The sequence below is a fragment of the Weizmannia sp. FSL K6-0777 genome (assembly GCF_038593185.1).
Taxonomy (GTDB): domain Bacteria; phylum Bacillota; class Bacilli; order Bacillales; family Bacillaceae_C; genus Weizmannia; species Weizmannia faecalis.
On record NZ_CP151971.1, the window covers coordinates 749,731 to 807,401 of the forward strand.

The 57,671-nt window shown below is 45.9% G+C and carries 40 protein-coding genes, 4 pseudogenes and 1 riboswitch (1 of these 45 running past the window's edge); of the genes and pseudogenes, 26 read left to right on the forward strand and 18 right to left on the reverse strand.

The window, feature by feature from the left end:
- The 3 genes and pseudogenes from NST70_RS03405 to NST70_RS03415 all read left to right on the forward strand — a co-directional run.
- Positions 1–811, forward strand: the 3' portion of a protein-coding gene (locus NST70_RS03405) for a long-chain-fatty-acid--CoA ligase (RefSeq protein WP_342475744.1). 713 nt of this gene lie to the left of the window's left edge; the window shows 811 of its 1,524 coding nt (coding positions 714–1,524); its start codon lies beyond the left edge, outside the window; its stop codon occupies positions 809–811.
- Positions 795–2,453, forward strand: coding sequence for an acyl-CoA dehydrogenase family protein (locus tag NST70_RS03410; RefSeq protein WP_342475745.1), 1,659 nt, complete (start codon positions 795–797; stop codon positions 2,451–2,453). The genes NST70_RS03405 and NST70_RS03410 overlap by 17 nt, the downstream gene beginning before the upstream one ends.
- Positions 2,454–2,540: 87 nt before the next feature.
- Positions 2,541–3,442 (forward strand): annotated as a pseudogene (locus NST70_RS03415) (SDR family oxidoreductase).
- Between the two features lie 162 nt (positions 3,443–3,604).
- Here the strand turns inward: NST70_RS03415 and NST70_RS03420 are convergent.
- Positions 3,605–4,432 (reverse strand): AAC(3) family N-acetyltransferase, encoded by an 828-nt coding sequence (locus NST70_RS03420; RefSeq protein ID WP_014095976.1) that lies wholly within the window; start codon positions 4,430–4,432, stop codon positions 3,605–3,607.
- 106 nt (positions 4,433–4,538) lie between these two features.
- Here NST70_RS03420 and NST70_RS03425 point away from each other — a divergent pair, with 106 nt between their 5' ends.
- Entirely contained in the window at positions 4,539–5,867 is a 1,329-nt protein-coding gene (locus NST70_RS03425; protein WP_342475746.1) for a polysaccharide biosynthesis protein, read from the forward strand.
- A gap of 864 nt (positions 5,868–6,731) precedes the next feature.
- Here the strand turns inward: NST70_RS03425 and NST70_RS03430 are convergent.
- Positions 6,732–7,157 (reverse strand): universal stress protein, encoded by a 426-nt coding sequence (locus NST70_RS03430; RefSeq protein ID WP_014095974.1) that lies wholly within the window; start codon positions 7,155–7,157, stop codon positions 6,732–6,734.
- Positions 7,158–7,358: 201 nt separating this feature from the next.
- Here NST70_RS03430 and NST70_RS03435 point away from each other — a divergent pair, with 201 nt between their 5' ends.
- Positions 7,359–7,565 (forward strand): hypothetical protein, encoded by a 207-nt coding sequence (locus NST70_RS03435; protein WP_014095973.1) that lies wholly within the window; start codon positions 7,359–7,361, stop codon positions 7,563–7,565.
- 328 nt (positions 7,566–7,893) lie between these two features.
- Here NST70_RS03435 and NST70_RS03440 read toward each other — a convergent pair whose 3' ends face one another.
- The 3 genes and pseudogenes from NST70_RS03440 to NST70_RS03450 all read right to left on the reverse strand — a co-directional run bounded on the left by NST70_RS03440 (position 7,894) and on the right by NST70_RS03450 (position 12,632).
- Positions 7,894–8,490, reverse strand: a complete 597-nt coding sequence (locus NST70_RS03440) for a hypothetical protein (protein ID WP_035189883.1) — start codon at positions 8,488–8,490, stop codon at positions 7,894–7,896.
- 150 nt (positions 8,491–8,640) lie between these two features.
- On the reverse strand, positions 8,641–9,792 hold the full coding sequence (yfkAB, locus tag NST70_RS03445) for a radical SAM/CxCxxxxC motif protein YfkAB (protein ID WP_014095971.1): 1,152 nt from the start codon (positions 9,790–9,792) through the stop codon (positions 8,641–8,643).
- A 319-nt stretch (positions 9,793–10,111) separates the two neighbouring features.
- Positions 10,112–12,632 (reverse strand): annotated as a pseudogene (locus tag NST70_RS03450) (tetratricopeptide repeat protein).
- 224 nt (positions 12,633–12,856) lie between these two features.
- Here NST70_RS03450 and NST70_RS03455 point away from each other — a divergent pair.
- The 5 genes and pseudogenes from NST70_RS03455 (at position 12,857) to NST70_RS03475 (ending at position 18,389) form a co-directional block, all read left to right on the forward strand.
- Positions 12,857–13,918 carry an NAD(P)-dependent alcohol dehydrogenase gene (locus NST70_RS03455; protein ID WP_035182323.1) on the forward strand — a complete coding sequence of 354 codons (1,062 nt, stop codon included), beginning with the start codon at positions 12,857–12,859 and terminating at the stop codon, positions 13,916–13,918.
- 331 nt (positions 13,919–14,249) lie between these two features.
- A pseudogene (locus NST70_RS03460) lies at positions 14,250–15,640 on the forward strand (MFS transporter).
- 306 nt (positions 15,641–15,946) lie between these two features.
- Positions 15,947–16,906, forward strand: a complete 960-nt coding sequence (locus NST70_RS03465) for a LacI family DNA-binding transcriptional regulator (RefSeq protein ID WP_014095967.1) — start codon at positions 15,947–15,949, stop codon at positions 16,904–16,906.
- Positions 16,907–17,038: 132 nt separating this feature from the next.
- Positions 17,039–17,581 carry an SIS domain-containing protein gene (locus NST70_RS03470; protein ID WP_014095966.1) on the forward strand — a complete coding sequence of 181 codons (543 nt, stop codon included), beginning with the start codon at positions 17,039–17,041 and terminating at the stop codon, positions 17,579–17,581.
- Between the two features lie 28 nt (positions 17,582–17,609).
- Positions 17,610–18,389: a Cof-type HAD-IIB family hydrolase gene (locus NST70_RS03475; RefSeq protein WP_014095965.1), complete on the forward strand. Its 780-nt coding sequence runs from the start codon at positions 17,610–17,612 to the stop codon at positions 18,387–18,389.
- A gap of 308 nt (positions 18,390–18,697) precedes the next feature.
- Here the strand turns inward: NST70_RS03475 and fbpA are convergent, their stop codons facing one another.
- From fbpA to NST70_RS03495, 4 genes are all read right to left on the reverse strand, one after another.
- A complete protein-coding gene (fbpA, locus tag NST70_RS03480) occupies positions 18,698–18,883 on the reverse strand; it encodes a Fur-regulated basic protein FbpA (RefSeq protein WP_014095964.1) in 186 nt (61 codons plus the stop codon).
- 42 nt (positions 18,884–18,925) lie between these two features.
- Positions 18,926–19,690 carry an alpha/beta fold hydrolase gene (locus NST70_RS03485; protein ID WP_014095963.1) on the reverse strand — a complete coding sequence of 255 codons (765 nt, stop codon included), beginning with the start codon at positions 19,688–19,690 and terminating at the stop codon, positions 18,926–18,928.
- A 185-nt stretch (positions 19,691–19,875) separates the two neighbouring features.
- On the reverse strand, positions 19,876–21,969 hold the full coding sequence (locus NST70_RS03490) for a class I SAM-dependent methyltransferase (RefSeq protein ID WP_342475750.1): 2,094 nt from the start codon (positions 21,967–21,969) through the stop codon (positions 19,876–19,878).
- A 712-nt stretch (positions 21,970–22,681) separates the two neighbouring features.
- Positions 22,682–23,308 (reverse strand): spore coat protein, encoded by a 627-nt coding sequence (locus tag NST70_RS03495; RefSeq protein ID WP_328220609.1) that lies wholly within the window; start codon positions 23,306–23,308, stop codon positions 22,682–22,684.
- A gap of 149 nt (positions 23,309–23,457) precedes the next feature.
- Here NST70_RS03495 and NST70_RS03500 point away from each other — a divergent pair, with 149 nt between their 5' ends.
- The 7 genes from NST70_RS03500 to NST70_RS03530 all read left to right on the forward strand — a co-directional run bounded on the left by NST70_RS03500 (position 23,458) and on the right by NST70_RS03530 (position 33,180).
- Positions 23,458–24,207: an alpha/beta hydrolase gene (locus tag NST70_RS03500; RefSeq protein WP_035182319.1), complete on the forward strand. Its 750-nt coding sequence runs from the start codon at positions 23,458–23,460 to the stop codon at positions 24,205–24,207.
- A 478-nt stretch (positions 24,208–24,685) separates the two neighbouring features.
- On the forward strand, positions 24,686–25,507 hold the full coding sequence (locus tag NST70_RS03505) for an aldo/keto reductase (RefSeq protein WP_035182318.1): 822 nt from the start codon (positions 24,686–24,688) through the stop codon (positions 25,505–25,507).
- Positions 25,508–25,771: 264 nt separating this feature from the next.
- A complete protein-coding gene (locus NST70_RS03510; protein ID WP_035189874.1) occupies positions 25,772–26,344 on the forward strand; it encodes an NADPH-dependent FMN reductase in 573 nt (190 codons plus the stop codon).
- A 204-nt stretch (positions 26,345–26,548) separates the two neighbouring features.
- A complete protein-coding gene (locus NST70_RS03515) occupies positions 26,549–27,013 on the forward strand; it encodes a hypothetical protein (RefSeq protein WP_104851258.1) in 465 nt (154 codons plus the stop codon).
- A 95-nt stretch (positions 27,014–27,108) separates the two neighbouring features.
- The gene (locus NST70_RS03520) at positions 27,109–28,233 is read left to right on the forward strand and encodes a helix-turn-helix transcriptional regulator (protein ID WP_104851259.1); all 1,125 of its coding nucleotides are present in this window, start codon (positions 27,109–27,111) and stop codon (positions 28,231–28,233) included.
- 154 nt (positions 28,234–28,387) lie between these two features.
- Entirely contained in the window at positions 28,388–29,662 is a 1,275-nt protein-coding gene (locus tag NST70_RS03525; RefSeq protein ID WP_035182309.1) for a DNA repair exonuclease, read from the forward strand.
- Complete coding sequence (locus NST70_RS03530; RefSeq protein WP_328220408.1) at positions 29,659–33,180, forward strand: AAA family ATPase; 3,522 nt, start codon at positions 29,659–29,661, stop codon at positions 33,178–33,180. Before NST70_RS03525 ends, NST70_RS03530 begins: the two co-directional genes overlap by 4 nt.
- Positions 33,181–33,370: 190 nt before the next feature.
- On the opposite strand, the gene NST70_RS03535 is transcribed toward NST70_RS03530, so the two are convergent.
- The gene (locus NST70_RS03535; protein WP_328220410.1) at positions 33,371–34,246 is read right to left on the reverse strand and encodes a 3-hydroxyacyl-CoA dehydrogenase; all 876 of its coding nucleotides are present in this window, start codon (positions 34,244–34,246) and stop codon (positions 33,371–33,373) included.
- Positions 34,247–34,521: 275 nt separating this feature from the next.
- Here NST70_RS03535 and NST70_RS03540 point away from each other — a divergent pair, with 275 nt between their 5' ends.
- Entirely contained in the window at positions 34,522–35,916 is a 1,395-nt protein-coding gene (locus tag NST70_RS03540) for an MATE family efflux transporter (RefSeq protein ID WP_046721038.1), read from the forward strand.
- 1,534 nt (positions 35,917–37,450) lie between these two features.
- On the opposite strand, the gene NST70_RS03545 is transcribed toward NST70_RS03540, so the two are convergent.
- From NST70_RS03545 to NST70_RS03555, 3 genes are read right to left on the reverse strand one after another with little or no spacing between them, the layout of a single operon-like run.
- Positions 37,451–38,170, reverse strand: coding sequence for a hypothetical protein (locus tag NST70_RS03545; protein ID WP_041817897.1), 720 nt, complete (start codon positions 38,168–38,170; stop codon positions 37,451–37,453).
- Positions 38,171–38,187: 17 nt separating this feature from the next.
- A complete protein-coding gene (locus NST70_RS03550) occupies positions 38,188–38,889 on the reverse strand; it encodes a polymer-forming cytoskeletal protein (RefSeq protein ID WP_014095950.1) in 702 nt (233 codons plus the stop codon).
- A gap of 13 nt (positions 38,890–38,902) precedes the next feature.
- Entirely contained in the window at positions 38,903–39,526 is a 624-nt protein-coding gene (locus NST70_RS03555) for a YhbD family protein (RefSeq protein WP_014095949.1), read from the reverse strand.
- A gap of 148 nt (positions 39,527–39,674) precedes the next feature.
- On the opposite strand from NST70_RS03555, the gene NST70_RS03560 reads away from it, so the two are divergent.
- Entirely contained in the window at positions 39,675–40,853 is a 1,179-nt protein-coding gene (locus tag NST70_RS03560; protein ID WP_251459833.1) for a pyridoxal phosphate-dependent aminotransferase, read from the forward strand.
- A 506-nt stretch (positions 40,854–41,359) separates the two neighbouring features.
- Here NST70_RS03560 and NST70_RS03565 read toward each other — a convergent pair.
- Together NST70_RS03565 and NST70_RS03570 are read right to left on the reverse strand one after the other, a co-directional pair.
- On the reverse strand, positions 41,360–41,980 hold the full coding sequence (locus NST70_RS03565; RefSeq protein ID WP_342475754.1) for an RraA family protein: 621 nt from the start codon (positions 41,978–41,980) through the stop codon (positions 41,360–41,362).
- A 194-nt stretch (positions 41,981–42,174) separates the two neighbouring features.
- Positions 42,175–44,367: an alpha-galactosidase gene (locus tag NST70_RS03570; protein WP_026684657.1), complete on the reverse strand. Its 2,193-nt coding sequence runs from the start codon at positions 44,365–44,367 to the stop codon at positions 42,175–42,177.
- A gap of 370 nt (positions 44,368–44,737) precedes the next feature.
- On the opposite strand from NST70_RS03570, the gene NST70_RS03575 reads away from it, so the two are divergent.
- From NST70_RS03575 to NST70_RS03590, 4 genes are all read left to right on the forward strand, one after another.
- On the forward strand, positions 44,738–45,064 hold the full coding sequence (locus NST70_RS03575) for an acyl carrier protein (protein ID WP_017553163.1): 327 nt from the start codon (positions 44,738–44,740) through the stop codon (positions 45,062–45,064).
- Positions 45,065–45,245: 181 nt separating this feature from the next.
- The gene (gene rlmD, locus NST70_RS03580) at positions 45,246–46,637 is read left to right on the forward strand and encodes a 23S rRNA (uracil(1939)-C(5))-methyltransferase RlmD (RefSeq protein ID WP_342475757.1); all 1,392 of its coding nucleotides are present in this window, start codon (positions 45,246–45,248) and stop codon (positions 46,635–46,637) included.
- A 323-nt stretch (positions 46,638–46,960) separates the two neighbouring features.
- Entirely contained in the window at positions 46,961–47,737 is a 777-nt protein-coding gene (locus NST70_RS03585; protein WP_061566292.1) for a class I SAM-dependent methyltransferase, read from the forward strand.
- A 505-nt stretch (positions 47,738–48,242) separates the two neighbouring features.
- The gene (locus tag NST70_RS03590) at positions 48,243–49,340 is read left to right on the forward strand and encodes a GH25 family lysozyme (protein WP_342475760.1); all 1,098 of its coding nucleotides are present in this window, start codon (positions 48,243–48,245) and stop codon (positions 49,338–49,340) included.
- A 450-nt stretch (positions 49,341–49,790) separates the two neighbouring features.
- Here NST70_RS03590 and NST70_RS03595 read toward each other — a convergent pair.
- Positions 49,791–50,719: pseudogene (locus tag NST70_RS03595) on the reverse strand (TIGR01777 family oxidoreductase).
- 1,004 nt (positions 50,720–51,723) lie between these two features.
- On the opposite strand from NST70_RS03595, the gene NST70_RS03600 reads away from it, so the two are divergent.
- The 3 genes from NST70_RS03600 (at position 51,724) to thiW (ending at position 54,423) form a co-directional block, all read left to right on the forward strand.
- Entirely contained in the window at positions 51,724–52,617 is an 894-nt protein-coding gene (locus NST70_RS03600) for an alpha/beta hydrolase (protein WP_342475762.1), read from the forward strand.
- 330 nt (positions 52,618–52,947) lie between these two features.
- Positions 52,948–53,037, forward strand: a riboswitch (TPP riboswitch).
- A 36-nt stretch (positions 53,038–53,073) separates the two neighbouring features.
- Positions 53,074–53,865 (forward strand): thiaminase II, encoded by a 792-nt coding sequence (tenA, locus tag NST70_RS03605; RefSeq protein WP_342475764.1) that lies wholly within the window; start codon positions 53,074–53,076, stop codon positions 53,863–53,865.
- Between the two features lie 39 nt (positions 53,866–53,904).
- On the forward strand, positions 53,905–54,423 hold the full coding sequence (gene thiW, locus NST70_RS03610) for an energy coupling factor transporter S component ThiW (protein WP_029141249.1): 519 nt from the start codon (positions 53,905–53,907) through the stop codon (positions 54,421–54,423).
- A 367-nt stretch (positions 54,424–54,790) separates the two neighbouring features.
- On the opposite strand, the gene allB is transcribed toward thiW, so the two are convergent.
- Together allB and NST70_RS03620 are read right to left on the reverse strand one after the other, a co-directional pair.
- Entirely contained in the window at positions 54,791–56,293 is a 1,503-nt protein-coding gene (allB, locus tag NST70_RS03615) for an allantoinase AllB (protein ID WP_251459826.1), read from the reverse strand.
- On the reverse strand, positions 56,178–57,614 hold the full coding sequence (locus NST70_RS03620; RefSeq protein WP_326242076.1) for an NCS1 family transporter: 1,437 nt from the start codon (positions 57,612–57,614) through the stop codon (positions 56,178–56,180). The genes allB and NST70_RS03620 overlap by 116 nt, the downstream gene beginning before the upstream one ends.
- Positions 57,615–57,671: the final 57 nt, after the last annotated feature.

Sequence of the window (57,671 nt, forward strand, 5' to 3'; positions counted from 1 at the left end):
AACCGTTGAAAAAGAACGAATCACGCATTTTTTCGGCGCTCCGGTGGCCTATTTGTTTACGGCGAAACTGCCGAATTTGCAGGATTACGACTTATCTGCCATGAAGTATTGGGTATACGGCGGTGCGCCGCTTTCTAAAACGGAAGTGGACCTGATTCAAAAAGCTTTTCGGTCGGACCGGCTCGTGTGCGTATATGGCCTGACAGAAGCGGGGCCGAACGGGACATTGCTGCTGCCTGAAGAGCACGCGGAAAAAGCTGGAAGTATCGGGAAACGCGCTGCACTTGGCATGGAAATCCGGCTTGTGAATGAAAAAGGCGAAGGCGTAGCTCCAGGAGAAGTAGGGGAAATTGCGTTGTATGGGGAGAGCGTTATGAAAGGATATTTCCGGAACCCAGAAGAAACGAACCGCGTATTTCAAAATGGCTGGCTTTTGACTGGCGACATGGCGAGAAAGGATGAGGAAGGGTACCATTGGGTAGTGGACCGTAAAAAAGATATGGTTATCTCGGGTGGTGTAAACGTGTACCCGAAAGAAATCGAGGACGTATTGATCACCCATCCGAAAATAAAGGAAGTTTCTGTGGTTGGTGTCCCGCATCCGGAATGGGGGGGAACGGTCAAAGCTTTTCTCGTGCTGGCAGAACCGATGGACAATATTGAAGAAGAATGCAAACGTTTTCTAAAAGACAAACTGGCATCCTACAAAATTCCGAAGCTGTATGAAAGAATAGAAGAACTGCAGAGGAACGCCACAGGGAAAATCCAAAAACAAGTATTGAGGGGGATGGCCAATGAACTTTTATCATGATGACCCGAATCTGGCACGGCTTTTGAAACAATATTTGAATCCGCTGTTTTTTGATTGGGCAGAAAAGGAACTGGCCGAATTCGGGGAGATGTGCGCCGGAGAAATTGACGAACGGGCGGCCCATACTGACCGGGAAGGCCAGCCCAAGCTGATCAAATATAACCGTTACGGGGAAGATGTATCGAGTGTGTGGGTAAATGAGGGTTATTTAAAAACGAATGAACAAGTGTATAACAAAGGCATTGTCGGGTATGTCCATAAATCCATTCCGGAATTGGGCCAAAAAGGTAATTATGTGTATGTGTTTGCACAGGGGTATTTGCTGTCGCAATCAGAACCCGGATTTTATTGCCCGGTCACATTGACGGCAGCGGCCGCCTATTTGCTTGACCATTACGGCAGCCATGAACTGAAACAAGCCTATTTGCCGCAGCTGATTTCAACAGGTGAAGCGGAGCGCTATGAAGGGGCCACTTTTTTAACGGAACGCCAAGGCGGGTCAGACGTTGGCGCCAATGAAACAAAAGCCGTTGCGGAAGGCGGCTGTTACCGGCTTTACGGCGAAAAATATTTTGCCTCTAACGCGGGCATGTGCGGGGTGGCCATGGTGCTTGCAAGGCGTGAAGGGGCACCGTCCGGAACAAAAGGGCTGAGCTTGTTTTTAGTGCCTTGGGAAAAAGAAAACGGCGAGAAAAACGGCATCTATATCCGGCGTTTGAAAGATAAACTCGGCGTCCGCGCGGTGCCTTCGGGCGAGGTGGTATTTGACGGGGCGAAAGCTTACCTGGTTGGCGACCCCCGAAAAGGCTTCTACTATATGATGGAGGCACTCAACCTTTCTCGCGTCTGCAATGCCGTTGCTTCAATCGGCATCATGCGCCGGGCATACCGGGAAGCGCGGGCCTATGCACTGAGACGGACGGCGTTTGGCAGCCGCCTCACAGATTTTCCGATGGTAAAAGAAACCCTTGTCAAAATGGCAGCCAAACAGGAAGTGGAAACAAGCGCTGTTTTCCGACTTGCCGCACTTTTTGACCGGACGGCCGCCGGCAAGGCGGATGAAAAAGAAAACATCATGGCAAGGCTTCTCATCGCCATTTTGAAAATGGAAACAGCCGGGCAGGCCATCCATTTTGCCCATGAAGCGATCGAAATGCACGGCGGAAACGGCTATATCGAAGACTTTGTTACGCCAAGGCTTTTGCGTGATGCCCAGGTGCTTACTGTCTGGGAAGGAACCGCCAATATTCTCGGGCTTGAAGTGCTGCGGCTGATGCGGAAATTTAAAGTACATGACATTTTCATCGGCATGATGCGGGAGAAAATAAACCAGCTGCAGGCCGGTACATGGCTATCGGCAGGGCTGGAACAACTCGAAGAAACTTGCCGTTTTGTCATGGAGGCAAAAGAAGAATCCGTGCAAACGTACCATTGTAAAAAAGTGGCCAGGCAAATGGCCAAAATATATGAAAGTGTCACAGCCCTCGAAGACGCACTGGCCGGACAGCGGCAAAAGTGGATTGCGGAAGCCTATCTCAGGCTGGCCTGGCACGACCCGCTTGCCATCGACCCGGAACTGGCGCTTGTGAAACATTTTGAAGAGATTGTGATGGAAAAAGTGCCGGCAAATGAAGGAAATTAATTGTCACCCATCGGCTTTTAGGCGAATACACTAAATGGAAAAAGCCTGGATAAAGAGGTGGTCCATTTGTATTGGCAGAAGCCAGATATGTATTTTTCCCGGACGGAACCGGGTTACCGCATTCATCCGCAAAAATATGCCTTTCCGCCCCAGCACCAGCCAAAACAGCCGGGGATTGAAAAACTGATGCATCCGCGCGCCCGCAGATTGAAGACCCGTCCTATAAGGGATCTGGAAAGCTTGAAAATAAAGTGGCGATTGTAACCGGCGGGGACAGCGGGATCGGCGCAGCTACCGCGATTGCGTTTGCAAAAGAAGGCGCGGATGTAGTGATTCCGTATTTTTCCAATTATGAAATAGAAGATGCGAGCCGGACAAAGCGGAGGATCGAAGCGCTAGGGCAGCGTTGCCTGCTGATTCCGGGGGACCTAAAAGATCCGGAGCATTGCCAAAACGTTGTAAAGCAAACGGTGGATACATTCGGACATCTGGATGTGCTTGTGAACAATCATGCCATGCAGTTTGTGCAGAAGGATTTGCAAGATATTACGAATGAACAATGGGATTTTACCTTTAAAAACAATATTCACAGCTTTTTCTACTTGGTCAAAGCCGCATTGCCGTATTTGAAAGCCGGCAGCTCGATCATTTTTACCAGTTCTGTCACGGCGTATGAAGGAAGTCGAAATTTGATCGATTATTCTGCAACAAAAGGGGCAATTGTGGCTTTCACCCGGTCTTTGTCGCAAAATCTGGTGAGAAAGGGCATCCGGGTCAATGCGGTGGCACCGGGGCCGATTTGGACACCGCTGATTCCGTCAAGCTTCTATCCGGAACAGGTTGCCAAATTCGGCCTTGATGTGCCAATGAAGCGGGCCGGCCAGCCGTATGAACTGGCTCCCACTTATGTTTATCTCGCATCCCGTGATTCCAGCTATGTGACCGGGCAGGTGCTGCATGTAAACGGTGGGACGATTACGGATTCTTAATGGCAAGGGAGCGTGCTGTGCAAATCGACTGCACTCATGCGAAATCACAAGCGGCCGAGGAAACGGGTGAATGAAGATATAGCAACCTGATGCTGGCGTATCAATAGCGGCAAGCCGGTCTGTTGTGCACGCTGGGATCCGCCCGAAAAGGAAATTAGAAAACTAGCGGTGCGCTTTTTCCGTATCCGTGTATAACTCATCCAAATATTGCGCGGTAAAGTCGACGAGCGCCCGCTGTTTGATAAGTTTTGACGGGGCAGCGCCGATAAAACCGGTTTTAACTTGATGGCTGCGTTCAAAGGCGCGGCCGATTTTATTGAATAAATCGGAGTTTTCCTCATAATCTTCGTATGATTGCCAGACCCTTTTTCCGTTTATTGTCATCGCGCAGCTCTGCGTACACCGTTTTGTATGCTTGGACCTGGATTCGCCGAGATGCATGGATGTATTGGCGTGGTAATCGACACCGAGCAGCAAAATACAGCCATCTCGGTCATAAATCTGGGCGAGCGGGGATTTTTCCCCGAACGGGAAGTCGAGCGAATGTCCGCTCAAAATTGATTTTGCTTCCCGTCCCCAAGCAGTAAACGAACAAGTTGGATGATGGCTTCTTAAAACCCCCGGAAACGTCCGAAAAAGCTCGGCAACCCGGCCCATGCCGTAAGTCGGCGTGACGGCGGGATCGAATGCAGGCATAGAGCGGCGGATTTCTTCCCACCAAGCTTCTGGAACGGGCGGGTTTTCCCAAAAGGCGGGGTCGGTATTATTCGCTGTTTGGGCCGGCATCACAATGGTGCCGCGCTCTGTTACCACTTCCATTAAAGCCAGAATGACGGCAACCTCTCCCCCGCAAACCCAGCCGAGCGCGCTTAAAGACGAGTGGACGATAACCACCATACCTTCTTTCAGCCCGAGCTTGCGAAAATCTGTCACTAATCTTTCTTTTGTTACGAGCATTTGTTTTTGACGAATCACGTTTTCTTCTGTCACAGGAGCGCCTCCCATCTCTGCTGATTTATTTGTAATGATTCTCCAGGCTTGCCTCATATCCTTTATTATTGAAAAAGTTTTTCTTGATAAGGAGAAGAGGAAGAACATGGCAGTGTTTTTTAAAGGGGCATTTATGCTGATTGGCGTTGCTTTCATCGGAGAGTGCATTGAATTTTTAACAAATATGGTACTTGCAAATGAACTCGGGGCGCACGGCATGGGGCTGTACATGTCTATTTTGCCGGCCATTTTTTTAATTGTCACCATCGCCAGCATGGAACTGCCCATCTCCATTTCAAAATTTGTTGCGGAAAAGGAAGAAAAATATCATCGTGATATGCTGCGGTTTACAATCCGGCTGGCATCTTTGTTTGTCCTGTTGCTCATGGCGGCAGTCGCATTGCTGCTGCCGGCGCTTCCAATTTTCCATCATTACCACCCGTATCTTCGCTGGCTGATCATTGCGCTTATCCCGATGATCGCCTTTTCCTCAATTGCGAGAGGTTATTTTATGGGTGTCCAGCAAATGGGGAAGATTGCTGCTGCCAACTTCCTGAGAAAAATGATGCAGCTTATCCTGCTTGTCTTGCTATTTCATTGGATGGAATTTGACGTGCAAATGTCGATTTTTATCGCGATATGCACACTTGTCGGTAGTGACTTGATTGTGCTGCTGTATCTTTTTCATATGTTTGTGCTGCAAATGCGGACGCTCAAGAAAAAAGAACAGGCTCCAATGGGGGGAAAGGAAATCAGAAGAAGCCTTCTTTCCGTTTCCTTGCCGACAACGGGCATGCGCGTATTTCATGCCGTCACAAATGCGATTGAACCATTTTTTATCAAATGGGTATTGCTTAAATCCGGGATGACGGAGGGGATGGCAAACGAACATTTCGGACTGGTGGCCGGCGTCGCTTTTACGATCGGATTTTTTCCGGCCTTTATTGCCCATTCCCTGTCCACCGTATTAATTCCGACTGTTTCGGAAGCTTATGCCAAAAGAGACGGCATAAAGCTGCAGAAACTGCTTCAGCAGGTGATGATGATGACGTTTCTTTACGGGCTTCCGGCTGTCATTGTCATTCAGGTGTTTTCCGTGCCGCTCACAACTTTGTTTTCCCATTCGGCTGCCGCCGCCGTTTATGTCCGTCTGTTATGGCCGTATTTTCTGTTTCACTATTTTGTCATTCCGATGCAGGCGTTTTTAATCGGCCTCGGCCTGGTCAGGGATGCCCTCGCGCATTTTATTTGGTCAACAATGGTTACGTACTGCCTCATTTATTATCTTGGCTCAAATCCCCAGTACCAAATGGCCGGCGTCATCATCGCTATGAATACGGGAACATTGCTTATCATGATGATGCACTATTTAACGATTTGTAAAAAAATTGAAATCTCCCTGATTCTCCGCAAATCAATGAAACATACTTTTTAACGGTAGATATACGGGTTCCGGCAGGCTTTTTGGATGTTTGTCCGGGTTTGTGAGGGTCCGCGGTAATTCTTGAAAGTTTGTGCAACATAACCCAGCTTGATCGTTTTATAAGGGGGGAACGAGAAAGAATCGAAATTTTTGATAGTAATTTCACATAGAACGGTTCTACGTTAAGGAACAGACGAAAAAATTGGTCAAAAGTTCACATAGAATGGTTCTACGTTAAGGAACAGACAAAAAATCCGGTCAAAAGTTCACGTAAAGTGGTTCTACGTTAAGGAACAGACGAAAAAATTGGTCAAAAGTTCACATAGAATGGTTCTACGTTAAGGAACAGACAAAAAATCCGGTCAAAAGTTCACGTAAAGTGGTTCTACGTTAAGGAACAGACGAAAAAATTGGTCAAAAGTTCACATAGAACGGTTCTACGTTAAGGAACAGACGAAAAAATCGGTCAAAAGTTCACATAGAATGGTTCTACGTTAAGGAACGGACGAAAAATCTGGTCAGAAGTTCACATAGAGCGGTTCTACGTTAAGGAACAGACAAAAAATCCGGTCAAAAGTTCACATAGAGCGGTTCTACGTTAAGGAACGGACGAAAAATCCGGTCAAAAGTTCACATAGAGTGGTTCTACGTTAAGGAACAATGCAAAAATCCGGCCATAAGTTCACATAGAGCAGTTCTACGTTAAGGAACAATGCGAAAATCCAACCAAAAGTTCACGTAGGCACCGTCTAAATAAAGGAAAACAAGGATTTTTGGGGATAAGTTTACGTAAAGGGCCTGTATGTAAAGAGGCACTTGGCCGGTAAAATTTAAAAAAGCCTGTCCGGTATTTCTGGACAGGCTTTTGAAACAGGACTATTTTATAATCAGTACCGGACATTTGGCGAGCTGGGTGACTTTCTGGCTGACGCTGCCAAGCATGAGCCCCTTCAGGTTTCCGAGTCCTCTGCTTCCCATAATGATAAGCTGATAGTTTCCTTCTTCCGCCTTTCTGACAATCTGGGCAGCGGGATCGCCCGTTTCATAAAACTTCTCTATCTCAATTTCTTCCTCTTCAGCAAGAGCGGCGGCTTGGTCTAGCAAATCGTCCCCGTCCCTCTGCTGTTCAGAATAAAGGGTATCTATTGACGCATTTGGCATCCCCTCCGGAATAACCGGATTTTTCTCCACATGGATGACACCGATTTTTGTAAACCTTTCTTTTGCAAAATTCAGTGCGGATTTCAGTGCTTTTTCACTCATTTTTGAACCGTCTATTGCCACAAGAATACGATTAAACATAAAATCATCTCCATCGGCTTTCTTCTCATCAACCTTATCATATCATAAAAAATTGCAACAATTAACAGAGAATACGAGAAAAACACAAAATCTCTGCCCCTTGGGGTGGACAGGCACGGTTTATTTTTTGCGTGTTCGTCGGATATTTTCTGTTTTTTTTCGGAAAAATAAAGGGTATTGAACCATACGAGGTGATATGAAATGAACGAAAACAAAAAGAAATCGCAACGGAAAATGGACAACCCCGAACAATTTGCAACAGAAAACGAAGACATGCATGATAAATTTATGAGTGAACAAACAGTTGACCCGATCCCAATGGAAGACTTGCGAGAAGAAAAGCTTGAAGAAAAAACGGATCATGACAAAAAAACGACTTCTTCAAGCGAAAAAAAGTACAAACCGTAAACCTTGTAAGCAAAGCACCCGCGGGATGGCCGATAAAAACGGAATCCGAATCCCCGGGTGCTTCTAGTATGTTTTTCGCCAAGATTCGAGTGGGTACTGTCGCTTAAAACAATGGAACAGCGATGGATCTGTCTTGCCCGGAGCGGTAGGTTCTAGCCCTTGCAAAACCTTTGGCAAATGCCAATGCAGGTTAGCCTGCTGGAAACCCGTCATAAGGAAACGGAACAGGCAGTTGCAGCACCTGTTCCGTAAATTTTTTTAAAGCCAGCCTCCACCAAGTCATAACTTGCATCTGCTTTTGGTTGCGGCACCTGTTCTGTTTATATGCTTACAGCCAGTTATTGTCATCCGATCCGCTATCCCATCCGCCAAAGTCATTGTCATCATTGGAACTGAAATCAGCCAGATCGAATCCGGCGTCTTGCTGGTCGTTGTCATGTGCGTCATGATCCTCATGGGAACTGAAATGAGCCAAATCAAAACCGGTATCTTGCTGGTCGTGGTCTCCATGATTTCCGTCGTCATGACCGTCATGGCCGTTGTCTTCAAAGTTGCTTAAAGTATCCTGGAGATGGTCAATCTCATCCTGTTGTAAAATATTTTGCTCTTCCAGTTCTTGCAACAGATCGTTGCCATCAAGATTTTGAAAATGCTCGAACTGGTCTAAACCGATTCTGCCCTGTTCCAGTAAATACGTCAGCAATGCACCTGTTGCCATCCCGCCGGCAAACATGCCAAACCGGCCGATTCCGGCATTACCCCCATCGTTCCATCCGGTTTGCTCCGGGTGCGGGTCATAGGCATCCCCATTGTAAATGCTTCTTCGCGGTTCAATGATTTGCGGGCGGTTCCGCTCGATCAAAGGACGGATGATTAAAAAATACACGAGCAAGATAATAATGATAATCCCGATAAACCAACCCAATTTTATTCCCTCCTGATCAAAAGTCATTTTATGCTACATCCAATCATCTTTGTTGCGTATTGTAACGCATTAGAATGAAAATAATCAGGATAAAAGTAGTTGAGATTACGAGAAAGCATGGGGCAGGCGCACCCCATGCTTCTGCCATTTTTAGCCCATCCTGGAAGAGGCGCCCTGCATGTCGATGACTGCTTTTCGTTGGGTAAAATCAATATTTTTATAGTAAGCATTTTTGACTAAAATGTTCGGTCCGAGACATTTGACTTGCGGGCAATGGCAATTCAGCGATTTTGCAATGGGTGTTTCGAGCCATTTTTCAAAGACGTCGGGCAGCCTGTCATGCTGGATATTGCCAAGCGGTGGTGTATCGCCAAAATCCGTGACAATCACATCACCCGTAAAAATATTGACATTCAGGCGGGAGCGGCCGTCCGGATCATTGCGGAGGGTCACATTTTTGCTTTCGTACAATCTTTTCAATAAGGCCTGGTCTTCTGGATTAGGGCTGCACGGATAAAATGGCAGCGTGCCAAACAGCATCCACACGCTTTCATCACGGATATCGAGCAAATGGTGGATGGCTTCTCGAATTTCATCCAAGCTGAGCACTTCAAGATCAGCAGCAAAATCACTTGGGTACATTGGGTGAATTTCGTGCCTTGCACATTTCATTTCTTCGACAATTTGATGATGGATTTGTTCCATATAAGGCAATGTGCGCTTGTTTAACATCGTTTCCGCAGAAACCATCACGCCCATCTCCGACAAGGCGCGGCTGTTTTCCACGATACGCCTGAACAATTTTTCACCGTGCTGATCGCTTGGCTTGATCCGCATGTTGGCAAACCCGCCGTCAATATAATCACGGACAGTTCCCCAGTTGTGGGAAATGTGCAGCACATCGAGATAAGGCGCAATTTGCACATATTTTTCGAGTTTCATTGTTAAGTTGGAATTGATTTGGGTGCGAATCCCTCTTTCATGCGCATATTGTAACAGCGGCAGAACGTAATTTTCAACAGATTTGGTTGACAGCATCGGCTCGCCGCCGGTAATGCTGATGCAGCGCAGTGTGCTGATTTCATCCAGCCGCCTGAGCAGCAGATCAAGCGGCAGCGCATCCGGATCTTTTGGCTGCAGAGTGTAACCGACCGCACAATGTTCGCAGCGCATATTGCATAAAGTGGTCGTTGTGAATTCAATATTCGACAAAGTCAGTTTGCCGTGCGTCGTGATGTCCATGTATGCTTCCCACGGATCGTATTCAGGCGTAATGCTTCGTTGTGTTTCTTCTTTTAACATGTTTGTGCTCCTTTTTCAAAAAGTCAATCCGGGCGCCTGCTTTGCGCATGATTCCACCTCCAAACGGCAGGCCCCTCCTTTTTCTGCTTTTTTCCTATATATGCCATGGTTCATTATAACATGCAGCCTGTTTCTTTTTTCGCAGATTCCATTTCCTGGGCTCCGGGTGTTTTTCGTAAAAAAAGCACGGCAGGAAATTCATTTGTTGATGCTGCCTTCGTTGCAGCAGTGACGGCTGTCTTGAAAAGTTGCGCCGGCTGTTTGTCATTTTTCTCTGATGCAAGGCTCGTTATGGCACGGGCACCTAGATCGACGCCATTCATCCGTTTTGATATTGGATTTTTTTCTTTATAAACTGATTGAATTTTTCTGTTTCATCGCGGATGCTGATGTTTTGTTCCCATGACGCAGCGAGATGAAGGGCTTCCTGACTGGAATAAAGGGCGTATGCCAAATCGCCTTTTTTGGCAAATAATCTGGCCATGCCGTAGTGATAGTACATTAACTCAATCGGGTTGGCCTTGTTTTTTTGATAAAGCATCTTTTCAAATGCCGCCGCCGCTTTTTCAAACTGCTGATTTTCCACGTATGCGATGCCGAGATTAAAATAGGCTTCAATCGTCTTTTCCCCGCCGTAAGCATGGCTGATTTGGTTTGCGGATTCGTATGCTCGGATGGCCTCTTTGTATTTTTTCCGTTCCAAATATAAATCGCCCTGGACCAATAAAACGCGGTGCCTGATCATCGGGGTGGAGGGGACCGGAATGACTTTGCCGAGAATGGCCTCTGCCTGATCAGGGTCGCCCGATTTAAGAAGCACCCTTGATTTTAAGGCATGCCCCCAGACCATCAAGTCGCGGGTATCCTCATTGCCAGCATCCAGGCCGGATAGCCGCTTTAGCCCGGCGTCAATTTGTATGAGCGCCTCTTTCAGCTCATTCATTTCCATCAGCGCCCATCCAACCGTATCAATCCGAAAGTAAGCTTCGAGCATCGTTTTATGCAGTGCAGCAGCAAAATCAGCTGCTTTTCGCCCGTATTCGACCCGTAAAGGCAGATTGACCCGGCTTAAAAAATGGCTGGTACGGACTACGAATTCAATCAATATTTCCTTTTCGTCTGATTGGCAGGACCATTCCATTACCTTGCGAATGTTTGTCCATTCCTGCTTCAGATCATCGAGATCCCGGCCAAGCAGATAGCGCCAATAGAATATATTGGGCTGTTCCCGTTTTAAATGGGTATCCAAAAAATGGATATAATAGCGAGCCCATCGTTTTCGCGCCTCTTTTTCCAGCTGCCGGTTTTCCGACAAGTGCTGTTCACCGTAAGCAATCACGGTTTGATGCGCGGGGTAGCGCAATTTTCCGTCTGTCCGGTCAGGATGGATCAGCGCATAATTCCGCATTTGTTCAACTGCTGCATAAAAGCCCCTGGCATCTAATCCTGCCGCTGCGGCCCAGGCAGCTTCAACGGGCGGCTTTTCAAAAAAACAGAGCACCTGCCATAAACGGCGGGCTGCTTCATCGATGCGCTTCCATGTTCTCCCGAAAAGAAATTCAAATAACTCCAGTAATGAATACCCGGCGCTTTCGATTTCCTGAATGAGTTGTTCTGCCGGAATGCCGCCGTCGCTGATATAGGCAATACAGAGGGACAGCGCTTTTGGATTCCCGGCGGCCGCTTCGATCAGCTTTGCCTGCATCTCCGGTGTCAGATGCCGCAACTCTTCCTGGTTAGGTGCACTGCCGGTTTGCAAATGTTCGCGGATGACAAATGACAAATATGAAAGTGCCTCTTTTTCGTTTAATCCCTTTAACTTGACAATTGTGAAATTTTGAAAAGCGTCTTTATAATCTTGATTGTAGTTTTCACGGGAAGTCAGCATTGCTTTTACGCCTTGAGGGAGGTTGATAATGAATTCAAGCACCTCTTTTTCAGCGGCGTCCATACTATCCACAATAAGCAGTATCGGCTGTTCCCTGGAAAAAAAGCTGTAAAGCATGCCGCACTGCAAAACGTTTTTCCATGACGGGTTTATCGATTTGTTCTGTCAGTCCAAGCTGGTAAGCGATTGTATTTAAAAAATCATTGAAACTTAACCCTGTTAAATGGGTGCTGAACCAAATGATGCAGTGAAACGCGGGCCACTTATCAGAGACATTTGCCGCTTCTTCACCCGGTTCCCCTGCACAAGCATAAGCGGCTTCAAGGGCGAGTGTCGTCTTTCCCACGCCAGGCCACCCTGTAATGGAACAAACAGGCGAAGGGGAAAGAAGCCAGTGATAGATGGCTTGTAAATCTGGTTTTCTCCCGATAAAGCGCCCTGACCAGCGTGCGGGCAGGTTGTGCGCGGAAAATATGTTTTTCTCTTCGTTTTGAAGCATTGCAGTGTTTCCAAACAGACGGGTGATGGTCATATTGATTTCCTCGGGCGGGGGTGTACCGATTGTCCCGTTATCGTTCATCGTTTTTGCTTTTTTAAGGCAGGACGCCACCCATGCCGGCAAGGCCGGTTCGATGACAGGGATGGAAGTGGTTTTCAGCAATTCCACGAACCACGTTACATTCATGCATCCTTTTTCAAGAATGAGCCAGATGACGCCGAACAGTTTGGCATCCTCGATCCGGCCCGGGATATACTTCGATCCCATTTGGCCGATCCAGCTTTTAACGGTGTTAGGGGATACACCTAGTTTGTATGCGATTTTTTCCATGTAAGATTGCCCGGTTTTGTTGCCGGCTTCTCTATTTGTCTTGTAATCCGGGTGCTGTTTTAAAGCTTTAACACCGGAAGATAGCAGACTGGAAAACTTTTTTTGGTTTTCAAGTTCGGCCAAGGACCTCACCTCCTTTCCTATATTTTATCAATATAATAACCGAAGTCTAAAATTTAAGCATAAAACATACAGTGCGGCTGTCCTTTTATACAGCAACAATAGCTGGTTCCCCTTTCATCCGTTTTGTATGATAAAAATAGTGAAAACAGAATATGCCAAAATGAATGCACTTTCATCACGGTATATTCCGGAAATCCAGTTTTTCAAAGAGAGGGACTTTGAAGATGACAAACCATATACCTGAAACAATGAAAGCAGCAGTGATGCACGGGACACGAAATATTTCGATTGAGACATTGCCTGTTCCGCAAATTGAAGAAAATGAAGTTTTAATTAAAGTCATGGCGGTCGGCATTTGCGGTTCGGATTTACATTATTACGAAACGGGCAGAATTGGAAAATATGTAGTGGACAAGCCGTTTATTCTCGGGCATGAATGTGCAGGGGAAATTGCAGCAGTTGGTTCAAAAGTCCGCCATTTTAAAGTAGGGGACAGAGTCGCTGTTGAGCCAGGTGTCACTTGCGGGCATTGTGAAGCATGTAAAGAAGGGCGTTACAATCTTTGCCCACATGTCCAATTTTTGGCAACCCCTCCTGTAGATGGTGCCTTTTGCCAATATATTAAAATGCGAGAAGACTTTGTGTTCGCCATTCCGGATGCGCTTTCTTATGAAGAGGCTTCTCTTGTTGAACCTTTTTCCGTTGGCATTCACGCAGCCACAAGAACAAAACTGCAACCGGGATCGACCGTAGCGATTATGGGAATGGGTCCGGTCGGTTTAATGGCTGTTGTGGCAGCGAGGGCCTTCGGAGCGTCGAACATTATTGTAACGGACTTGGAACCATTGCGGCTTGAAGCGGCAAAAGAAATGGGCGCTACCTATGCGATCAATATTCGCGAACAAGATCCTTATGAAGCAATTCAAGACATCACCAATGGCAAGGGGGTTGATGTTGCTTGGGAAACAGCAGGTAATCCAGCAGCGCTCCAATCAGCGCTTGCATCTGTACGCCGCGGCGGGAAGCTGGCCATTGTCGGTTTACCGGCTCAAAATGAAATTCCGTTGAACGTCCCATTTATCGCGGATAATGAAATTGATATTTACGGTGTTTTCCGTTATGCGAATACGTATCCAAAAGGCATAAAATTTTTGGCTTCCGGCATCGCGGATGTGAAAAAACTGGTGACGGATCAATATGCCTTGGAAGATACTTATCAGGCGATGGAACGCGCACTGAATTTCAAGAACGAATGCCTGAAAGTCATGGTTTATCCGAACAACTGAAAATACTGAGCCGTTCATTTATAACAAGAGCGAGGCATCCCTATTTAGGAAAAGGGTAGTATCATTCGTTCATTTTATAGAAAATGGTTGCAATCTACATGCGCGGGCCGGATGGGTTTCACCGGAAAAATAGGATCGAAATCATGATGGCCTGTAGGATGTCACACGAATCATAGAATGGGGAGGATGATGCGGGCTGGCCGATGAATTTCAAGCCACCCGCATCCATCATCCATTTGCATGTTTGAAGGAAAAGCCGGTACAAAATGTCTGTTTTTCTGCAGGCAGTTGAATGAACGAATCATTGAAAACGCATTCGGAGGTATCACCTATGTTGGTTTCTGATAAAACAGTACGATTCCATGCAGCGGAAAATCAAAAGAGCGCTTCCGGCGGCAGGTTGTCTTGGACGGAACGAATCGGTTACGGGCTCGGGGATATGTCTTATAATATTATTTTCCAGTTCGTAAACGCCTATCTGTTATTCTATTATACCGATGTGGACGGGATTTCACCTGCTATCATTGGCACTTTGTTCCTTGTTGTGCGCGTTTTGGATGCCGTTTTTGACCCGGTGATGGGCGTCATTATGGATAAGACAAAGAGCAGATGGGGGAAAGCCCGGCCGTACTTATTATGGGCGGCAGTTCCTCTTGCTTTGTTTACTTTTTTATGTTTTACAACGCCCCATTTTAGTGTGGCGGGCAACAGAATTTATGCATACGTGACCTATATTTTGCTCGGGATGTCATTCAGCATGCAGACGATACCGGTAAACAGCCTGACTGCAAGAATGACGGACAATTTACAGGAACGGACATTATTGACAACGATCAGGATGATTTTGGTCTATATCGGAATTCTTCTCTCCATATCTTGTGCAACACCGCTTGCCCAATATTTCGGCGGCGATGACCAGGCAAAAGGATTTCAACTCACGGCGCTTGTTTATGCGGCCGCAAGCTTTGCATTAAATTTGATCAGTTTCCTGACAGTGCGGGAGAGGGTCGCTATAAAACCAGAAAAAAACACGGTGTAAAGAAAACATTGGCCGTCTTGATCCGAAATAAACCTTTGCTCATCCTGGCTTCTTCTTTCCTGGCTTTTGCCGTCGGTTTTAACATTAAATTGACGACAATGGTTTACTACTTCACCTATAATGTCCACCGCAAAGATTTGGTGTTTATGGGGACGCTGTTATTTTTTGGTGCTGCGCTGATCAGCAATATCTTCATCCCCAGCCTGTCCAAAAAATGGGACAGGAAGAACGTCATGATGATTTCGGCAGCCCTTTCCCTGATTTCTTATGTCGGCTTGCAATTTACAGCATATTCCTCCATTCCACTGATTTTGTTTTTACTGTTTGTTTCCGGGTTTTTTACCACCCCGCTGAACACGCTCGCATGGGGGATGCTTGCGGATTGTGTGGACTATGCAGAGTGGAAAACGGGAATCCGCGCAGACGGTGTGGTGATTTCGAGTATGAGTTTTACCAATAAACTGGGTGTTGCGCTCGCCGGTTCGTTTTCAGCGTTCTTTTTAAACAAGGCCGGCTATGTTCCAAATGTAGCCCAGTCCGTTTCATCCCTTCAAGCGATTAAGGACATGAATGCCATCATCCCTGGCATTTTCATCCTGCTGTCTGTTTTGCTGATCAGCTTTTATCCGATTACAGAAAACAGATACAAGAAGATGATGAAGGAACTGGAGCAGAGAAGATGAAACCGCATGTACGGGGGTTTTTGAACAGATCAAGGGGCCGGCCGGGATGCCGGTCCCCTTTTCCCCGGTAAAACGGGAGGGCTGCAGCAACCAGCCCTTTTTTGCATGTCCACATCTTCACCGGCGCTTTTCTGTTTCAACATCGAAACGGATTTTGCAAAAATAAAAATTGACATGAAATGCGTTTCATCATTTACACTATAAATACATAAAAATGAGCCTGCTGGCAGGGGCTTGGTTTAAACACTTCCATCCTAAAGCATGGATGCCTGCTGAAAAATCGCAAGTGTTTTAATAGGTGAGGTTATGACAAATATTAGAGACTTGGCGAAAATGGCCGGCGTGTCTGTGACGACCGTCTCCCGTGTGCTGAACAATCATCCGTATGTGAGTGAAGAAAAAAAGAACGCTGTTTTAAAAGCGGTGAAAGCGACCCGGTATCATAAAAACATCAATGCCGTCCATTTAAGTAAAGGGAAAACAAAATTGATCGGGGTCGTGTTGCCATTTACAGATCATCCTTATTTTGCCCTTTTATTGAAAGGGATCGCAAAGCAGGCGCTGGAGTATAACCATAAACTGCTTTTGTTTCAAACAGACTATATGGAAAGCAGGGAAACGGAAGCCTTACAAATGCTGCAACAAAAGCAAATTGACGGTTTAATCATTTGTTCGCGCGCCTGCAGTATGCGCAAAATTGAAGAATACTTGCCATTCGGGCCGATTGCGCTTTGTGAATGTGTAAAAGGCGGCGAAATATCGTCAACCTATATTGACCACTATAAAATTTTTATGGATGCACTGGAATTTTTGTACCGGAAAGGCCATACGAAAATCGGGTATTGCATCGGCAGGAAATCCGGCACCAACAGCCGGAATCGCGATAAAGCCTATTGGGATTTCCATGAAAAATACCATTTGCCGCACCATCCGGAATATATTTTTGACCAATGCTACGACTATGAGGATGGAGAAAGGGTTTTGAGCCGGGTAAAAGAAATGGACCCGCCTCCTTCGGCATTGCTTGTAACAAGCGACCAGGTTGCAGCGGGGATTGTCATCAGTTGCAACAAACAGCAAATTTCTATTCCGGATGAGTTGGCGATCATCGGATTTGACAATGAACCGATTGCCGGAATGCTGAATATTACAACGATAGATATTCCGCTTGTTGAAATGGGCCGGAACCTTGTCCACCAGGTTTTGACAAAGGAAATTAAAAACAAGGAAATCTCAGCAACACTCATTGAAAGAGGTACGGTATAGGGATATAGGCTGGGAAGTTTCGTCCTGCCGCGTGTAAAGCCCGGCCAACCTCAGCCTGCCAAAACAAAAACGGCGTCTGCAGCAGTGCCGCAAAAGGGATGCTTGTGCTTTATCAAACGGGGAGGGAGAAAAGTGAATATACTGGAAGATGCAAAGGCCATGGTTTTAGAACTGTATGCCAGTTTGTGCAGTAAAGTAGACGATCAACCATTAGAGCAGGTTGTAGAGGTGATTGGTCGGTCGAATCGTTTGTTTTTGGCAGGAACGGGCTGTTCGGAAATGATCCTCCGTGTCTTTGCCAACAGGCTGGTCCATTTGGGGTTCCGGGTTGGGATGATTGGCGACTTAATTTCCCCTGTTCCTAAAAAAGGGGATACCATCTTGTTCAGCTCAAAATCAGGAGAAAATCCCGTTTTATTGAATGCCGCCCGAAAAGCCAAGCTCCACGGTATAAACATTGTGGCCATCACGGCTTCTCCCGCATCAACCCTTGCAAAAATGGCGGATGTGACGGTCTTGTTGCCGGACGAATCGTCTGAATTTGAAAGCATAAAACAGGCCGGCCTCACCCCGGATAGAATCGGAACCTTATTTGAACTGCTGAGTTTTTTGATTTATGATGTCATTACAGCATCTTTAATGAAAAAACGGCATCCTGAAAATGAGTATGCTTGAAATAGAACGGGAAAGGATTATGAAGAATATGAAGCAACAAAGCGTGATTTTTTTTGATATCGACGGGACTTTGCTGACACATGAGAAGAAGCTGCCTGTCACAACCAAAAAAGCGATAGATAAGCTGAAAAGCGATGGCCATGTCACAGCCATTGCAACGGGCAGGGCCCCGTTTATGTTTGAAGATTTGCGGAAGGAACTCGGGATGGATACTTTTGTAAGTTATAACGGGCAATATGTTGTTATGAACGGAGAGGTATTGTTTAAAAATCCGTTAAACAGGCAATCGCTTGAAGAATTGACTGCATATGCCCTTTCCCACCAGCATCCGCTTGTCTACATGGACCATGAAGACATGAAGGCCAATGTGCCAAACCACGAGGATATTGAAAAAAGCATTACGTCTTTGAAAATTGGCCGGTTGCCTGCGTATGACCCGCATTATTATAAAGGGCGTGAATTGTACCAGGCGCTCCTGTTCTGTTCAGAAGGGGAAGAGAAACAGTATGAACAGGCGTTTCCGGATTTTGAATTTATTCGCTGGCATCCGCTTTCCGTCGATGTTTTGCCAAAAGGCGGGTCAAAAGCGAGAGGAATTGAAAAGATTGTTGAAAAATTGGGCTTTCCTCCAGAACGCCAATATGCATTTGGCGACGGGTTAAATGATATTAAAATGCTGTCCATGATTAAAAACAGTGTGGCAATGGGAAATGCGGAAGAAAAGGTAAAGGCTGCCGCCAAATACATTACAAAATCGGTGGAAGACATGGGCATTCCCCACGGTCTGCAAATTGTAGGGCTGTTATAACCTGTACAGAGCTAGCTGAATAAGCAAACTGCTTAGATTTGGCAAGGATGCTGACAGCTTTGGCAACCATTTAAATGCTAGTTTTACAACAAATCCGGTGAAAAGCTTGCACTCGTAAGCCAAATCAGATAAAATCACCCATTTCTGCAAAAGAATTCTGCTATATTTTGAGACAGAGCTTGCAGACAAACTCAGAATTGGATTCGTTCAGCAAGCCCTAAATAAAGGTGTCACGTTTACTGTGGCAGGAACGTCTATGCCGTTTTTGGGCATTTAAAAAAATACACAAAAAAGAAGCGCCGGCAAAACTATTCTCTTCCGGACGCTTCTTTTTCTTGGCTGATTTTGCTGAAGTATGCATATTCTGTTTCAAGTTCCGTCAATGTCAGGGTGAAAAGCTGCTTGTCATCTTCCTGATAGGCGCCAAGAGCAATCAGCTGTTCTATCAAATATTGCCGTTTTTTCTCTATCGCGTGCCGTAGAAAATTTTTCAAATGAGCATCCTCCCATTCTTTTGGAGCATGATTTAAAACTCATCATATTTCCGTACGGGTTTCGATATGCGCAATTTCTTGAACAAATAATGAACATTGGGCCGCAATCCATTCTTTTTCATGATCCATTGTTGCGACATGATAAGAGTTGCGGAGCGGTACGATTTTTTTCCGGCTGGCATGAATATGCGCGGCAATATACTCTGTATTTTCAGGAGGCACGACATGGTCTTCTGTTGATTGGAACAAAAGTGCGGGGCAATGGATGGCGGAGAGGTTTTCCCGCGTTTCCCACATCACGGACAGAAGCTCACGGATGGAAGCCACCGGCACTTTTTCATATGAAATTTCATGCACGCCCGCTGCTTTAATATCCGGCGGGCCCTCTTGAATAAACCGTCCTTTCGCCAGGCATTTTTCCAGTTCAGGAATGCTTTGGATAGCCGCGTTGATACACACTATTCCCCGGATATCCGGGTGTTTTTCCGCGAGATGCAAAGCCAGTGTGCCACCCATTGACTGGCCAATAACAAAAATATCATGGCAATGCCGTTTCAGCAGCTGATAACCTTCTTCAAGGCTAGCAATCCAGTCTTTGTAAGTGCAGCGTTCCATGTCCAGGATATGCGTCCCGTGTCCCTTTAATCTTGGCGCGCAAACCGTAAACCCGTCCGATGCCAGTGCCTCTCCCAAAAAGCGGACGCTCTGCGGGGTGCCGTTGAATCCATGCGAGATGAGAATGCCAATTTCATTTCCTTTTATAAAAAAGGATTCTGCACCCGAAAGAACGGGATAGTATTCATGCATAAAAAAGCTCCTTCCTAACATTTATATGGTCAGTGAATTTAAAATGTTAACATAATTTTAAACCAATTAATCCTAGTTGTAAAGTATGTTTTATCGGTAAAATGGAATAGGTTAGGTAAAAAACAGAAGGATGCAAAGAGGCTGCTTGTAACAGCCTCTTCTCACGGAGCAGTCCGGATGAAGGCTTATTCCGCCTTTTCAATGACAATGAAACAGGTGCTGTCCGGGAGTGCGGTTTCTTTTCCGCTCTCGTCCATTACTTTGACTTTCGGAAGCAGGTGCGTGCTGTAGCCTTCTTGAAGATAGTGGCGGAAACAAATGATGTTTGCCCTGCTGCCGAGCGTTTCTTCAATCACTTTCCGATATTCAGATGGGGTGAAGTATCCGAATTGTTCCTGGACTTCATGTGGATAAGCTTCCTCCCCCCATGTATAAGTATATAGAAATTCCATCAGGTCATTTACCGGGAGTTTGATCTTATTATCCTCTGTAATCTCGTAATCAATTTTTCTGCCTTTAAAATCTTCAACATATCTAGTGAAAAAGCGGAAGCCGTCCGGATCGCGGAATGCTAATAACCGGATCAGGTCTTTTGGCTCCGTCATAATGCCGTCGCGGATGATCATGCGCCCACCCGGTTTCAGCACGGCAAAGGCGCTTTTTAAAGCCGCTTTTACGACATCCGGGTTATATGTCCGGCCGTGAAAAGGGATATAGGAATACATTTCATGCAAAATAGATGAAAATATAATTGTATCAGCGCTCTCTAACTCAAAATAAGATGAAAGTTTGAGCGCATCTGCCTGTTTCACCTTCCAGCTTTTCCGTTCACGGACCTTTTTTCTCTCCAGTTCTTGAATGACATTGGTCGAAATATCGATCCCCGTAATGTCGGCATCCGGGTGCTTTTCGGACAGGAGATCGAGCATGATCCCGCCCCCTGCGCCAACATCAATCATGACCGTTCCTTTTGCAAAGTCTGCGATGATCTTTTTATGGTCTTCGGCATTGTTCATGTCTGCCAAATAATGCTGTTCATTTTGCAGCCTGTCAAACGCATCTTTACGGAATCCGAAAAAATCGTACAACAAGAGTATGGAACGTTCATAGAGAGGGGACTTTTCTGCTTCCTGGCAAAATGCGATGAGCTTTTCCCCGGGTTTGGAAAAAGTAAAATTGACGCCGGTTGTACTGCCCAATGAATCGAACGGAATGAGTTCGAGCGTAACATGTTCGTTCGGCTGCGTATCTCCGCTGATCAGGCCTTCGAGCGGACAAGCTTTTAAATACGCTTCTATAATTCTTTTTTTATACAAATTAACCGATTTTTTCCCTTTGTAATCATAATAGATATCTTTCATCAACGGCTCAAAACTGATTTGCTCAACGGTAAGCAGGTTTGTTTTCTGATAGACGAGAAGAAAAATTTTCAGGAATTCTTCAAAAGAAAAATCCTGCAGTGCGGATTCCACATACCAAATATCCGTTTTCTGGAAAAGTAAGTGAAACATACTGGCAAGTTCCCGGTTGCTGAACCATTTTGTGTATAAAGCCTCAAAGTCCTCGCCTTTTTGGATGGAACATTCTCTTAATCGTCTGAGCCGTTCTTTAAGGGAATGCTCCCGGCTTTTTTCTCCCGCGGCAATCCAGCTTGTGATTTGTGAAGTTTCTGCACGGACTTTTTCCCATATAGCGGGGGATACCCCTTCAATAATACAGTGATTGAGGGCAAGCAAAATGCGTTTGATATCCCATTTTAAAGATGACCGGTGGCTTTGGATCCAATCAATTAGAGGATACAGCTGGCGGTAGCGGACTTCTCCCCTGATAAACTGCCCGACAAGGCCGTGGGTCAGGATGAGCGTATAGATCAGGTCTTCTTTTTGCAAATGACGCTGCCCGAATGGAACCGCCATTTGTTCATGGGCATAAATCCGCGCTGATCCGATATTATGGATACGCAATTGAAAACCGCGCCTGCGCCATTCTTCCCGCTTTTGGGCAGACCCGCATTTTGCCACCTCGCTCCATCTTAAAACTTCCTCAATGATTTCTTTTTCAGATGCGGGCAAGTCTGCATAACAGCGGTCCAATATGGCTAGCGTTTTTTCAACATAGTGCAGGACCGGATTCGGTTCAAGGTTTTCCAATGATTCGACTTGTTCGAGGTTCACATTTTTTTCGTCTGTACGGTACAAGTATGAAAGCCATTTATGTTCGTGGAGAATATCCGTATTTCCCGCTTTTGCTTTTGCGATCAGTTTCAGTGAAGATAACAAATCAGCCATTCCCTTCGTTTTTGATGAAAAACAGGGACTGCCATGCACAGCCCCAAATGCAATTTACACAATAACCAGCACTTGACTCGGCCGGAGTAGAACTGTCCCGTTAGCCGATCTAATTGGACAAAAGCGCTGGCAGCCCGCGTGGAACAGTCTCGTTGGCTGCTCTAATTGGACAAAAGCTCCTGCTGCCGCGGAAGAACTGTCCCGTTAGCGGTTCTAATTGGATAAAAGCGCCGTGCGGCAGTGTAGGACTGTCCTGTTAGCGGTTCTAATTAGACAAAAGCCCCGTGCGCCCCTGAAGATTTGTCCAGTTAAGCGTTCCAATTGGACAAAAGCTCCGCAAACACATTATGGCCGGGAAAAGGGGAGGAGTTCAAGGAATCGGCTTAGAGATGAAATCATTTTTCCGAATGTATGTCCGTGCGGCGTTTTTTCCAGCATCTGCGCAAATCGCTGTAACACCGGCCCCTCTGGACCAGCCAAAAAGCTTTTGTACGCCATTCTCGATAAATGTGAAACGGTCATCAGCCGGATCAAATGCAGCCCGGCATTCATAGGCATTCCATTGTGCAGAGTAGTTCAATACCTTCTCTTCTTTTTGTTACGTAAGTTAGTTTTAAATGATAGAAAAATAAACCTATTGCAGAAGCAGCTGCTTCCGCAATAGGCTAATCACTGATACTCCGGGCTCACCGGAGTGAAGCCATTATTGATGCAATTGCCCGCTGTCTCCGGCAGTCGGATTCTGGGACTGTGCCATGTACTGCTGGATTTGCGGCTGGTTTTCCGGAACAACTTGGTACATGGCGCCGATTTTTGCCGTATCCACAGATTCTGCCTGGTCAACCGGATAGTAGCCTTTCGATGCCATATACTGCCACATGTCATAGGCGTGGGCGCAGCTCATCATAAAGGCAGTCTGGCAAAACGACCGGATTTCAGGATTTGCCATTTCCATCGCCGCCCATGCATATTCCCGCCCGGCCCGTTTCAGCGTTAACAAATACGCAGTTGCCATTTCGCGGTCGTTCATATCTTCAACCATCGTCCGCGGCTGGACAGGGACAGCCGGTGGGGCCATTTGCAGTGCCATATTGGAGATCTCTTGATTTTCTTTTAACAACGGCAATTCTTTTTTTGCCCCTTCAGCTTTGTTTAAAAATTCGACTTTCATGTTGTAGTCCCGGATATGGAGCGGAAAATGTTTTTCAAGAATTTTTTTGAACGCCGGATCCTGGACATGCTGGAGCATATATGCCATGTTCGTAATCGAGTTGACACAGCTCATCGCCAGTTCATTTAAATCGTACAGTTCATGTGCGGCTAATTTCATGATTCAACCTCCACTTCATTTTTAAAACCAACCTTATTTTGTTTTAAACGGGGCAGGATATACAGAAACGTTTTCATTGTTTTTTGTAATTTCCGGTGCTACTGTAAAAATAAAGCCGTCCCGGAAATGGGCAGAAGGAGGAGAGCGTTGTGAAGACAGAAACTTTACATTTAAAGGCGCATCAGAATGCTGAACTGACGGCGTACGTACTGGATGGATCCCCTGAGTTCAGCAATATCGAGGCGCGCCCGGTTGTGCTTATTTTTCCCGGTGGCGCCTACCGGTTTACTTCGGACAGGGAAGCTGAACCGGTTGCGATGGCATATTTGGCGGAAGGATTCAACGCGTTTGTACTTCGCTACTCGGTCGGGGAAACATTCCGGTTTGAAGCGGCTTTACAAGATGCGGAAGAAGCGATTGCGATGATCCGCGCGCATGCGGAAGACTGGCATACCGACCCTGAAAAAATTGCGGTTGCCGGTTTTTCTGCAGGAGGGCATCTTGCCGCTGCACTTGGTACGATCGGAAAAAATAAGCCTAATGCCTTGATTTTAGGCTACCCATGTATTTTGGATTCGATGAGCGAAAGCCTTGCTTTTCCGGTGCCGTCTGTTGACAAGGAAGTGACTGCCGAAACGCCGCCGGTCTTTCTGTTTTCAACTTTTGAAGACCAAACCGTGCCGATTGAAAACTCGATTGCCTTCTTGCAGGCGTTGAATGTGCACGGCATTCCATTCGAGTCGCATATTTTTCAAAAAGGCAAGCACGGGCTGTCGCTCGCCAAACCCCACACTTCAAACGGATTAAAAGCAAATGTGGATGCAGATGTTGAAAAATGGTTTGGCCTAAGCGTTTCCTGGCTTCATAAAGTGCTCGGCCAGTTTCCGGCTAATGCTTAATTGAGGGGAATTTGACGGTCCGGGAAAACGGTTCTTGATGGCTCAGAAAAGGGTTCAAGAAAATCAGAAGTTTCATGTTTTTGGGACTTTACCACGCGCGCAGAGTCCGTCTATGTAAAGAAAGCTGGCGCAAAAATCGATGTTCCTTCACGTAGAGTGCGTCTACGTGAAGGAAGCGAGGAAAAAAGGTGTTGTTCCTTAACGTAGAAGGCGTCTATGTGAAGGAAGCGAGGAAAAAAGGCGTTGTTCCTTAACGTAGAAGCCGCCTATGTTAAGAAAGGGTGCAAGAAAATCGCCGTTTCTTAACATAGAGTGCGCCTACGTGAAGGAAACGCGCAAAAAAATTGATGTTCCTTAACATAGAGCGCGTTTATGTAAAGAAAGCACGCAAAAAAATCGTAGTTTCTTCACATAGGCTGCAACCGAAACGGCCGGTGCTGTAGTATAAACCATTTTTGTAAAATTGGGAGGAATGTATATGTCAAGTCTACATGAAACTTTTGTATTGGAAAATGGGGTGGCGATCCCGAAAATCGGCCTTGGTACATGGCAAGTCCCGAATGGCGAAACCACTTACCATGCCGTATCTTTTGCTTTAAAAAACGGCTATCGCCACATTGATACCGCCTATGCTTACCATAATGAAGAAAGTGTCGGCAAAGCAGTGCGGGATTCCGGCATTGACCGGCGCGACATTTTTGTCACGTCCAAGCTGCCGGCGGAAATCAAGTCGTATGACAAAGCGCTGAAAACATTTGACGAAACAATGGAAAATCTTGGCCTTGAGCAGCTCGACCTTTATCTGATTCATGCCCCGTGGCCGTGGAGCGAAAAGGGGGCCGATTACACGAAAGAAAATATTGAAGTTTGGAAAGCGATGGAGGAGATCTATGAAAGCGGGCGCTGCCGGGCAATTGGCGTTTCCAATTTCAGCGTTTCCGACCTGAAAGCCGTGATGGAAAATGCAAAAATCAAGCCGATGGTCAATCAAATCCGTTACTTCATTGGACATACACAGGAAGATGTGACAGCATTCTGCCAGGACAATGGCATTCTGGTTGAGGCCTATTCGCCGCTTGCTACTGGAAAAATTCTGGAAAACACCGAGATACAAAAAATTGCAGACAAATACGGCAAAACACTTCCGCAAGTTTGCATCCGTTACTGCTTGCAAAAAGGCGTGCTGCCACTCCCAAAATCGACGCATGAGGCATTTATCCTGCAAAATGCGGACGTAGACTTTGAAATTTCCAGTGAAGACATGCAATATCTCGATCAGTTGAAAGAGACAGAAAAATAAACGGAAAGAAAAAGGCTGTTCATTTGGACAGCCTTTTGAAATGTACCGGAGCCGATTCCGAAGCGCGATTAAGTGCAACCGTTCTTTTTTCATATTATAATAGTTACAAAAGAACAAAGCAGCAGTTTACAGAAAAGGTATAACAGCAATAACGCCGGCAGTCTGTCAATCCCGGCCGGCACAGGCTGTTTGAAAAAATAGAGAAATCGGCGGACTTTTTACCGGCATTGAAAAATATACAGCAAAGAACCAGGGGGAGCATAAATGAAGATTGTTGCACTTTCGGGCTCGCGAGTCGGCTCGAAAACAAGAACAGCGATGAACTACGCGGTAAACGTGATCCGTGGGAAATATCCAAACGCGGAAGTCACGCTCCTTGATCTGGCGGATTACGATGTGCAGTTCAGCGACGGGCGCCATTATATGGATTACGAAGGGGATACCAAATTTGTGGCGCAAACTGTCATGGACGCGGATGCGCTTATCATCGGCACGCCGGTTTTCCAGGCATCGATTCCGGCGACATTGAAAAATGTGTTTGACCTGCTGCCCGAAAAATCACTTCGGGATAAGGTGGCAAGCATCATTGTCACGGCCGGCTCACCGAAACATTATTTGATTGCCGAGCAGCAGATCAAGCCGATTTTGTCTTACATGCGGGCACAAATTGTCCAGTCTTATGTTTTTATAGAGGAAAAAGATTTTTACCAGAAAGAAATTGTCAATGAAGACGTCCTCTTGCGCATCAGCCGGCTTGTGGAGGACACCGTCATGCTTACGGAAACGTATGCAAAAATAAAAGAAGCAAAAGAAGCAGCGTACATCTCCCGCGATTAAAGCCGCGCACGTACCGGACGATTCAGAAAAGGGCGGACAGCTAAAACTGTCCGCCCTTTTCTAGCCGAACGAAAGAATGCTACGAAAAGAGAAGTTTTAATGCCATAAAGTTTCCTGTTGGTTAACTTTTTCCATCAAAGTCAACAGATAATCCATCGACAGGTATAAGTCAAGGAAATACAATGGCATTAAGAGGTGAACAGGATGAATGAACTGAATATTGGCAAATGCATCACCGCAAGCGAAAGGAAAATTACACCGGAACAGCCAAAAGGTTCTGTATTCAAGTGGGAAACGGGCAAAACTTTCCCCTGTTTTATGCAACGTAAATATGTGGAGTTATTAATAGAGAAAGGAGGGCACCGAATGTTACCATATTTTTTAACGAAAAAAAGGCAATTTATACTATTGATGTTGAGCCTATTGCTATCAGTTATTTTTTATTTTTTTATCGGTAGAGATATGGCTTTTCATCTTAACGGATATCTGCGCCCAGACTTTAGTGTAGACAAAAAAATGGGCCTGTTTATTTTTCCTGCTGGCATGGTGATCTGTCTTTTTTTAAAAGAAAAATATATCATTCCGAAATACTTTTTCTGCATGTTTTTCGTGATTCATTTATTCATTTTATTCATGACAGTGCTAATTAAACTTTTACCTTTCCTTTAAAAAAAGTGAAACTCAACCATCTATATCAAAATTAACAGACAATCCATCGACAGGGGTGGAACGGGGAAATACAATGGCGTGAAGAGGTGAATAGGATGAACGAACTACATATTGGCAAATGCATCATCCGCAAGCGAAAGGAAAAAGGCATTACACAAGAACAGCTTGCAAATTACATGGGTGTTTCAAAAGCCTCTGTATCCAAATGGGAAACAGGGCAAAGTTACCCGGACATTGTGATTCTCCCCAAGCTGGCAGCCTATTTTAATATTACCGTCGATGAACTGCTGGGCTATAAGCCGCAACTTTCAAAAGCGGAAATTAAAAAAATCTATCACAGGCTGTCGGCAGAATTTGCCCGGAAACCGTTTGAAGAAACTATGGAAGTGGTCAACCAACTTGTAAAAGAATACTACGCCTGTTTTCCATTCTTGCTTTCCATCGCGCAACTCTTAATGAACTACGCCAATTTGGCAAAAACAGAAGAGCAAAAACAAGAAGTGTATACGTTTTGCATTGACTTGTGCCGCAGGGTAAAGGAAGAGTGGACGGAAATTGGCGATTTAAAAACAGCAAACATATTGGAGGCGCTTTCTGAAATTGCGCTGGGGCATTATGACCAGACTATTTTGCTGTTAAAAAACAGTTTAGCTCCGTATATGGGGGAAGATGTGCTCCTCATCCAGGCCTATCAAATGAGAGGAGAGGAAGATCAGGCAGCCAGAACAGGGCAAATTTTCCTTTTTCAAAACATTTTGAGTACCTTACAGCTGTTGGTCCAAAACTTAGCCAGGGAGATGCAGGAACCAGCAAGATTTGAAAGAACGTACCGGATGGCAAAACACTTGATAGACGATTATGAATTGAAAAGCATCGGCACAAATGCTGCATTTACGGTCCATATTGTGGCTGCGCAAGGGTTTATCCAGCATCAGCAAAAAGAAAAAGCGCTTGAAGCCCTGGAACAATATGCAGAAACGGTTTGCAGCATCCCATTTCCTTTTAAACTGAGGGGAAACCGTTATTTTCCGGATGTCGAGCAATGGATAGAAGAAATAGGAATGATTGGTACCAACAGCCCGCGTGACGATGAAAGCATAAAAACGAGTTTCCTTTCACTGATTAAGGAAAATCCCGTTTTTGCAGCTCTCCGGGAAGAAAAAAGATACCAAAAACTGGTGAACGATATTCAATATAAACTGGGAATCGGCCGGGCGTAACTTCTCTGTTTCGACTGCAGCGGCTTGAAAAAGTATTGCCGAAATATAAAAATTTTTCAGATAAACGATTTTTCTCTTGATCATTCCCTCCCTGTCCATGTAAAATAAAAATAGCAAATAAATGTTCTCGTTTTTAAATTTGGGAGGGAGTGCCTTGTCTTTTTCATTTATCCATGCGGCTGATATTCATTTGGACAGCCCTTTGGCCGGCCTGGAGCAATACGAGGGGGCACCAGTGGAAAAAATCCGCGGTGCAACCCGTGAAGCATTTAAAAATTTGGTGGATGCGGCGATTGAACGGCAAGTCCATTTTCTCATCATTGCCGGCGATTTGTATGACGGCAACTGGAAAGATTACAATACCGGCCTATTTTTCACAAGCCAGATGGTGCGCCTGCAGAAAGAAGGCATTCCTGTTTTCCTCATCCGCGGCAACCATGATGCGGCCAATTTGATGACGAAATCTCTGAAACTGCCGGCCAATGTGCACGAATTTCCGGTCAAAGCGCCGGAAACGGTTACCCTTGATGCACTTGGCGTCGCCATTCACGGGCAAGGTTTTGCACAACGGGCAGTGGAAGAAAATCTTGTGAAGAACTATCCGCCGAAAAAAGAAGGCTATTTCAATATCGGCATTTTACATACAAGCGCGACGGGGCGTGAAGGGCATGAAAATTACGCGCCGTGCACGATAGAAGATATGATGGAGAAGCAGTATGATTATTGGGCGCTCGGCCATATCCATATGCGGGAATTGCTCCATCCGCATGATCCGGTGATTTTGTTCCCGGGAAATATCCAGGGACGGCATATCCGGGAGACAGGAGAAAAGGGCTGCACCTATGTGGAAGTAAAAGACGATACGATTGAAAAGATGGAACCCATCCCGCTTGATGTGTTGCGCTGGACATTATGCCCGGTTGATATGGGCGACATCGAAACGATGGACGGGCTCATGGACGCGGCCCGCAGTGCGCTTGAAAAGGCATACGGGGAAGCAGACGGGCGTTACTTGGCGGTGCGTTTTGAATTGGCCGGCGCAACGAAAATGCACAGGGAACTGATTGCAAAAAAAGACCTCCTCTTGAACCAGCTGCGTTCCATTGCGCTTGAGACAGGTTTCGGTGAAATCTGGGTGGAGAAAGTAAAAATCAAAACAACAGGACTGAACGATGCCGATGCCTTTTCCGATGAACAGTCGCCAATCGGGACGGTGCTAAAATTTATCCGCAGCACGGCCGAAAATGAAGAGATGCTTGAAGCGCTGCTGGATGAGTTCAGCGATATCCGCCAGGCCATTCCGCATGAACTGAAAGAAGGGGAAGACGGGTTTGATTTTTCCAACCCGGGCCTCGTCAAAAAGCGGATAAAAGATGTGGAAGACTTCATTCTTTATTCCTTAACGGAAACGGGGGCGGAAAAGGCATGAGATTTGATTATTTGAACCTGCTTGCTTACGGGCATTTTACTGACCAGATGCTTTCCTTTGATCCGGAGAAAAACTTCCATCTGCTGTTCGGGCCGAACGAAGCCGGAAAAAGCACAACACTCCGCTCGATTACGCATTTTTTATACGGATTTCCGCAAAAAACGAACGACGCTTTCCTCCATGGCAATACGAAATTAAGAATTGAAGGGCTTTTGCGCAACACAAAAGGGGAAGCCTTGCAGTTTACCCGCAGAAAAGGGAAAAAGAATACGGCACTTGACCCGGACGGCAACCCGGTCCCGGAAAATACGGTCGCGGCCTTTTTAAACCATATGCCGGAATCCCAGTTTTTAAATATGTTTGCCCTTGACCATGTCCGTCTTCGTGAAGGCGGCGAAAGCCTTTTGGAAAGCGGGGGCAATGCCGGGGAAAGTTTTTTCACCGCCGCTTCGGGCATCAATGTGCTGCGCCGGGTTCTCGAGAACTTTGACAAACAGGCAGGCGCACTGTACAAAAAAACCGGTTCCGTCCCTGAATTAAATAAGCTGCTCAAGCGGGAAAAAGAGCTTTCGAAAAAAATCAATGAGCAGCAGTTGAAAGTACAGGCATGGAAAGCTTTCGAGGCGCGTTACCGGGAGTTGGAAAAAGAACTCGGCGCCCTCACCGCAAAAATAAAGACGCTGCGCAGCCAAAAAGAACAGCTGCAACGGGTCAAATGGATTTTGCCGAAGATCGCAAACCGGAAAAATCTTTTGCAAAAATTGGAAGCGCTCGGCGATGTCCCGGATCTTCCGGATAATATTGCAGAAGTCCGTGCCGAAGCGGAAAACAAATGGAACGCTTCCCGGGCAAACTTGGACAAAATTTCCCGGCAACTGGCGGGCACCGAAGCGGAAATGAAAGAAATCAGCATTCCGGAACACATTTTAGAACAGGCTGCCGCGATTACAGCCCTTTACCGCCAAGTGCAACAGTACGAAGACGATGAAAAAATGCTGCCTGAGCTCGAAGGGAAAAAGCAGCAGCTCCAAGCCCAATTGATGTCCGTTATGAAGGAGATCGACCCGGGCCGTGCAACAGTTGAAAATATAGAACATTACCGGCTGCCTTCCGCCCAAAAAGAAATGATCCGCGAGCTTTGCAAGCAAAAGCCGTTGCTCGACCAGGCTTATGAATCATTGAAACGGGAAGGCGAAAAACTGGAAAAAGAGCTGGCAAAGAAGCTGGAAGAATTGGCTGCCTTGCCTGATCTACCGGACGTGGAAAAACTGGAAGCCGTCCTGACCAAGGTGAACCGTGCGGGAGACGTGGAAGCGGCGATACACGAGCTGGCCGCGGAATGCCGGCAAAAACAGCGGCAAGTGGAAGAAGCCGTCCGTGCTTTGCCGTTATGGGATGGCGGGGTGGAAGAACTTGTCAAACTTCCGGTGCCCGGTTTGGAAGAAACGGTGAAAAAGTTTGAAAAAGAAGCGGAGCAATTGACGCGGCAGCTGGATTCGGTGCAAAGCCGGATTTCCCGGTTGAAAGAGGACATCGAAGCTTCAGAAGAAAGCATCCGCCGGCTTGATTCCATTGCCGAGATCCCGTCTGAAGAAAAGCTGTCGGCCGTCCGTGCCTTAAGGGATGCCGGCTGGCAGCTGATACGCACCAAACTTGAAACCGGCCATTGGCTTGAAACGGCTGAAACATATACAAAGGGAGAGCCGGCCGCGTCGGTTTATGAGAAACATGTCCTTGAAGCTGACCAGATTGCGGATACGATGCGGCTGGAAGCGGAAAAAGTCGGCGAGAAGAATAAACTTTTAGCCGATATTAGAAAGTTCCGCGGGAAAAAAGAACAGCTTGAAAAAGAGAAATCCGGGCTTGAAGAAGCTTTGCGTGCGTGGGAATCCGCCTGGCAAAATCTTTGGGCGCCGGCGCAAATCCGTCCGCTTACGCCTGGAGAGATGCGGGAATGGCTGCAAAAACACGCGCAAATTAAAAGCTTGATGCAGGATTATGAGAAGGCGCAAGAAAAAATGCGCGCGCTTCATGATAGCCATGCGGACTGCTGCAATGCGCTATCTGCCGTGCTGAAAACATTTGCCGCCGTTTCAGAAGGGCAGCCGCTTGCGGAACTGGTAAGTCTTGCAGAAAACGAATTGAAACGAGTCCGCAATCTTGCCGCAAAGAAGGACAGCCTCGAAACGGCTATCCGCGATTTAAAAGAAAAACGGGAAGAGATGCAAACGGAGAAAGCGGAAATCGGGAAGAAACGCGAAGCATGGCTGGCAAATTGGTCTTCGGCTGTCGCGGGCACGGCAATATTGGAAGAGGTGCCGCCGGCGGTTGCTGAATCCCTGCTCGCCCGCTATGAAACATGTATGCAACTCTATGATGCATACAACCAGACTGAAAAAGAGCAGCAAGCCGTTACTGAAAAAATGGCGCGCTTTGAAGAAAAAGTGCAGCATATCCTTGAAACGGCCCAACTTCCATCGAACGGGGAGAATGCCGCTGTTGCCGTAAGCCAGATGTATCAGCTATTGCAAAATGCCCAACAGGACGATGCCGCTTTGAAAAAGCTCAAACGCCGTTTAGAAGACTTGGAGAATGAGAGAAAAGAAGAAACAGAAGCACTGGAAGCAGCTGAAGCGGTTTTAACAGAACTTTTCCAACAGGCAGGCTGCAGCACAATCGAAGAACTAAAGCAAATTGAAACAGCTTTCCTGCTGAAAAAAAGTTTTGAAAAAGACATTCGGCAAATCGAAGCGGACATGCTGGATGCGGGTGCCGGTAAATCACTGCAGGAATTGCTTGATGAGGCGGCCCGGTTTGATGCAGATTCGATTGACGCCGATTTGGCGGAAACCGGGCGTGAACTTGACCGTTTGGAAGCCTCGCGTTCCGAGGTGGAGCAGGAATATGGGGCGGTCAAAAAAGAATACGAAGAACAGATTCGCGGCGCCAACATGACAGCCATTGAAGCCGGCCAGGAAAGGGAAAGCGTGCATGCGCAAATCGCCAGTTTGACGGAGCAATATATCCAGTTGAAACTCGCTGCCGCTTTGCTGCAAAAGGGGATTGAATTTTACCGGAGCCAAAATCAAAATCCGATTTTAAATCGTGCGGGTGATATTTTTGCGCGGCTGACACTTCATTCTTTTGACGGGTTGGCGGTGGATTACAACGAGCAGGACGAGCCTGTTTTAATGGGCGTGCGCGGCGGGGAGAATGTGCCGCTGAACGGGATGAGCGACGGGACGACCGACCAGCTGTATCTGTCCTTACGCCTTGCGAGCATTGAAAAATACGCAGCTGAAAACGAGCCGCTACCGTTCATTGTCGATGACATCCTCGTCCATTTCGACGATGAACGTTCAAAAGAAACATTGAAAGTATTGCTCGAACTTTCCAGCTGCACGCAAATCATCTTTTTCACACATCATCAGCGCCTTGTCGACATGATGCAGGAAATCGCCCCGCCGGAAGCCGTCCAGTACTTGGCTTTCCACGGGCAGAAAATTGCCGTGCATTAAACAGGGCTTGCCGAACAAATCCGTTTTTGCTTTTTATCCGGCCCATTCAGTAAGTGCTGCAATGTTTACCAGATACAGGTTGATTCTTTTCTATCTATGGCTGTGGCTTTTGAATTAAGTTTTTTCGGGATCACTATAAAAGCAAGACAAAATAAAAAAGGCCCCGCTTTGTGCGGGTCCTTCTTTTACATCAGGATTCGGTGGAAGAATATTTGTAAAAGCCTTCTCCTGTTTCTTTTCCGAGTTTGCCTTTGTCAATGTATTCCGTTTTCAGCAAGTCTGCTATTTTTTTATACAGTTCATCGCCGGTAGTTTCTGCTTTTGCCAAACTGATATTGTAGGCGGTGTTGATGCCGACAACATCCAGAATTTGGAATGGTCCGGCCGGGGCGCCCGTTGCAATGCGCCATGTTTTGTCAATCGTTTCCGGATCGGCAACCCCTTTTACCAGCAGCATTTGCGCTGCTTCCAACAGCGGTACGAGTAATGAGTTCAGAATATAGCCCGGCTGCTCTTTGTGCAAAGGCAGCGCTACCATGCCAATTGCCTCTGCGAATGCGATCACATCCTGAAACGCTTTTTCACCTGTACCAGGATGTTTCATGATTTCCGCTGTATTGTTTTTCCAAATTTCATTGGCAAAATGGAGCGCCAGAAATTTTTCCGGGCGGCCGGTTGCTTCTGCAAACTGGCTTGGCAGCAGGGTCGATGAGTTCGTTGCAAAGACCGTTTTTTCTGGTGCCAATTTTCCGAGTTTTTGGTAAAAGTCCGTTTTAATGGAAACCACTTCCGGAATGGCCTCAATGACCAGATCGGCATTGGCTACAGCTTGTCCCAGATCATCAGAAAAAGAAATTCTATGATAGGCTGCGTCCACTTCTTGCTCTGTTGCACCAAGATCTTTCTGGTATCGGGCCTTCAACCCGGAAATTCTTTCTTTTGCCTGTTCGATTGCCTCGGCAGAAATATCATAAACATATACATGAAAGCCTTTAAAAGCCGTTTGATAGGCAATTTGGCTTCCGAGTACGCCGCTCCCTGCAATGGTGATATTTTGAAAGTCCATCATCATACACCCTTTCCCGTTTATGTAACCCCTTACATGTCTATCGTATCACCATGGAAATGAAGCGTCAAAAATTGAATAACTATCAATGGAAAAATGCCGTTTTTCAGGCCGCATTTGGCGTGCTGGCGCTTATTTTCCGGGTTGCCTGCTATTCACAAAATCGTAAATTTCGCCAGGCGAAAAAGCTTTACTCTTTTTATCAAGGTGATATAATATGGGTTGCATTCAAAAGAACGGATGAAAAAGCCCGCAAAATGAAGAAGAGAGGTCTTATGGAAATCAAAGCTGTCAAACTCAAGCAGAAGTCTACTTTTTACCTGAACAGATATTTAACGGGGGATTCTATAGATTATCGGGAAGTCATTGGCATTATTATCCCAATTTTGGTGGATCAGGCGTTTTTGATCTTAATGAGTTTTCTAAATACGGCGATGATCAGTTCTGCCGGCGTCAGTGCTGTCAGTGCCGTAAACATGGTAGATTCATTGAATATTTTCCTTGTCAACGTATTTATTGCAATTGCAACCGGTGGAACGGTGATTGTTGCCCAGTATAAAGGCATTGGCAATAAAGAAATGGTGTCAAAGACGGCGACACAAGCCATTTCTGCTGTTGCTATTTTTTCGGTCGTGCTTGCCGTGTTTGTGATTGTGTTCAACACGCCGACGCTCAATTTACTGTTCGGGAAAGCAGATGCAGCCGTTTTTCATAATGCGAGAATTTATTTGATTGGCAGCTGTCTCTCGTATCCTTTTATTGCGATTTTCCAGGCAGTACTGGGCGGTTTGCGCGGCGTCGGGGAAACAAAGCCATGCCTCGGCTTGTCGCTGTTTATGAACTTAACGAATACCGTGCTCAATGTTGTATTTATCACTATTTTTCATATGGGTGTCGTCGGCCTTGTGACATCCATTTTATGTGCAAGAATTTTCGGTATGATCGCTTCCATTTTTTACGTTATGAAGTACAATGAGACGATTCGTTTTAAAATAAAAAATGCGCTGCACCTTGATTTTTCTTTATTGAAGAAAGTGATGTTTATCGGGATCCCGTTTGCGGCGGAACAAATCTTTTTTAACGGCGGGAAACTGCTGACACAGACATTTATTGTGCAACTTGGGACATTGGCGCTAACGGAAAATGCGATCGCAAGTTCAATCACGCTGCTCTTCCAGATTGGACCAAACGCGCTCAGCATTGCGATTGTTACGATTGTCGGACAATGCATGGGTCGGCGGAATATCGATGACGCGCGGAAATTTGCAAAGTCGTTTATTGTTTTGTCTTCGCTGCTTTATATCGTAACGACAGCGGTTCTTTTGCCGTTTTTCCCTGTCATGATGCAATTGTTTAATCCGCCTGACTCGATTATTCCGACGATCTTTACGATTGTCCTGATTTCTGCGTTCGGGCAGCCGCTGTTATGGCCGCAAAGTTTTATTATGCCGGCCGTGCTCCGGGCAGCAGGTGACTCAACATTTACATCGGTCGCTTCGCTGTTGTCAATGTGGCTTTTGCGGGTGATACTCGGCTATATTTTAGGGATTACATTCGGTTTTGGCATCATTGGCGTCTGGGTCGCGATGATTGCCGAATGGGGTGTGCGCGGGCTCATTTTTATGAACCGCTTCAAAGGTGCCAAATGGTATGCGCATAAACTGGTTTAACGACGGAAAGCAGTGCGATCGTCCGCACTGCTTTTAGTTTTCAAAATGTGAAAACGTTAACAATTTCGACACAGCTTTTTCCGGCTGCCCATGCTATACTACAAGTGTAAGGAAGGAAAGCCCTTACAGTTTGGGATTGCAGGAGACTCAACCATCCCGATTGGTTCCGTCTTCACGCGTATATTTCGAAAAGCCCAGAACGGTGAGCGCAACCGGTCCACTAAAAAGGAATTGGCGAATGCTCTCCGCCCGTTCAGGCAGCTGAAAAGCAAACCTTTTGCCGGGACATAAACGATTGCCGAAAAAGTGATTTGAAGAATCATGGAAACTCCAGGCACTTGAGTAAATGAATGAAAGCAATTGGGGAACCAGTTTCCGACGATGAAAGTTTTCTAAGGAAAGTTTTCAAAAGGAAAAGGCCGCAAAGCAATTCATTCATGAGAAAAAGTGCTGAACAGTCAAATGAAATGTCAATGAACTTTCAGGCAAAAGAATATGGAAAGGCAAAGGAAAGCCGGATCAGTTACGGATCTTTTAAGGCACAAGCTTTAAAAGCAGCAAATCTTAACAAAGATTTGTATCTGTCACGGAGCCGACGACAGGCGTCCTGATAACATCACACTCCGGCAGCCGGGAAAAGGCTGAAAACCCCATTCATAGATTGGGGAGCTACCCCCCGAATGTGAAAATGTATACAGGATGCGGCATGGTTGGGTCCCCTGTAATACCAAACTAAAGGCAGTGCGATGAAGTACCCGTTCATCGCACTGCCTTTTCATTTGGGAAGCATGCCGTTCAAGAAAAAAACAGGATTGCCAAGAAGGTGGGGCTTCCGTTATTTGGAAAAAAGGGAGTGGCCGCGATCGGAATAGGGGGCGAAACAGGTTGGGCTGCAGGGTTCAAGAGGAACAAAAGCGAGTTTGACAACGCCGGAATATCTTTTTTCTCGCTTTCTTCACGCAGGTCAGCCAATTGGACAAAACGAACGCCAGTCGGGGAGCTTTTGTCTAATTGGACCTTCTAACTAGACAAAACATTCGGGAGCGGGGAACTTTTGTCCAGTTAACCCTGCTAATTGGACAAAACGAACGCCGTACAGGACCTTTTGTCTAATTGAAACTTCTAACTGGACAAAACACTCAGGGAACGTGGGGCTATTGTCCAGTTAACCCCGCTAATTGGACAAAACGAACGCCGGTCGGGGAGCTGTTGTCTAATTGGAACTTCTAACTGGACAAAACACTCAGGGAGCGTGGGGCTATTGTCCAGTTAACCTCGCTAATTGGACAAAACGAACGCCGATCGGGGAGCTTTTGTCTAATTGGACCTTCTAACTAGACAAACCACTCGGGAGCGTTGAGCTTTTGTCCAATTAGAGGGATTCTAAGTCAAGATTGTCATTTTCCCCCGCTTTCTTAACGTAGACTTGGCCCGGCCCCCAATCCAAATGCCTGTGTGCCGCGAAACAACCGCGTCCAAAATATCTTCATCAGGCTGTGGGAGACAAAAAAAGGGAGCAAATTTAGCCCCCTGTTTACGAATTGGCTCCTGACTCTTGTTGTTTTTCGACCACTGCCTCATTTGAAATGTTCAGCGTTCCCGTGTACTCCACTAAACCGATCTTGCAGCCGGGGCCGATTTCGATATTTTCCCCGCGAACCGTGCCGGCTTCAGTGTATTCCAAATAGATTTGATCTCCTTCGATGATATCAGCGTGCAACAGATGCCGCTTTTTTCCAAACATGCCGGGAAGCCCGCCTTGCATGCGGACGTCAATTTTCTTCCCGCCGATTTCGCCCGCGCGGCTGTTGCTATACTTTAACGCAATTTCAATTTCTTCCGCATTTAACAGGCCGCCAACTAGAAACTTTCCTTTTGAAATAAAAGCCTCTGCTTCGACATCTTCTTTGACGTCAAGCGACCCTTTGATCTCTGCTTTTTCCGTGCTGAACCGGCCGCCGATTTCCATCTCCCCGCGTACAAGGCTGGTCTTGATTTCCGCATCCCGTTCAATCCGGCAGCTGCCTGAAACTTTCAATTTCTCTGCCTCTACACTGCCGGCAAATATCCCCTCGCCAAAAACTGAAATCGTCTTGGCGGTTGTATTGCCGCTTACCTTGCTTGTACCGCGGATCGACAAGTTCAAACAATCGAGCGCATCGACAATTTCCGCTTCTCCGTTCACTTTTACATTTCCGTACAATCCGCCGCCATAAGCGCCCGAACCATTCACAATCAAAGGATTTCTCTCCATGTTCTGCACGCCTTTCTTTATATTTTCCGGTATTCTTTCACAACCGCTGAGCTGTCTTTTTCAAACGTATCCTTGTACTCCACAAGATCAATTTCGCATTTTGGACCGATTTTTACACGGGCGCCCCGCACCACTTTCGCTGTCGTCATTTCAAGCACAATATCATCCCCTTCAATACTGTCAACCGTGAGGCCTGTGGGCGTAAACGGCTTCAACCAGCTTGAAATAGAATTGACTTTTTTCACCGTGATCTGCTGCTCACCCATTTCGCGGATAAAACAGCGCCACAACGGGTTCATTTCAATCTTTTCGGCATTCAGTTCGCCTTCCATTTTGACGGTGCCGTGGATGTTGATTTCCTCGGCTTCACAATCTCCGGCAACAGACACATTCCCTTCAAGCAGGATTTCCGTTCCTTTCACTTTGCCGCCAAATTTTGCATTCCCGGATACGTGAAGATTTTCTGCCAGGACATCATCCAAAAACTTGGCCGATCCCGAAACCTCCATGCTTTTACTGGAGAGACTACCGTGAAAGGTTGCCGTTCCATTGACAGTGGCATTTTGTGAAACAATGTTTCCTTTAAAAACCGCTATTCCGTTTGATTCCAAATTTTTACACTTGATTTCACTATTCACTGTTCCTTTTCCGCTCACGATTACGTCGTCAAAAGTCCCGCCGTTTGAGGATGCGACTCCGTTTATGACAAGATTTCCCACTTTTGCCCGCCTCCTATAGCCATTTTCCTTTTAATTCTGCTGATAACTCCATCAGATCAAGGTTGACAATCACTTTTGCTTCACGGTCAAACAAAATATCTTCCGCTTTTTTTGTCAAAAAGCAGGTGGAAACGCCGAACTTCCGGATCAGCCATACGTTTGTGCCTTCCGTTGCAAAAGATTTTTCTGCATCCTGCAAGAGCCCAACCAGCATTTTTCCTTCCTCAAGGGAAATCTCCCCGCCGTGCAAAAGTTTTTCCAATAAAAAAATGGCGAGCACTTCCTCAAAAGGAAAAGCCTGTTCTTGCGCCTGCGTTTGGTCGATGTAAAAATTTAGTACAAAATCGGAGGCAATACCCCGTTTCAGTATATCTGCCTTGCTGATCCGTTTCCCGCCGCCCGGTGCAAACATTTCGGCAAGCGCATCAAGCGAAAGGTTTTCTTTCATCGCCTGGATTTTTTCAATCCGCTCCAAAATGCGTTCACGGGGGAAAAAGGTTTCCTGCCCGGTAAACGTCGATTTGCGGATAAACCAGTCTTCCGGAATCAGGTTTTTCCGTTTCCACCGGTATAATTGCCCATAGGAGATGCCGGTTTGTTCGAGCAGATCTTTTTTGGAAATTAAGTCTTCATCCATTTTCGCCACTCCTTTGCTGTTTTTAATATAACATAACACTGTTACACTGTAAACAAGAAAGCAAATTTAGAAAATTTCATCATAACGGGCTCAAAATATGTTATAGTTATATCTATACATAGGATTGATGTTCAGGAGGAAGAAAAACATGATTGCGGAAGAATTCAAAAGGATGCTCGGCCAGAAATCGGTCATCCGGGAAATTGCTGAATACGGGGCAGTGCGGGCAAAGGAAATTGGGTCTGAAAATGTTTTTGATTATAGCCTTGGCAATCCGAGCGTGCCGGTCCCTCAAGCTTTTACCGAAAAACTTATGGAACTTGCGAAAAATCCGGCGGTGCACGGCTACAGCCCGAGTCTTGGGATTGATTCCGTCCGTGAAAAAATTGCAAATTCCTTAAAGCGGCGGTTTGGCATGCCGTACCGGAAAGAACATATTTTTATGGCGACAGGAGCAGCCGGCGCCATTGCACACGCGTTAAGGGCGGTAACCGTACCGGGAGATGAAGTGCTCACGTTTGCGCCGTATTTTCCGGAATACGTGCCATACGTTAATCAAACGGGCGCGGTGTTAAAAGTTGTTCCTGCTGATACGGAAAATTTTCAAATTCATTTTGACGCGTTCCGCCGGATGATTTCGCCCAAAACGGCAGCCGTTTTAATCAACACGCCGAACAATCCTTCAGGTGCTGTCTATTCGGAAGCTACGATCCGGGAATTGGCGCAGATTTTGCAAGAAAAAGAGCGGGAATTCGGGCATGAGATTTATATCATTACAGATGAACCGTACAGGGAAATTGTGTTCAAGGGTGTAGAGGCCCCGTACGTTGCAAAATATCATCCGTACACGATTACATGCTACTCTTTCAGCAAGTCGCTGTCGCTGCCAGGCGAGCGGATCGGGTACGTGGCTGTGAACCCGGACTGCCCGGATGCGGAATTGATTGTCAATATGTGCGGCCAGATCTCACGCGGCATCGGCCACAACTGCCCGCCGTCAATCATCCAGCTCGCTGTTGCCGAAGTGCTGGACATCACGGCGGATCTTTCAGTCTATGAAACCAACATGAATATTTTGTACGATGCCTTGACCGATATGGGTTTTTCCATCACAAAGCCAGGTGGTACATTCTACATGTTTCCGAAAGCCTTGGAAGACGATGCTGTGGCATTTTGCAAAAAAGCACTTGAATATGACCTGCTGCTCGTTCCTTCTGATACGTTTGGTGTTCCGGGCTACTTCCGGATTGCCTACTGCATCCCGACAGAGAAAGTGAAACGGTCGCTTGCAGCGTTCAGGAAACTGGCAAATGAATATCAACTATGAAGCATTTGGCCAGTCCGCCGTATGTCGTGTAAAACAGACTTAAGCTTTTGCATCGGGGCTAAGTCAACAATTTTCATGGTGTTTGCGGCCGGTAGCAAACTAACAATGTTTCGCCCGTTTTATAGAATAAAGTGAACTTAACTTTAAAGCCACTTATCCATCTGCATGGTGTTTGCAGTCGGTGGCAAAATAACAATGTTTCGACTGGTTTATCGAAGAAACTGAACTTAATTTCAAAGCCGCGCATCCATTTGCATGGTGTTTGCAGCCGACAGCGAAAAAACAATGATTCGCTCGGTTTATCGAAGAAGGTGAACTTAACTTCAAAACTACGCATCCATTTTCATGTGTTTGCAGCCGGTGGCAAAATAACAATGTTTCCCTGTTTTATAGAATAAAGTGAATTTAATTTCAAAGCCACACATCCATTTGCATGGTGGCTGCTTTTTCCGGCAGGGAGCATCTCCTGTGGTTCAACAATCCCAATAGTGCTAAAGACAGGCAGCTTATGATTTTGAGATCATTGAGTCTAAATACTTGATGATCTCTTCTTTGTTTCCGGAGACGGATTCTTCCCTAAGCTGGTCTTTTTTCATTTTTTCCTGTGCTTTTTGCAATATTTTTTCTCCTCTTTCTGCCGGTACCACAACAACTCCGTCCGCATCGCCCACGATAATGTCCCCGGGATGTACGGCTACTCCCCCGCAGGAAATGGGGACGTTTATTTCGCCAATACCGCTTTTTCCGCTGGCGGCTACCGTTGTGCCTCTGCAAAAAACAGGATAGTTCAGTTTTTTAACGCCATCTATATCGCGAATGACGCCGTCCACAACGATCCCGCTTATGCCTAAAGTTTTTGCCATCCCGACCACAAAGTCGCCAGCAATGGCCCTGTACTCATCCCCCTTTGCATCCACGACAAGAACATCGCCAGGTTGTGCATTTCTAATGGCTTTTAAGACGGCTAAATTGTCACCCACCGGCATTTTAACAGTAAAAGCTTTGCCGCAGAGAAAATAGGACGATTTCAATGGCTTAATCCGCGGGTGCAAGTTATTCAAACCATCCATAGCATCTGATATGCAGGTGGCAGGAATGGAACGGAATGCTTCTACTAATGCATCCATAGCTGAACCTCTCTTTCTTTAAGACTCGTTTTATGTATACTATACTGAAATAGAGAAAAAAATGAAAATAAAAAATTGTTATACCCATTCATAACAAAAATGAATAGGCGGGGAAAAAGAAAACGGCAAGACACCGCCATTCACAGTGCCTCACCGTTTTTCAGTGCCCTCTGCCTGGGAAGAGGGGGAGTATTTTACTCGTACACCGCCTCAAACTCTGCTTTGTAGCTTGCAAAGTCCTGTTTGTTAAACAATGGCAAATACAGCCCGATGTTCATCAGTTCGTCGCCGCCGTAAATGTTGCCTGTTTCAATATGCCGGTAGTTTTTGTCCGGGTCAAGGCCTGCCAGTTTTAATATTTTCACCGGGCCGGCTGCTTCAGACAGTACATTGAAAAAATAGGCAATGGTATGTTTCCGGTCCGGCGAGACAAATTGCCAGGCGGCGCTGTTGCCTTCAAACGGGCTTATCAGGCGGTAAAACTGGCCAAACTGGAACAATTGACGGTGTGCTTTGTAAAATGCAATCTGCTCCCGGATCACTGCTTTTTCATCTTCCGTGCATTTTGTCAAATCCAACTCATAGCCGAAATTGCCGCCCATTGCCACGTCACCGCGCGTCGATAGCGGCGTAACCCGGCCGGTTTGGTGGTTCGGAACGGCCGAAACATGCGCGCCCATGGTAACCGGCGGATAGGCGAGGCTTGTGCCGTACTGGATTTTCAGCCGGTCGGCCGCATCGGTATTATCGCTCGTCCACGTTTGCGGCATATAATACAGCATGCCCGGATCAAAACGCCCGCCGCCGCCGGAACAGCTTTCAAACAAAATGTCAGGGTAACGCGACGTCAACTTTTCTAAAAAGTCATACAGCCCGAGCATATAGCGGTGGGCGGTTTCTCCCTGGTTTTCCGGTTCCAGCAGGGCGGAATGGACTTCTGTCATATGGCGGTTCATATCCCATTTGATATAATCGACATGGACATGATCCAGAATATCCGTCATCTGCCGGAAAATATTTTCGCGCACATCCCCGCGGCTAAAATCGAGCACATATTGGGAGCGCCCTTCGGAAATCCCGCGGCCCGGAATTTGCAATGCCCAGTCCGGATGTTCACGGAAAAGGTCACTGTCCCGCGAAACCATTTCCGGTTCAAACCAGAGCCCGAATTTCAAGCCGCGTTTATGGATTTCTTCCGCCAGATTTTTGATCCCCATCCGGATTTTTCCGGCGTATTCATACCAGTCCCCTAAAGAACTGCGGTCATTGTCCCGGTGGCCGAACCAGCCGTCATCCAGCACAAACAGCTCAATGCCGAGCTTTTGCGCCTCGTCGGCGAGTTCAAGCAATTTTTGATCATGAAACCGGAAATAGGTCGCTTCCCAGTTGTTGATCAACACCGGGCGTTCCGCATCTTTATGTTTGCCGCGCAAAAGATGGCGGCGGTAGAGCGTGTGAAACGTTTGCGACATCCCGTTCAGCCCGTCTCTGCTGTATGCCATCACTGCTTCAGGGGAATAAAAAGTGTCACCCGGCTGCAACGCCCAGCTGAACCCGAAATCATTCAGCCCGATCCCGAGACGCACCTGGCCGAACTGGTCCTGCTGCACAATTCCGGCAAAATTGCCGCTGTAAACGAGGTTCACCGCATATGCTTCACCTTGGAATTCCGTTGTTTCAGGCCGGACAAGCGCCAAAAAAGGATTTTCCTGGTGGCTGCTGGCGCCGCGTTTGCTGTCTACACGCCTGATCCCGTCCGTTACCGTTTCTCTTTTGATTTGCCGTTCGCGTTTATGGGCGCCGGGGAGATGCAACAGCTCAAAACGTCCGGCCGGGAAATCGACATTCAGGCTCATCAAACGTTCAATCCGAACAGGCTTGTTTCCGCCGTTTGTCAGCACAGCCGCGCGGGAAATCGCCGGCAAGTCGCGAAAGATGGTGTATAAAAGCGTTAATTGAAGGCCTGTGAGTTTGTCTTCCAGCATGATTTTCAATGTTTCGGCTTCATTTGGATTGGCAAAAGTAGCGGGAAGCCCGGGAAGCGCCGGCTTGCCTTTTAAAATGTCATACGCCCGGTAGCGGAAGTCCGTGACCGTTGACCCGTCCGCATGCCGGATAACATGCGCCGGCTCACGGAAATCGCCGTTGCCGTATCCCGGGAATTCCTGCAGCACCGTATCCAGTGAAAATTTGCGGTCTTTTGCACCGGGCGGGTTCGGGGAAAAACTGCGGCCGATGCGGGGATAGGCGCGCCCCCCGTGGTAGGCCCTGACCGGCGCTCCCCAATACAGATGTTCAACGCAGCCGAATGCATCCACTTGTAAGAGGTAACTCACTTCATCATTTTGCAAATGGAAAGTTTTCGTTTGTTCATCAAATGTAATCATCCATCTTCCTCCTTCAATAAAATGCAGAGGCCATTTTCAGTTATGCTGCTGAAGTTGGAATGGCCGGGGCATCCCGATTTTGTTCAATATTATACATATGGGATAAAGCAATGGCACATCTGCTTTACCGCCGGAATCCGTTTACACTAATATCATTTTAGTATTTGCACCGGGCCTTGTCACTTGATTTGTAGAGAAGCTGTCCGGGCACATTCGTATCCCAAAAATGCAGCGCCCTTTCCTAGGAAAAATTTGGCATAAAAAAGTTAGCGCCGGGATATTGCATTCTTGTGCTGGCGTTGTAAAATGGCTATTATTAAAAGTAGATGAGAAATATTTTGTTCACATTTACACAATGGAGCTGATGATGATGCGGGAAACCATTTCAAAAGAAAATATCCGGGAAAGAGTGCGCGACATTGTGTTGAACGATTTCGATGATGACCCTTCGGAAATAAAGGACGACACCCTTTTTGTCGATGATCTCGGTGCGGACTGGATTGATCTATCAGAGCTGGCTGTGGAGTTATCGGATGAATTTGATCTCGATATAGAGGAAGATGAAATCAATAAGCTCGTTTCCATTGAAAAAGCAACAGATTATATATATGAAAAACAGCGAAAATGCCGTGAACATCTGGCAATCAAACTGCCGAGAATACTGGAAATGAGAAAGCAAAACAAGGCCCGTGGATAAGCCGAGAACACGGGCCTTGTTTTTGCTTACGGGGTGGTGCCGGTGCGCAATGCACATTTGCAAACCGCTTTTTTTCCATTATACTATTACAAGGCAGTGAAACGCCCCGTTTTTTGAATATAAGAACTTTACACATCAAATGTGTTGAGATATTCGTTTTTCATTGGAAGGAGAGATTGGATTGGCCATTTTACAAGGGGAATCATTGATAACGGAAATCCGCGGCCTGGATGCAAAAGGTTCCGGGCAGGCGGTTGTCTGGCGTGAAAATGAACTTGGCAACGCGAAAAGATTAAAACTGACCATTCCGCGTACGCTTCCGGGGGAGAAAGTGCGCGTCACCGTGGACCAGCCGGAAAAAAGAAGAAGAAAGGCACTGCCGGAAGAAATTCTCGAAGCCCATCCGGAAAGGGTGGCGCCAATGTGCCCGCACTTTGACCGGTGCGGTGGCTGTGTCTGGCAGCACTGGGCATACGAGGGCCAGTTAAAGCAAAAAACTGCCCATGTAAAAGAAGCCATTGCCGCACAAGGCTTTGACCCGGCGCTTGTCCGTGATACGATCGGCATGGACAATCCCTGGCACTACCGCAATAAAATGGAATTTACATTTGCCCCGGACGGATCGCTCGGCCTGCATGAGCAAGGGAATTTCCGGAAAGTGATTCCGCTTGAAACCTGCCTGATTGCCGGAAAAGAAATGGTGGGTGGCGCGATGGAAGTGGCCGCATGGGTAAAAGGACATGGCTTAAAAGGCTATGACAAAGATGCGCACGAAGGCCTCTTACGCCACTTAATGGTGCGCCAGTCCTTTACAACAGGGGAAATGATGCTCGCCCTGTTTGCAACAAAAGCGCCGGACGGAGAACTGGCTGAAGCGGCCCGCGATTTGGCAGAACGGATCACCGGCAAATTCCCGCAAGTAAAAAGCCTGCTCTGGCTCGAAAATACCGATTGGGCAGACCGGACACAGGCGGAAAAAACACATGTCCTCTCCGGACGTGATTTTATTTACGATGAAATGGGCGGTTACCGTTACCGGATATGGTTCGATACATTTTTCCAAACCAACCCGGTACAGGCACAGAAACTCGTCGATCTTGCGCTTGAAATGGGCCGGCCGGAGAAAACAGAAAAAATGATTGACCTGTTCTGCGGCGTCGGCACATTTTCTCTGCCGTTTGCGGACCGTGTCGGGGAACTTGCCGGCATTGAAATCGTCGAAACCTCGATTGAATCTGCCAAACGGAATGCAAAAGACAATGGCATTTCAAACACATATTTCCTTGCCAAAGACGCACGCAAAGGGATTGATGAAGTGCTGGAAAGCTTCGGCAACCCGGAACTGCTGCTCCTCGATCCCCCGCGTTCCGGCGCCGGCGGCAAAGTCATGCGCAAAATCGGCCGGGCCAAACCTGCGCGCATTGTCTATGTCTCCTGCAACCCGGACACATTTGCAACGGATATAAAAGAACTCGAACCGTTTGGCTACAAACTGACTGCCGTCCAGCCGGTGGACTTGTTCCCGCATACGGTGCATGTGGAATGTGTGGCGCATTTGGTTTTAGATGTGTAAACAGCAACGATAAAAAGCCCTGATTTTGTGAAAATCACCTTTCCAAAATCAGGGCGATTTTTTATTCAAAATCAAAAATCTCCAATAGCCGGCTTATTACCGGGACTATAATGAATATTTATGATTTGTAATAAAATTTTCCGAATTTTTCTTTCCAATAAGGTATAATAAAATAAAGCTGGAGAGAATGAGCGAAACATTGCTATTTTGTTACCGGTTGCAAAAGCAATTAGGATGTAAAATGGATGACTTGGTCTTAATGTAAAAAACTAAGTTCAGTTTTTAGAGTAATATGATTTTTCAATAGAGATGAGGGATAAGAAATGGGAATTGATTTTCACAGTAAGCAAAATCGATTGACTTATACAACCCGTGTTGCGGATCGTTCCTGGATTGACATGATGAAAAGTCTGCTAACTGTCGAGCATATATCAAACGCTTTAGATATCGGGTGCGGAGGAGGGATTTATTCGAAAGCCCTGGCAGATATGGGCGTTCAAACTGTTATAGGCATCGATTTTTCGGAACCGATTCTTGAAGGAGCGAAGGAAAATTGTAAAGACTATAAAAATATCTCCTTTCAACTCGGAAACGCTTATGATACAGGCTTAGAAAGTCAAAGCTTTCAATTGGTGATTGAAAGAGCGTTAATACACCATCTTTGGGATTTGCATGCTTGTTTTAAAGAAGCACACAGACTGTTAAAGGATGGCGGGGTTTTTATTATTCAAGATCGCACACCCGATGATTGCTTATTAGAAGGAGATAACACAAACATCAGAGGGTATTTATTTGAGTTATTTCCAAAATTAATTGATGAGGAAATAAAACGCAGGCATAGCAGCCAAACGGTCATCGAGGCTTTGCAAGAAGCAGGGTTCAAAAAAATTGAAGAAGTTAAATTATGGGAAACAAGAAAGGTGCACGAAAATAAAGCGCAATTATTAAAAGACATAAGTGAAAGAACAGGAAGAAGCATTTTGTATGAACTGGATGATAAAGAACTAAGTTTGCTGACCGATTATGTCCAGAAAAAGGTGACAAAGGAAAATAACATCGTTGAAAAAGACCGGTGGACAATATGGAAGGCAACTATTTAGCTGATTGACCCGTCTGCAGGGCATCGGGTAAGACCAACCGCCTACTTTCCCCAATTTTTTCAGGCATAAAATTAAAAGGTCTGGAAATGTATCAAAAGGGGGATGTTCAATTTTATTTACTAAATCCTGAACAATATTTATGTGTTTGTGAGGCGTCCTCAAAGGATAGCTATAGAGCACCTGAAAAAATGATATATAAGTCCTGAAATTGAAGTATTTTTAACCATTTTCGGCCATTTCCTGGACAGTGCCGAAACGCGGCAAATTAGGGAAAGTGGCCGGTACTACTATTTTAGGCCGGGCCAGAATCAGTGCCCGTCAATGTCGAAGCAAACGCTATTGATTGAGCATCGTTTTAAAAAATGCAAGGGTCGTCTCATGGCTGACCCAGATTCTGCTATAGGACGTCCTGATATCTCACAGCACTTGAGCATCATTCTGGCGATGACAGCCCTTATATTAAATGTTAGAATAAGGTAATCTCATATATTCATAGGGGGACAAGATGGTCAAATTTGGATTTAAGTGCGTGATCTCTTTTGTAATGGCTTTCGCTTTTGTATTCCCCACTTTTTCAAATGGTTTGTTCATCAAGGTGCATGCATCTTCCATTACTGTCAAACATGCAACCAGATCGGTGAACCTTGTTTCGAAAGCATCAAGCGCCGGCAAAAAAGTTGGCACTTTGCCCGGCAATGCACCGGTATTTGTCACCGGTTCGTCGGGCAGCTATTACCGCGTTCAATTTCAAAATAAAACGGCCTATGCGTATAAAAAATATGTGGCAAACGGCAGACCAAAGGCGTGGTATACCGGCTATGCTGCTGATACAGTGTATTTGCACGACATTCGTACGGGAAAAACATTGAAAAATACGCTTTATCTCGCAACGCCGGTTACCGTTTATGCGAAACAGGGCCACTGGCTGACCATTGGTTATGCAGACGGCTATTACGGATATGCCCAAACTTACGATACCCATATTGTCCGCTACGCCAAACGGGGAATAGATTTATCATATTTGCAACCATCCGGGACAAACGGGATTGATTTCAAAAAAGTGAAAGCGGCGGGTTTCAGCTATGCGATTATAAAAGCAAGTGAGGGAACCGATTTGCCAAAAACGGGCACCAAGGATTATTTTGTCCAGGATGTTAAAGCGGCAGCCAAAGCCGGTTTAAAAGTTCATGTTTATCACATGTTTGACGCCACTTCCATAACGGCCGCGAAACAGGAGGCAGACCATTTTGCGCAGAGGCTAAGTCCTGTGAAACAACAGATTGGCTATGTTTTTGTGGATGTCGAATACGAGAATCTATCGAAAAACAAAGATACTTTAACCCGCTATGTGGATGCCTTTATCACCGAGTTGAAAAGCAAAGGATTCCAACATACTGGGATCTATACGTACTACGATTTTTACAAGAATCGTTTAAATGCATCGAAACTGCCCAAGGGGAATCTATTATGGATTTCACGTTATAACGCAACGCTCGGCATGCAGGCTGACGTTTGGCAGCATCGTAAAACAAACTGTAAGATCAACGGCGTAAAAGGAAATTTTGATTTCGATCTGACTTACAACAAGGCCATTGGCGGCTAAGGTTTTTTGTAAAAAATGGAACGGCAGATAACCAAACAGTATTTGTTTGTGTACATGATGGATAAAAATAAAACGCGGGGCATATGTATGAAATGGGTTGAAGTTCATGCGCATTTTCCGGACGTGGTGTCTGAATGGAAATGCCAGCCATTGATGACATTGAAAACGGTAATGAAGGTTGGAAAGTCTAGTAAAAGCGCGTGCAGAAAATCAAAATCGCGAATGATGTATTTTTCAGGCTGGGGGTGCAAAGAAGCGTATCAGATTTCAAATGGATAGCCATGTACCTCTAGTATCTGTTGAAATGAAATACAAAGACCAGGGACCTACCATCAGGATGAAACCAGGTCTCCCAACAGCGGAAGACGGCTGTTGGGAGACCTTTATTTTTATGCGCGTGTGAAGAGGGGCCCTTCTGCCGTGGCGTTCGTTGCCTGTACTTTTTTGCCCTTATGGATTTGTAAGCAAATCTTCCAAAGCTTGCCGGAGCGTCGGGAACATGAATTCAAATCCTGCCTGCATGAGGACTTCCGGGCGTACATGCTGGCCTTCAAGCACAAGGCTGCTTTTTTGCCCGAGTGCCAGTTTCAAGACAAAAGAAGGTACGGGAAGCCAATGCGGCCGGTGTAAAACAGCACCAATGGTTTTGCCAAATGCCTTCATCGTTATAGGCGAAGGGGCAGTGACATTGACCGGGCCGCGGATGTTCTCATTTTTAATAGCAAATAAGATCGATCTTACTACGTCTGTTATATGCACCCACGAGACCCATTGATTGCCGGAACCGACTGTGCCGCCAGCAAACCATTTATACGGCAATACCATAAGGGGCAGTGCTCCGTTTTCCTTTCCAAGCACAACGCCGAATCTCAATAAGACAGTACGGATGGCATGTTTTTCTGCTTGCTTCGCCTTGGCTTCCCAATCCGATACCGTCCTGCCAAGAAAATCATTTGCCCTTTGCAATGATTTTTCAGTATACACAGCATTGCGTGATGGCGGATAGATGCCGATTGCACTTGCATTGACCAGCACTGCCGGTTTGCGCGGCATGGCAGACAGGATGCGCAACATTTCATCTGTTGCGCACATCCGGCTTTCATAAATTTGTTTTTGGTGTTTGGCACTCCATCTTCCATCGTTTATGGACACGCCGGCCAAGTTGATGAATACATCCGCATTCCCTATTTCATTTTCGGGAGAAGCATCTTCCACCAGCCATTTTACATACTGCACACGATTTGCCGGCTGCTTGTCTTTCCTTGTTAAAATGACCACTTCATGCCCTTCGCGAAGAAGCCTTCATGCCCTTCGCGAAGAAGCATATCCGTTAATTTCCGCCCGATAAATCCGGTCCCGCCAGCGATCACAATCCTCATTTTTGCCCTCCGTTCTGCAAATTTCTCCACGGTTTGCAACTTAAGTCAGGAATAAATGGGCACGAATGATGAAAAATCAAGGTTTCCAACTCATTCGTCCTTGTTTATGGGAAAAAGCCTTCTGTGATGTTCCCGGAGCAGTCCTGATATTAAAAAGGTAATAGAAGACAATATTTTAATCAAGATGGAGCTGATAAAATAAAATGAGTTATGGATCATCATATCAGGAGCCATTAAAATTAAAATAACAGAACCCCCCACGCCTCTTCCATGAAAGCGGACCAGGTGGGGTCATTTTGTTTTGGGAAAGATGAAATTGTAGTCTGATCATAACCAAACCAACATTAAGCCCCCCCCACAACATTTAAAAGAGTTATTGAGAAACAGAAAAATGCAAGTATATTCTTCCTGCTTGGGCAGCATTCGAGTCAACATTCCTTAAGCTTTGTTTCCATATTTAAAAACTTAAAAGACGGATAATAAATCTTCTTGCACAAAATATTGGACTATGATAAGGTAAGGTCAATGAAAATGAATATTCACAAAAATCTGTTAGATACACCGAGTTGGCTGAGAGAAGTACCTTTCTAACCTGATCTAGTATGTTCGAGCGAAGGAAAGTAGGTGATGAAATGACACCTGATGATTTGTAATTTATACACCCGCTTTCCGATTAGGGCGGTTTTTTTATTTTGAGGAACCGCCTCTATCTATCGTTGTTCTTCGTGGGGTTATAGAGCAGACCGTGTCGATAATTCGTAATCAATATCAAACAAGAAGGCATACGCTTATTGGGGTTAGTATGAAACATAAACGCTTGGAACAAGAGAGTTCACTTGGTCAGCTTTCGTTAGCTCGTAAAAGTAACGATAAGTCGAGAAGCCCCTACTTCGAGTGACCCGTCGAAGTGGAAGTAGTTCACTGTGGAGCCATTTTTATACGTATATGTCAATTCTATTTCGTGCAATGTTTTGTACTCGCCTGAAGCGGGAGAAGGGAGAAAAATGAACAATCAATTTCGACGAGAAGATATTGACTTTTATTCAAATGGAACAAGATGCAGCGCGTGGCTATATTTACCCAATGTAGATAAAAGGTGCCCGGTCATTGTAATGGCTCATGGCTTGGGTGGAGTGCGTGAAATGCGGTTGGACGCATATGCTGAAAGGTTTGCTGCTGCCGGGTATGCCTGCTTTTTATTTGATTATCGTAACCATGGAGCAAGTGACGGAAATAAAAGACAACGGATAAATGTAAAAGAACAACTTGCAGATTGGAACTCTGCCATTGATTTCATCAAAAAGAATGATAGGATTGATGATAGTAAAATACTACTGTTTGGAAGTTCGTTTAGTGGGGGACACGTTATAACCCTATCAGCTCATCGAGTAGATATTCTTGCAACCGTGGCACAGTGTCCCTATACAAACAATTTAGCTACAATGAAAACGGTCTCACCACTATCTGCCCTAAAAATATTACCCTTTGCCATAGCCGACGTTTTATCTTCTATTACCGGGTATCATCCGGTCATGATTAAATTGGTGGATGCGCCTGGGAAAGTAGCGATGATGGCTGTTCCTGATTACAAAGAGGTTTTTAAGTTGATGCCTGAAAATTTAAAGTTTGTGAATAAAGCCCCTGCAAGAACGGTTTTGGAATTTTTTAAATATTCTCCTAGTAGATATACTAAAAATATAGAAATACCGATATTTTATGCGGTTTGTCGGAAAGATACATTAGCACCTGCTTGGGCAACCATAAAGTGTGCAAAACGCTCCAAGAAAGCAACGATAAAAGAGTATGACTGTGGACATTTCGATATTTATTTAGGTGATTATTTTGAAAATGCAATAGTAGATTATATAGGCTTTTTTGATAAAATTACAAAAGGCTAGTTGGATAATCAAATGCAACAAGCTAAATAAATGAAAAAAAACATGATAAACCGTTTGCGATAAAAACGCAATCAATACGGGGGTTTATCTATGGTGAAGATTGCCACCCTTCGTGCAGAAGGAAATCCATGCAAGTAATCACTGATATGGTTGGCTGTAATAAAAATACCGTATCTCGGGAACTGAAGCGTGGTACGGGCAGCATTTGAGTCAACATTCTTTGGCTCTGTTTCCATATTTTACAAAAACTTAAAAGACGGACAATAAATCTCCTGTTGCACAAAATACGATACTATGATATGGTAAGAGTAATGTAAATGAATATTCATAATAATCTACTAGGGGCGCCGGGTTGGCTGAGAAGTACCCTTTGAACCTGATCTAGTTCGTACTAGCGAAGGGAAGTAGGTGATGAAATTACACCTGATGATTTGTAATTGATACACCCGCTTTCCGATGGAGGGCGGTTTTTTTATTTTGAGGATGCTCCTCCTGCCATTGCTCGGGGCAAAGGGTGAAACCAGCCTGCAAACCGCATTCGGCTTTCCGGTAAACAAGGAGGAATCATTGTTGAAACGATCTTTTACAGAAAGACTTTATCAAAATGTCCAACCGATTTGGGAGAAAAACCATAACCATCCTTTTGTCGTAGGACTGGGGAACGGAACTTTAGAAAGAGATAAATTTATCTATTATTTAAAGCAGGATTACGTATATTTAGTTGAGTACGCAAAACTGTTTGCCATGGGTGTTGTGAAAGCGGGTAACCTTGACATGATGACGAGATTTGCTGCGGTGCTCCATGAATCGTTGCATTTTGAGATGGAACTGCACCGCCAATACGCTGCCGAGTTTGGCGTTACTCGGACGGATTTAGAAGCAACCCAACCAACGCCGGTCAACCTTGCTTACACGAGTTACATGCTGCAAGTGGCCGCCAATGGAAGCTTGGCTGAACTTGTTGCCTGCTTGTTGCCGTGTGCCTGGGATTATTGGGAAATTGGGAAACTGCTAAAAGTAAATCATCGAGACACATTGGAGGCCAATCCTTACAAGAAATGGATCGAAACCTATTCTTCAGAAACGTTCGGCTCCGGAACGCAGTGGTTAATTGACTTAATGGACCAACTGGCAAGCGGAAAATCAGAAACGGAACTGGCAGTCTTAGAACGCCATTTTCAAATAGCCTCAAAGTATGAGTATTTATTTTGGGATATGAACGATAAAAAACAAGACTGGCCGGTCTGATTTTCATTCGCAACTAAAAAGGAGGGAAGGTTGGTTCTAATGAGAAAAACACAAAAAATAACAGCAACTGCAGTTATTGCAGCTATCACAACTGCATCCAGCAGTTTGATTTATATCCCGGTTGGTTTTGCAAAAATTTTTCCGGTACAGCATTTTGCCAACATACTCTCGGCTGTTTTGCTCGGCCCCGGTTATGCGGTTGCGCAAGCTTTTATATCCTCGCTTTTACGTAACTTGCTTGGGACGGGGAGTATTTTTGCCTTTCCGGGAAGCATGATCGGCGCGTTTTTGGCAGCTTATCTGTACGCGAAGACGAATAAGCTCATTTTTGCCTTTGTTGGGGAGGTCATGGGGACAGGCATTCTCGGTGCCTTGGCATGTTATCCCATTGCTGTTTTCTTACTCGGCCAAGCGTCAACGCTTTTCGGATTTATCCCTGCCTTCTTTTTAAGCTCTTTTGCAGGGGCCATTTTTGGCTATGTTTTGATAAAAGTTTTACAAAAAAATAAAGGGTGGGACAGAATGATCAATCATACCGTAAGCAACCGTAAGTTTTGAGCGAAACACCGGGGAGGAATGAAGGCATTGCCACGGCGCATACAGGATGCCAGCTATTGATAACCGGCCAAAATTTATGCCAGCAAAATCAGGCTCTTGAAAGCAGAGCCTGATGCTGTTGGCATTATGACGGCACTCCGGCATAGTCTGAAACCTTCGCTGGCCGGATCCATTTGCCAACCGGCTCGCCTGTATACAGCCGCTATCCAGATTGAATACGAGCTTCCTCTTACATTTACATTTGAACGAAGCCACGGAGGATTGAGGGCATTGCCACGACGCATACAGGATGCCAGCTATTGATAACCGGCCAAAATTTATGCCAGCAAAATCAGGCTCTTGAAAGCAGAGCCTGATGCTGTTGGCATTATGACGGCACTCCGGCATAGTCTGAAACCTTCGCTGGCCGGATCCATTTGCCAACCGGCTCACCCTTGATACCACCGCCATCCAGATCAAATACGAGCTGTCCTCTTACAAAAGTTTTCGTAACCCGGCAATCAATTTTTCTGCCGATATACGGGCTGTGCTTATGGCGGTAATAGAGGTCTTCCGCACTTACCGTGTATGGCCGGTCGGGATCGAGAAAGAGGAGATCCGCATCTTTTGCGAGCGCAATTTCCCCTTTCGATTTTAAGCCAAAACGTTCGGCAGGGTTGGTTGCAATCATGCGCGTAAATTGCGTAATGGGAATATTGCGCTTTTTGACAGCCTCATCGAACATCAAATCGACATTATTCTGGCACCCGGTTATGCCGCCCCATACCTCAAAAATATTTCCGGTTTCGCTGTCCTTCATTACAGGCGGGCAAGGGGAATGGTCGGATGTCAGCATATCGATTTTTCCTTGTTTCAATCCTTCCCAAAGTTTTTCCTGCTCCGCTTCGCTGCGTAAAGGCGGGGAACATTTTGCAAGCGGGCCGATTTCCGCAAATTGGGCTGTTGTGATTGTAAAATAATGTGGGCACGACTCAAGCGTGACATCCTGTCCTTCGTTCCGCGCTTTCGTAATTTCTTCCACTCCTTCCGCACTGCTGACATGGACAAAATGCAGTTTGCACCCGGTTTGTTTCGCAAAATACAGCGCCCGCTTGATGGCATCCACTTCAGTAAATACCGGCCGTGTTGCAACATAATCAGCCGGGCTTGTTTTCCCTTGTTTAATCATCTCCTCTGCTAACCCATCGGTAATGGCGGCATTCTCTGCATGAATCAATAAAATATGTCCCAGCTCGGCTAATTTTTTCATCCCCGCATAAAGCGTGTAATCATCTACATTTTTAAAGTCTCCCGGCAAATCGGTTCCGCAGCTGGCCATAAAACATTTATAAGCAACAACACCGCAATCGGAAAGTTCTTTTAACTGATCGAGATTACCTGGGACTAATCCGCCGTAAAAAGCGTAGTCCACATAGTTTTTGCCGGCGGCAGCGGCAAGCTTTTTTTCTAAAGCATCTTTTGTTGTCGTGGCAGGCAGCGCATTTAAAGGCATATCTACATAGGTTGTCGTTCCCCCGGCGGCAAGCGCCTTTGTTCCGGTTTCAAATCCTTCCCATTCCGTCCGCCCCGGTTCGCACATATGCACATGGATATCGACCATTCCCGGCATCACATATTGGTCTGAAGCGTCATAAACTTGTTCTGCCGTTTCCTCAATTTTATCCGCAATTACAGCAATTTTTCCATTTTGGATGGCAAGATCAGCAATTTTAACGCTGTTTCTAAAAACGACTTTTCCATTTTTAATGAGCGTATCATATTTCGTTGTGAATCCCCTCCCTGTGATTTGGTTCGAGAACGACTGTATTTTGAAAAATTGTATCCTTTTTAAATTTTGAAAATGGAAATGCGTATTTTGACAGAATGACATAGGCTAAACCAGCCGCAACAAAGCCGATGATCCATGCCAGTTCCACTTTTGCAAGTGCGGCAGCCGCGCCAATTACTAATGAAATGACAGCCGCAGGGTTATAGCCGGAATAAGGCCCGTCTTCCGCGTACAAGTCGGCGATATTTACCTTTTGTTTTCGGAAGATGTAGTACTCAATCAATAGAATGGCTACAATCGGACCTAAAAATGCCGAGTAAGCCAGAATAAAAATGTCGAGCCCCTTTGCTGAAGAATCCCGGACAAGCACCCATGGAAAAGATGCAAAAGCAAGCAGCCCTGTAATGGTGACAGCATACTTAAATTTTAATTTCGTAAGCAATGTAATGACGTAAGTTGGCGGAATAATATTGGCAACCATATTCACCGAAACGGTCCCGATCACGATAAACGCAGACACGAAAAATGTAATATAAGGATTATCGACCACTGCTGAAAAGGCCTTTACTGGATTTGTAATACCAGTAGCAGAAGCAAGCATGGCCCCCATCGTTAAAGCAAACCCGTATGCGATAAAGATCGGAATAAAATACAATAACCTTCTTTTTGTATGGCTGATCCCGGCTTTCAATTCTCTTGAATAATCCGCTGCACTTAAAAAGATGGCGGCATAATTGCCCATAAACGTCATGATAAAAGCAAAGAATGGCAGCCCCCACGTTCCTTTTGCATGCACCCATTTGTTTGCAATCGTGGCGCTATGGGATGTGAGAAGAATGCTGCATACATAGAAAAGCGCAGCTAAAATCACGACTGAAGTCAGGGTCTCCACCCATTTAATCGCATGAAAGCCATAGAGAGAAAGCCCAATTTGAAACAGTTGGAGCACGATAAAGCAAACAGCCGCATTGTCAAAAGCTCCGCCCGTTGCAATTTTGGCCATTTCATTTAAAGCCGTGCCGCCAATCCAACTTTGGTATCCGTACCAAACAATGGCAGGTATCCCGCGGCAAAGCGATGTGAAGATCGAACCCTTTACGCCGAAGGACATTCTCAGCTGGACAACGTACGGAATACCTGTTTTGTAGCCTAATCTGTCGTTCAATGAAAAAATGGTTGAAATCATACTGATGGCGATCAATGCCGCAGCAACAGTTTGGTAAATGTTTAATATCGCCATCCCGGCCACCATCAGGCTTGCGCCAAGCGTAATGTTTCCAATATTGACGCCGTCCCCAATCCACATAAAAATATAATTCAAAGGGCCAACTGTTCTGTCTGCATCTGTTTTCGGGATCAGGGAGGGATCCATACTCGCCTTCTTCTGCGGTTGCGGATAAGCACTTTCCAATTGAGTAGCCATTGCTTCAGCTCCTTTTCAATAGATTTACGGAAAGGAATGGGCTGTCTCTATTGATGT

Excerpts from the sequence above, each read along its gene's own strand:
- NST70_RS03475 (WP_014095965.1), top strand. The coding sequence starts at position 17,610 with ATGAAGCAACAAAGCGTGATTTTTTTTGATATCGACGGGACTTTGCTG.
- NST70_RS03555 (WP_014095949.1), bottom strand. The coding sequence starts at position 39,526 with ATGGATGAAGACTTAATTTCCAAAAAAGATCTGCTCGAACAAACCGGC.
- NST70_RS03565 (WP_342475754.1), bottom strand. The coding sequence starts at position 41,980 with ATGGATGCATTAGTAGAAGCATTCCGTTCCATTCCTGCCACCTGCATA.
- NST70_RS03620 (WP_326242076.1), bottom strand. The coding sequence starts at position 57,614 with ATGGCTACTCAATTGGAAAGTGCTTATCCGCAACCGCAGAAGAAGGCG.
- NST70_RS03585 (WP_061566292.1), top strand. The coding sequence starts at position 46,961 with ATGGGAATTGATTTTCACAGTAAGCAAAATCGATTGACTTATACAACC.
- NST70_RS03430 (WP_014095974.1), bottom strand. The coding sequence starts at position 7,157 with ATGTTTAATCGTATTCTTGTGGCAATAGACGGTTCAAAAATGAGTGAA.
- NST70_RS03495 (WP_328220609.1), bottom strand. The coding sequence starts at position 23,308 with ATGAAATTAGCCGCACATGAACTGTACGATTTAAATGAACTGGCGATG.
- allB (WP_251459826.1), bottom strand. The coding sequence starts at position 56,293 with ATGTCATTCTGTCAAAATACGCATTTCCATTTTCAAAATTTAAAAAGG.
- NST70_RS03600 (WP_342475762.1), top strand. The coding sequence starts at position 51,724 with ATGAACAATCAATTTCGACGAGAAGATATTGACTTTTATTCAAATGGA.
- NST70_RS03560 (WP_251459833.1), top strand. The coding sequence starts at position 39,675 with ATGATTGCGGAAGAATTCAAAAGGATGCTCGGCCAGAAATCGGTCATC.
- NST70_RS03575 (WP_017553163.1), top strand. The coding sequence starts at position 44,738 with ATGCGGGAAACCATTTCAAAAGAAAATATCCGGGAAAGAGTGCGCGAC.
- NST70_RS03545 (WP_041817897.1), bottom strand. The coding sequence starts at position 38,170 with ATGGAGAGAAATCCTTTGATTGTGAATGGTTCGGGCGCTTATGGCGGC.
- NST70_RS03520 (WP_104851259.1), top strand. The coding sequence starts at position 27,109 with ATGAACGAACTACATATTGGCAAATGCATCATCCGCAAGCGAAAGGAA.
- yfkAB (WP_014095971.1), bottom strand. The coding sequence starts at position 9,792 with ATGTTAAAAGAAGAAACACAACGAAGCATTACGCCTGAATACGATCCG.
- thiW (WP_029141249.1), top strand. The coding sequence starts at position 53,905 with ATGAGAAAAACACAAAAAATAACAGCAACTGCAGTTATTGCAGCTATC.
- NST70_RS03465 (WP_014095967.1), top strand. The coding sequence starts at position 15,947 with ATGACAAATATTAGAGACTTGGCGAAAATGGCCGGCGTGTCTGTGACG.
- NST70_RS03455 (WP_035182323.1), top strand. The coding sequence starts at position 12,857 with ATGACAAACCATATACCTGAAACAATGAAAGCAGCAGTGATGCACGGG.
- NST70_RS03540 (WP_046721038.1), top strand. The coding sequence starts at position 34,522 with ATGGAAATCAAAGCTGTCAAACTCAAGCAGAAGTCTACTTTTTACCTG.
- NST70_RS03570 (WP_026684657.1), bottom strand. The coding sequence starts at position 44,367 with ATGATTACATTTGATGAACAAACGAAAACTTTCCATTTGCAAAATGAT.
- NST70_RS03410 (WP_342475745.1), top strand. The coding sequence starts at position 795 with ATGAACTTTTATCATGATGACCCGAATCTGGCACGGCTTTTGAAACAA.
- NST70_RS03530 (WP_328220408.1), top strand. The coding sequence starts at position 29,659 with ATGAGATTTGATTATTTGAACCTGCTTGCTTACGGGCATTTTACTGAC.
- tenA (WP_342475764.1), top strand. The coding sequence starts at position 53,074 with ATGGAGGGCGGTTTTTTTATTTTGAGGATGCTCCTCCTGCCATTGCTC.
- NST70_RS03435 (WP_014095973.1), top strand. The coding sequence starts at position 7,359 with ATGAACGAAAACAAAAAGAAATCGCAACGGAAAATGGACAACCCCGAA.
- NST70_RS03425 (WP_342475746.1), top strand. The coding sequence starts at position 4,539 with ATGGCAGTGTTTTTTAAAGGGGCATTTATGCTGATTGGCGTTGCTTTC.
- NST70_RS03590 (WP_342475760.1), top strand. The coding sequence starts at position 48,243 with ATGGTCAAATTTGGATTTAAGTGCGTGATCTCTTTTGTAATGGCTTTC.
- NST70_RS03510 (WP_035189874.1), top strand. The coding sequence starts at position 25,772 with ATGAAGATTGTTGCACTTTCGGGCTCGCGAGTCGGCTCGAAAACAAGA.
- NST70_RS03505 (WP_035182318.1), top strand. The coding sequence starts at position 24,686 with ATGTCAAGTCTACATGAAACTTTTGTATTGGAAAATGGGGTGGCGATC.
- NST70_RS03485 (WP_014095963.1), bottom strand. The coding sequence starts at position 19,690 with ATGCATGAATACTATCCCGTTCTTTCGGGTGCAGAATCCTTTTTTATA.
- NST70_RS03535 (WP_328220410.1), bottom strand. The coding sequence starts at position 34,246 with ATGGACTTTCAAAATATCACCATTGCAGGGAGCGGCGTACTCGGAAGC.
- NST70_RS03515 (WP_104851258.1), top strand. The coding sequence starts at position 26,549 with ATGAATGAACTGAATATTGGCAAATGCATCACCGCAAGCGAAAGGAAA.